Annotated in this window: 48 protein-coding genes, 7 tRNA genes and 1 pseudogene (2 of these 56 cut by a window edge); 30 read left to right on the plus strand and 26 right to left on the minus strand. The window is 70.2% G+C overall.

Translation table 11 applies throughout. The features are described from left to right. Positions 1-839, minus strand: the beginning of a protein-coding gene (locus tag AB0G04_RS26475; protein ID WP_360987779.1) for an alpha-glucuronidase. 1,135 nt of this gene lie to the left of the window's left edge; 839 of the gene's 1,974 nt are visible here — the first part of the coding sequence; it begins with the start codon at positions 837-839; the stop codon falls past the left edge of the window. Between the two features lie 235 nt (positions 840-1,074). Between AB0G04_RS26475 and AB0G04_RS26480 the strand changes: the two genes are divergently transcribed. From AB0G04_RS26480 to AB0G04_RS26495, 4 genes are all read left to right on the plus strand, one after another. Further along, positions 1,075-3,282 (plus strand): rhamnogalacturonan lyase, encoded by a 2,208-nt coding sequence (locus tag AB0G04_RS26480; RefSeq protein WP_360987781.1) that lies wholly within the window; start codon positions 1,075-1,077, stop codon positions 3,280-3,282. 226 nt (positions 3,283-3,508) lie between these two features. Next, positions 3,509-4,345 (plus strand): SGNH/GDSL hydrolase family protein, encoded by an 837-nt coding sequence (locus AB0G04_RS26485; protein WP_360987783.1) that lies wholly within the window; start codon positions 3,509-3,511, stop codon positions 4,343-4,345. Between the two features lie 131 nt (positions 4,346-4,476). Continuing rightward, entirely contained in the window at positions 4,477-5,436 is a 960-nt protein-coding gene (locus AB0G04_RS26490) for a PD-(D/E)XK nuclease family protein (RefSeq protein ID WP_360987785.1), read from the plus strand. Between the two features lie 29 nt (positions 5,437-5,465). Next, complete coding sequence (locus tag AB0G04_RS26495; RefSeq protein WP_360987787.1) at positions 5,466-6,164, plus strand: 4a-hydroxytetrahydrobiopterin dehydratase; 699 nt, start codon at positions 5,466-5,468, stop codon at positions 6,162-6,164. Positions 6,165-6,215: 51 nt separating this feature from the next. On the opposite strand, the gene AB0G04_RS26500 is transcribed toward AB0G04_RS26495, so the two are convergent. Further along, complete coding sequence (locus AB0G04_RS26500; RefSeq protein ID WP_360987789.1) at positions 6,216-7,055, minus strand: NAD(P)H-binding protein; 840 nt, start codon at positions 7,053-7,055, stop codon at positions 6,216-6,218. Positions 7,056-7,142: 87 nt separating this feature from the next. Here AB0G04_RS26500 and AB0G04_RS26505 point away from each other — a divergent pair, with 87 nt between their 5' ends. Continuing rightward, entirely contained in the window at positions 7,143-7,517 is a 375-nt protein-coding gene (locus AB0G04_RS26505; protein WP_360987791.1) for a helix-turn-helix domain-containing protein, read from the plus strand. On the opposite strand, the gene AB0G04_RS26510 is transcribed toward AB0G04_RS26505, so the two are convergent. Next, positions 7,495-8,049 carry a tyrosinase family oxidase copper chaperone gene (locus AB0G04_RS26510; protein WP_360987793.1) on the minus strand — a complete coding sequence of 185 codons (555 nt, stop codon included), beginning with the start codon at positions 8,047-8,049 and terminating at the stop codon, positions 7,495-7,497. The two genes, AB0G04_RS26505 and AB0G04_RS26510, sit on opposite strands and share 23 nt — an antisense overlap. Before the next feature lie 223 nt (positions 8,050-8,272). Here AB0G04_RS26510 and AB0G04_RS26515 point away from each other — a divergent pair, with 223 nt between their 5' ends. From AB0G04_RS26515 to AB0G04_RS26545, 7 genes are all read left to right on the plus strand, one after another. Beyond that, positions 8,273-8,749 (plus strand): tyrosinase family oxidase copper chaperone, encoded by a 477-nt coding sequence (locus AB0G04_RS26515; RefSeq protein WP_360987795.1) that lies wholly within the window; start codon positions 8,273-8,275, stop codon positions 8,747-8,749. Between the two features lie 40 nt (positions 8,750-8,789). Then, the gene (locus AB0G04_RS26520; RefSeq protein WP_360987797.1) at positions 8,790-9,599 is read left to right on the plus strand and encodes a tyrosinase family protein; all 810 of its coding nucleotides are present in this window, start codon (positions 8,790-8,792) and stop codon (positions 9,597-9,599) included. Between the two features lie 205 nt (positions 9,600-9,804). Beyond that, positions 9,805-10,116: a hypothetical protein gene (locus AB0G04_RS26525; protein ID WP_360987799.1), complete on the plus strand. Its 312-nt coding sequence runs from the start codon at positions 9,805-9,807 to the stop codon at positions 10,114-10,116. 110 nt (positions 10,117-10,226) lie between these two features. Then, positions 10,227-11,714 (plus strand): cellulase family glycosylhydrolase, encoded by a 1,488-nt coding sequence (locus AB0G04_RS26530; RefSeq protein ID WP_360987801.1) that lies wholly within the window; start codon positions 10,227-10,229, stop codon positions 11,712-11,714. Positions 11,715-11,859: 145 nt separating this feature from the next. Then, complete coding sequence (locus AB0G04_RS26535) at positions 11,860-12,774, plus strand: EamA family transporter (protein WP_360987803.1); 915 nt, start codon at positions 11,860-11,862, stop codon at positions 12,772-12,774. Positions 12,775-12,879: 105 nt separating this feature from the next. Next, entirely contained in the window at positions 12,880-14,406 is a 1,527-nt protein-coding gene (locus AB0G04_RS26540; RefSeq protein ID WP_360987805.1) for an FAD-dependent monooxygenase, read from the plus strand. A 217-nt stretch (positions 14,407-14,623) separates the two neighbouring features. After that, complete coding sequence (locus AB0G04_RS26545; RefSeq protein ID WP_360987807.1) at positions 14,624-15,013, plus strand: DUF2750 domain-containing protein; 390 nt, start codon at positions 14,624-14,626, stop codon at positions 15,011-15,013. Positions 15,014-15,073: 60 nt separating this feature from the next. Here the strand turns inward: AB0G04_RS26545 and AB0G04_RS26550 are convergent, their stop codons facing one another. The 3 genes from AB0G04_RS26550 to AB0G04_RS26560 form a co-directional block, all read right to left on the minus strand. Next, positions 15,074-16,708, minus strand: a complete 1,635-nt coding sequence (locus AB0G04_RS26550; protein WP_360987809.1) for a ricin-type beta-trefoil lectin domain protein — start codon at positions 16,706-16,708, stop codon at positions 15,074-15,076. Continuing rightward, complete coding sequence (locus AB0G04_RS26555) at positions 16,698-18,083, minus strand: glycoside hydrolase family 43 protein (protein WP_360987811.1); 1,386 nt, start codon at positions 18,081-18,083, stop codon at positions 16,698-16,700. The genes AB0G04_RS26550 and AB0G04_RS26555 overlap by 11 nt, the downstream gene beginning before the upstream one ends. A 64-nt stretch (positions 18,084-18,147) precedes the next feature. Continuing rightward, the gene (locus AB0G04_RS26560; RefSeq protein WP_360987813.1) at positions 18,148-19,530 is read right to left on the minus strand and encodes a family 43 glycosylhydrolase; all 1,383 of its coding nucleotides are present in this window, start codon (positions 19,528-19,530) and stop codon (positions 18,148-18,150) included. A gap of 216 nt (positions 19,531-19,746) precedes the next feature. Between AB0G04_RS26560 and AB0G04_RS26565 the strand changes: the two genes are divergently transcribed. The 4 genes from AB0G04_RS26565 to AB0G04_RS26580 all read left to right on the plus strand — a co-directional run bounded on the left by AB0G04_RS26565 (position 19,747) and on the right by AB0G04_RS26580 (position 23,787). Further along, on the plus strand, positions 19,747-20,433 hold the full coding sequence (locus AB0G04_RS26565; protein WP_360987815.1) for a hypothetical protein: 687 nt from the start codon (positions 19,747-19,749) through the stop codon (positions 20,431-20,433). Beyond that, positions 20,430-21,164, plus strand: coding sequence for a hypothetical protein (locus AB0G04_RS26570; RefSeq protein WP_360987817.1), 735 nt, complete (start codon positions 20,430-20,432; stop codon positions 21,162-21,164). Before AB0G04_RS26565 ends, AB0G04_RS26570 begins: the two co-directional genes overlap by 4 nt. A 109-nt stretch (positions 21,165-21,273) precedes the next feature. Then, a complete protein-coding gene (locus tag AB0G04_RS26575) occupies positions 21,274-21,645 on the plus strand; it encodes a hypothetical protein (RefSeq protein WP_360987818.1) in 372 nt (123 codons plus the stop codon). A 3-nt stretch (positions 21,646-21,648) separates the two neighbouring features. After that, positions 21,649-23,787 (plus strand): caspase family protein, encoded by a 2,139-nt coding sequence (locus AB0G04_RS26580; RefSeq protein ID WP_360987820.1) that lies wholly within the window; start codon positions 21,649-21,651, stop codon positions 23,785-23,787. Here the strand turns inward: AB0G04_RS26580 and AB0G04_RS26585 are convergent. The 3 genes from AB0G04_RS26585 to AB0G04_RS26595 form a co-directional block, all read right to left on the minus strand. Next, positions 23,775-25,127 (minus strand): HAMP domain-containing sensor histidine kinase, encoded by a 1,353-nt coding sequence (locus AB0G04_RS26585; protein ID WP_360987822.1) that lies wholly within the window; start codon positions 25,125-25,127, stop codon positions 23,775-23,777. The two genes, AB0G04_RS26580 and AB0G04_RS26585, sit on opposite strands and share 13 nt — an antisense overlap. Before the next feature lie 65 nt (positions 25,128-25,192). After that, positions 25,193-28,066 (minus strand): M28 family peptidase, encoded by a 2,874-nt coding sequence (locus tag AB0G04_RS26590; protein WP_360988057.1) that lies wholly within the window; start codon positions 28,064-28,066, stop codon positions 25,193-25,195. 196 nt (positions 28,067-28,262) lie between these two features. Further along, positions 28,263-28,835 (minus strand): hypothetical protein, encoded by a 573-nt coding sequence (locus AB0G04_RS26595; RefSeq protein ID WP_360987824.1) that lies wholly within the window; start codon positions 28,833-28,835, stop codon positions 28,263-28,265. Positions 28,836-28,862: 27 nt separating this feature from the next. On the opposite strand from AB0G04_RS26595, the gene AB0G04_RS26600 reads away from it, so the two are divergent. Beyond that, on the plus strand, positions 28,863-29,543 hold the full coding sequence (locus AB0G04_RS26600) for a response regulator transcription factor (RefSeq protein WP_360988059.1): 681 nt from the start codon (positions 28,863-28,865) through the stop codon (positions 29,541-29,543). 68 nt (positions 29,544-29,611) lie between these two features. Further along, the gene (locus tag AB0G04_RS26605; protein ID WP_360987826.1) at positions 29,612-31,975 is read left to right on the plus strand and encodes a hypothetical protein; all 2,364 of its coding nucleotides are present in this window, start codon (positions 29,612-29,614) and stop codon (positions 31,973-31,975) included. Between the two features lie 103 nt (positions 31,976-32,078). Here the strand turns inward: AB0G04_RS26605 and AB0G04_RS26610 are convergent, their stop codons facing one another. Beyond that, positions 32,079-32,837, minus strand: a complete 759-nt coding sequence (locus AB0G04_RS26610) for a GNAT family N-acetyltransferase (RefSeq protein ID WP_360987828.1) — start codon at positions 32,835-32,837, stop codon at positions 32,079-32,081. 133 nt (positions 32,838-32,970) lie between these two features. On the opposite strand from AB0G04_RS26610, the gene AB0G04_RS26615 reads away from it, so the two are divergent. Both AB0G04_RS26615 and AB0G04_RS26620 read left to right on the plus strand, forming a co-directional pair. Further along, a complete protein-coding gene (locus AB0G04_RS26615) occupies positions 32,971-34,167 on the plus strand; it encodes a glycosyltransferase family 2 protein (RefSeq protein ID WP_360987830.1) in 1,197 nt (398 codons plus the stop codon). 12 nt (positions 34,168-34,179) lie between these two features. Then, on the plus strand, positions 34,180-34,344 hold the full coding sequence (locus tag AB0G04_RS26620) for a hypothetical protein (RefSeq protein ID WP_360987832.1): 165 nt from the start codon (positions 34,180-34,182) through the stop codon (positions 34,342-34,344). Positions 34,345-34,378: 34 nt separating this feature from the next. Here AB0G04_RS26620 and AB0G04_RS26625 read toward each other — a convergent pair whose 3' ends face one another. Genes AB0G04_RS26625 through AB0G04_RS26635 form a run of 3 tightly spaced genes read right to left on the minus strand, consistent with a single transcriptional unit; the run spans position 34,379 to position 37,235 of the window. Then, entirely contained in the window at positions 34,379-35,440 is a 1,062-nt protein-coding gene (locus AB0G04_RS26625) for a hypothetical protein (RefSeq protein WP_360987834.1), read from the minus strand. 35 nt (positions 35,441-35,475) lie between these two features. Then, positions 35,476-36,147, minus strand: coding sequence for an exonuclease (locus tag AB0G04_RS26630; RefSeq protein WP_360987836.1), 672 nt, complete (start codon positions 36,145-36,147; stop codon positions 35,476-35,478). Further along, positions 36,144-37,235, minus strand: coding sequence for a hypothetical protein (locus tag AB0G04_RS26635; RefSeq protein WP_360987838.1), 1,092 nt, complete (start codon positions 37,233-37,235; stop codon positions 36,144-36,146). Before AB0G04_RS26635 ends, AB0G04_RS26630 begins: the two co-directional genes overlap by 4 nt. 349 nt (positions 37,236-37,584) lie before the next feature. On the opposite strand from AB0G04_RS26635, the gene AB0G04_RS26640 reads away from it, so the two are divergent. Further along, complete coding sequence (locus AB0G04_RS26640) at positions 37,585-38,634, plus strand: glucose 1-dehydrogenase (RefSeq protein WP_360987840.1); 1,050 nt, start codon at positions 37,585-37,587, stop codon at positions 38,632-38,634. A gap of 55 nt (positions 38,635-38,689) precedes the next feature. On the opposite strand, the gene AB0G04_RS26645 is transcribed toward AB0G04_RS26640, so the two are convergent. Then, on the minus strand, positions 38,690-39,076 hold the full coding sequence (locus AB0G04_RS26645; protein WP_360987842.1) for a hypothetical protein: 387 nt from the start codon (positions 39,074-39,076) through the stop codon (positions 38,690-38,692). Positions 39,077-39,448: 372 nt separating this feature from the next. On the opposite strand from AB0G04_RS26645, the gene AB0G04_RS26650 reads away from it, so the two are divergent. Both AB0G04_RS26650 and AB0G04_RS26655 read left to right on the plus strand, forming a co-directional pair. After that, on the plus strand, positions 39,449-39,862 hold the full coding sequence (locus tag AB0G04_RS26650; protein ID WP_360987843.1) for an SSI family serine proteinase inhibitor: 414 nt from the start codon (positions 39,449-39,451) through the stop codon (positions 39,860-39,862). Positions 39,863-39,929: 67 nt separating this feature from the next. After that, positions 39,930-40,301 carry a hypothetical protein gene (locus tag AB0G04_RS26655; RefSeq protein WP_360987845.1) on the plus strand — a complete coding sequence of 124 codons (372 nt, stop codon included), beginning with the start codon at positions 39,930-39,932 and terminating at the stop codon, positions 40,299-40,301. An 80-nt stretch (positions 40,302-40,381) separates the two neighbouring features. Here the strand turns inward: AB0G04_RS26655 and AB0G04_RS26660 are convergent, their stop codons facing one another. Then, positions 40,382-43,024, minus strand: a complete 2,643-nt coding sequence (locus AB0G04_RS26660) for an EAL domain-containing protein (RefSeq protein ID WP_360987847.1) — start codon at positions 43,022-43,024, stop codon at positions 40,382-40,384. Between the two features lie 150 nt (positions 43,025-43,174). After that, positions 43,175-44,056 carry an alpha/beta hydrolase gene (locus tag AB0G04_RS26665; protein ID WP_360987849.1) on the minus strand — a complete coding sequence of 294 codons (882 nt, stop codon included), beginning with the start codon at positions 44,054-44,056 and terminating at the stop codon, positions 43,175-43,177. Positions 44,057-44,184: 128 nt separating this feature from the next. Here AB0G04_RS26665 and AB0G04_RS26670 point away from each other — a divergent pair, with 128 nt between their 5' ends. Further along, complete coding sequence (locus tag AB0G04_RS26670; RefSeq protein ID WP_360988061.1) at positions 44,185-44,718, plus strand: TetR/AcrR family transcriptional regulator; 534 nt, start codon at positions 44,185-44,187, stop codon at positions 44,716-44,718. A 61-nt stretch (positions 44,719-44,779) separates the two neighbouring features. On the opposite strand, the gene AB0G04_RS26675 is transcribed toward AB0G04_RS26670, so the two are convergent. The 4 genes from AB0G04_RS26675 to AB0G04_RS26690 form a co-directional block, all read right to left on the minus strand. Further along, entirely contained in the window at positions 44,780-45,076 is a 297-nt protein-coding gene (locus tag AB0G04_RS26675; RefSeq protein WP_360987851.1) for a hypothetical protein, read from the minus strand. 196 nt (positions 45,077-45,272) lie between these two features. Beyond that, positions 45,273-45,821 carry a nucleotidyltransferase family protein gene (locus AB0G04_RS26680; protein ID WP_360987853.1) on the minus strand — a complete coding sequence of 183 codons (549 nt, stop codon included), beginning with the start codon at positions 45,819-45,821 and terminating at the stop codon, positions 45,273-45,275. A gap of 40 nt (positions 45,822-45,861) precedes the next feature. Continuing rightward, positions 45,862-45,939, minus strand: a tRNA-Gly gene (locus tag AB0G04_RS26685). Positions 45,940-46,183: 244 nt separating this feature from the next. Continuing rightward, complete coding sequence (locus AB0G04_RS26690; RefSeq protein WP_360987855.1) at positions 46,184-48,319, minus strand: ATP-binding protein; 2,136 nt, start codon at positions 48,317-48,319, stop codon at positions 46,184-46,186. A 741-nt stretch (positions 48,320-49,060) separates the two neighbouring features. On the opposite strand from AB0G04_RS26690, the gene AB0G04_RS26695 reads away from it, so the two are divergent. The 3 genes and pseudogenes from AB0G04_RS26695 to AB0G04_RS26705 all read left to right on the plus strand — a co-directional run bounded on the left by AB0G04_RS26695 (position 49,061) and on the right by AB0G04_RS26705 (position 52,892). Then, positions 49,061-49,636 carry a histidine kinase dimerization/phospho-acceptor domain-containing protein gene (locus AB0G04_RS26695; protein WP_360988063.1) on the plus strand — a complete coding sequence of 192 codons (576 nt, stop codon included), beginning with the start codon at positions 49,061-49,063 and terminating at the stop codon, positions 49,634-49,636. After that, positions 49,558-49,932 (plus strand): annotated as a pseudogene (locus AB0G04_RS26700) (MFS transporter); the annotation flags it as partial. The gene AB0G04_RS26695 and the pseudogene AB0G04_RS26700, both read left to right, overlap by 79 nt. A gap of 953 nt (positions 49,933-50,885) precedes the next feature. Next, entirely contained in the window at positions 50,886-52,892 is a 2,007-nt protein-coding gene (locus AB0G04_RS26705) for a PAS domain S-box protein (protein ID WP_360988065.1), read from the plus strand. Positions 52,893-53,017: 125 nt separating this feature from the next. Here AB0G04_RS26705 and AB0G04_RS26710 read toward each other — a convergent pair. The 6 genes from AB0G04_RS26710 to AB0G04_RS26735 all read right to left on the minus strand — a co-directional run bounded on the left by AB0G04_RS26710 (position 53,018) and on the right by AB0G04_RS26735 (position 53,751). Continuing rightward, a tRNA-Tyr gene (locus AB0G04_RS26710) sits at positions 53,018-53,098 on the minus strand. 84 nt (positions 53,099-53,182) lie between these two features. Continuing rightward, positions 53,183-53,253, minus strand: a tRNA-Gln gene (locus AB0G04_RS26715). A 9-nt stretch (positions 53,254-53,262) separates the two neighbouring features. Continuing rightward, positions 53,263-53,335: transfer RNA gene (locus tag AB0G04_RS26720), tRNA-Gly, on the minus strand. Positions 53,336-53,347: 12 nt separating this feature from the next. After that, a tRNA-Glu gene (locus AB0G04_RS26725) sits at positions 53,348-53,421 on the minus strand. A 24-nt stretch (positions 53,422-53,445) separates the two neighbouring features. Beyond that, positions 53,446-53,518, minus strand: a tRNA-Ala gene (locus AB0G04_RS26730). A 159-nt stretch (positions 53,519-53,677) separates the two neighbouring features. Continuing rightward, positions 53,678-53,751, minus strand: a tRNA-Trp gene (locus AB0G04_RS26735). 477 nt (positions 53,752-54,228) lie between these two features. Between AB0G04_RS26735 and AB0G04_RS26740 the strand changes: the two genes are divergently transcribed. The 3 genes from AB0G04_RS26740 to AB0G04_RS26750 all read left to right on the plus strand — a co-directional run. Next, positions 54,229-55,197: a hypothetical protein gene (locus tag AB0G04_RS26740; protein WP_360987857.1), complete on the plus strand. Its 969-nt coding sequence runs from the start codon at positions 54,229-54,231 to the stop codon at positions 55,195-55,197. A gap of 71 nt (positions 55,198-55,268) precedes the next feature. Continuing rightward, a complete protein-coding gene (locus tag AB0G04_RS26745; RefSeq protein ID WP_360987859.1) occupies positions 55,269-55,931 on the plus strand; it encodes an alpha/beta hydrolase family protein in 663 nt (220 codons plus the stop codon). 174 nt (positions 55,932-56,105) lie between these two features. Next, positions 56,106-57,671 carry the 5' portion of a S8 family serine peptidase gene (locus tag AB0G04_RS26750; RefSeq protein WP_360987861.1) on the plus strand. Its footprint extends 60 nt past the window's final position, so 1,566 of the gene's 1,626 nt are visible here — the first part of the coding sequence; the start codon lies at positions 56,106-56,108; its stop codon lies beyond the right edge, outside the window.

The following is a 57,671-nucleotide window of genomic DNA, read 5'->3' on the forward strand; positions in this document are numbered from 1 at the left end:
CGGCCGTAGGTGAACGGGCCGGGCTGCCCCTCGGAGTCGGCCTTCACGAGGTAGCCGCCGAAGTCGGGGGCGATTGCGAAGACCTTCTCGGTGGTGTGCGCCCACCAGCTGCGGACGGCGGGGTCCAGTGGATCGGCGGTGTCCAGGTCGCCCAGGATGACGGGGGCCGCGAAGTTCACCGACAGATGGACCCGGATGCCGTAGGGACGGAAGGCTCCGGCCAGGGCCGCCACCTCGGCGAGGCGGTCGGTCAGCAGGTGGGTCTCGGCGGTGTGGACGTTGACGTTGTTGACGGTGACGGCGTTGATCCCGGCGGCGGCCACCAGCCGGGCGTACTCGCGTATCCGGGCGGGGTCGTCGCGTAGCCGGCCGTCCTGCCAGAGGATCGAGCCGCCGGAGTAACCGCGTTCGACCTGGCCCATCACCGGGTGCACGTCGACGTTGTCCCAGTGATCGAGGACCCGCAGTGCGAAGGCGGGTTCGTGGCGCCGGCCGGTCAGGCCCGGGCCGAACGCTGCCTCGCCCCGCCGGACGACCTCGAACAGTCCGTGCAGCAGCCCGGCGGGACCGTCGGCGAGTACCACCGTCGACCCGTCCTGCCGGCTCAGGTGAAAGCCCTCCGATCCGGCTTCGGAAGAGGGGGCGACGGCGAGGACGAGGTCGGCCTCCTCCCCCGGCGCGCAGATCCGCCCGCCGAAGTGTGCGCACGCCCGGGTCACCTCGGACCGGACCGTGTCGGCCGGCGGTCCCTGCCCGTCGATCCGGATCCGCCGGGAGCCCAGGGCCCGGAACGCGGACGGGGGCAGCCAGGCGGGGTGCACCTCGGACGGTTGCGACATCACAGCGGCTCCGCAGTACTAGGAACAGGCATTGAAGTCGCACGATATCGCGCCCGAGCAGCAGCGACTTGAATCATTCAAAGATGATCTTGAAGACTTACACGGACAGGCCGCTGAAACGATCCATAATTTACCGGCCGGAAACCGTTGACTACGTCGACCGGCCACTCCAAACTCCGGTGGAAAGCGCTTTCCTCCTGCTTGCCCCGACGTCCCTTCGGAGGAGACGAGAAGCATGCATCCCCGTACCGCAAAACTGTGGAAAGCGTGCGTCGCGGCAGCCGTGCTGGTCGCCGCCGCGCCCGCGTCCCCCGCGGCAGCCGAGCCGCGCGGCCCGCGCCTGGAACGTCTCGATCGCGGCCTGGTCGCCGCCTCGACCAGCGAGGGGGTCTTCCTGAGCTGGCGGCTGCTGGCGAGCGAGGCCACCGGTTCGTCGGCGACCGGCCTGACCGGCGCCGACTTCGGTGTCTACCGCGACGGCAGACGCATCGCGACCGTCACCGACAGCACCAACTTCCTCGACCGCGACGGCACCCCCACCTCGAGGTACCGGGTCGGGAACTCCCGGACGGTGACACCCTGGGCCGGTGGCTACACCGAGTTGCCGCTGCGGAAGCCGGCGGACGGGGTGACCCCGGCCGGTGAGGTCTACACCTATGCGGCCAACGACATGAGCGTCGGCGACGTGGACGGCGACGGCCGGTACGAGTACGTCGTCAAGTGGGACCCGTCGAACTCCAGGGACGTCTCGCAGGTCGGCTGGACCGGCCCGGTCTACATCGACACCTACCGGGCTGACGGCACCCTGCTGCACCGCATCGATCTGGGCGTGAACGTCCGGGCCGGCGCGCACTACACGCAGTTCCTGGTCTACGACTTCGACGGCGACGGCCGCTCGGAGATGATGCTGAAGACGGCACCGGGCACGAAGACGCTCCGCAACGGCCACGAGCGGTTCATCACGACGCCGGGACACGCCCCGACCGAGGACCACCGGCTCAGCGCCGCCGGCTACTACCAGCACGTCGTCGACATGTTCCTGGGCTGGCACCGGCATCCCGAGGTGGTGGCCGGGCGCTGGCCGGCCACCCTGGAGCAGGCGTTCGGCATCGCGCCGCAATACGAGTACCCGCTGAGCCAGGCGGACGCCGAAAAGCTGACCGACTACTTCATGGACGTGTACGCCCCGGCGCGCAGCGCCCGCAACAACCTGCGCGCGTTCGAGGGTTTCATCCTCGACGGCCCCGAGTATCTGACCGTCTTCGAGGGTGCGACCGGCCGCGAACTGCAGACCATCCGGTACAAGCCGGGCCGGCACGACGACGGCCTGATGTGGGGCGACTACGCGATGGCCCGGATCGAACCGGGCAACCGGGTGGACCGGTTCCTGTCCGGCGTGGCCTACCTCGACGGCAAGCGCCCGTCGGCGGTGTTCGCCCGCGGTTACTACACCCGCACGACACTGGTGGCGTACCACTGGAACGGCCGCCGGCTCGTGGAGAACTGGTTCGTGGACTCGGGCTGGACGCCGATGACGAACCCGTTCAACGACTCGCCGCACGGGCGGGACGGCACCGACCCGGAATACGGCAAGCTCACCACCCAGGGCTTCCACTCGCTCAGCGCCGCGGACGTCGATCTCGACGGCAGGCAGGAGATCGTCTACGGGGCGGCGACGATCGACGACGACGGTGACGTGCTCTACTCCTCGTTCGGTGCGCTGCCGGCCGGTGAACAGGCACGCCTCGGGCACGGGGACGCCATGCACGTGACCGACATCGATCCGGACCGTCCCGGGCTGGAGATCTTCACGGTGCACGAGGGCGCCACCTCCGCGCCGTACGGGATGGCGATGCGCGACGCGAGGACCGGCGAGGTCCTGTTCGGCATCTACTCCGGACGCGACACCGGCCGCGGGATGATCGGTGACGTGCTGCCGGAGTCCAGGGGCATCGAGTCGTGGGCGAGCATGCCCGGTGGCTCGGAGGCGCTCGGCCTGCACAGCGCCACCGGCGAGGTGCTCACCAGTACCATCCCCGGCACGAACCAGAGCATCCGCTGGTCGGGCGACCTGACCACGCAGATCGTGAACGGTACGCTGGACGTGACGCCGACGGTCGACGACTGGAACCGGGGCCGCCTGCTGACCGCCGACGGCGCTCGCACCAACAACGGTACGAAGGGCAATCCGAGCCTGGTCGCCGACATCCTCGGTGACTGGCGTGAGGAGCTGCTGGTGCGGACCGTGGACAGTTCGGCGATCAGGATCTACCTCAGCACCGAGGTGACGAATCACAAGCTCTACACGCTGATGCACGACCCGCAGTACCGCGTCGAGGTGGCACGCCAGCAGACCACCTACAACCAGCCGTCGTACCCGAGTTTCTACCTGGCCTCGGACACCGACTGGTCGAAGGTGCCGCTGAGCCGCAAGGCCAGGTGATCGACGACGTAGCGGGCCTCGTCCCCGATCCCGTGGAGGAAGGGCCGGCCGGGCGCATGCACTGGCCGGACTTCCATACCAGCGATCACGTCGGTGCGCTCGGGAATGCGGCAGAAACGGCGCGGCCTGCCCAGGATGGGTGACATTTCGCCGTATGGTGCGTTTGTCCGTTATGAACCCTCCCCGGTTCATCGAGTATCCGCCGCACCCACGGGAGAGAACTGCCATGTCCTACCCTGCTGCGATTTTCCGCCGCGTGGTGGCCGTCTGCGCGGCCGCCGCGCTGACCGCCACCGCCTGGGCCGCCCCCGCCACCGCCGTCGCGGTCTCCATCGCGCCCGCCCCGCTGCAGTACGTCGCGCTCGGCGACTCGTACGCCGCCGGCTACGGCGCCGAGGCCACCCGGGACGCCTGCGGCCGCACCGCCGCCGCCTACCCGGCCCTGCTGGCCCGTGAGTCACGCGGCGCCCTCGCGCTGCGCAACGCGTCGTGCATCGGTGCCACCACGGCCGACGTCATCCGGCAGAGCTCGGTGCTCGGCCCGCGTACGGGCCTGGTCACCATCACCGCCGGCGCCAACGACCTGTCCATCAAGCAGATCCTGCAGACGTGCATGACCCCGGTCTTCGCCGCCGCCTGCCAGCGCGAGAACGTCACGGTCAACCGCAAGCTGGCCACCGTCCTGCCGCGCGACCTGAACCGGATGATCCGTACCGTCGTCACGGCCGCCCCCGCCGCCCGCGTCGTGATCACCGGCTACCCGCTGCCGTTCGCCAAGAACCGTCAGTGCACGACCGTGCCGGTCAACGCCCGGCTGCGGACCCGCGCCAATCAGGTGATCAGTCGCCTGAACAGGGTGATCGCGACGGCCGCCGCCCGTAACAAGGTCCGCTACGTCGACGTCGAGCAGTCGTTCGCGGGCCACGGTCTGTGCAGCCCGCGTCCGTGGCTGGTCGGCGCCGAGGGCATGCGCGACAACCGGGTGCTGCACCCGACCGCCACCGGCCACGCCCGCGGTTACCTTCCGGCGGTCGCGGCCTCCGGCCTCGCCGACCGCGCCTGACATCTGTTCCGTCGGGCGCCACGCCAGGGTGACCACCACCTTGTCGGCGGCGCCCGGCGCGGGCGCAAGATCAAAGGCACGACCCCCCGGGACGCTCCACGACCGGGCCTCGGTGATGGGATGATGCCGGGATGCCGGATCCCAGCTCAGCGCTCGGGCGCCTGGTCGCGAACGAGAACAGCACCAGTGACCTGCTCGCCTTCCTGTTCGACAAGGATCCCGCCCCGCTGATCCGGACGCTCGGCCTGCCCGAGGGCGCCTACCGGTGCCGCCGGGAAGGACGCGCCGCGAAGAGCCGGCTGGACCTGGTCGTCTACCGGGCGGATCTGCCCGTGGCGGTGCTGGAGATGAAGGGTGCCTCGAGCGAGCACGGCGACCAGCTGCAGCGGTACGAGGACTGGGCGGCGAAGAGGAATCCCGCGGCCACGCTGTTCTACTGCTCCGTGGACCGCGACGACACGCCCCGGGACCCCTGGCGGGCGCTCGGGCTCGTCGAGCTGTTCGGGGCATGGCGGAGCAGCAGCGACCCGCATGCGGCCTGGCTCGCCGGTGAGATCGCCGGCCTGCTGCGGAGCTGGGACGAAGAGGCCGACAAGACCATCGGGGACGCCAAGGGCTGGTATGTGCCGGACCTGGTGACCCGCCGCATCGCCCGTCATCTCGACGGCGTGCTCCGTGAAGCTCATCCCGGTGATGACGGGCAGGCCCAGGCGACCCGCACCAGTCCCGGCAATCCGATGTTCCTGGCCTGGCGGCGGTACCCGGGCCGGTCCGAGCACGCCTGGATCGGCGTCGACGTTCGCTGCAAGGGCCGCGGCACCCCCCCAGGTCGCATGGGAGTTCCGGCCCTGCGTCGAGGCGGAGACCGGCACACAGTCCGGCAGCCATCCGGTGTTCCGCAACGACTGGAACCGGCGGCTCGCGACCCAGTTCACTCTCGACGTCACCCGGGTCGACCGGGCCGGTCTCGCCGAACTGACCCTCGCCGTCCTCGACCACCTGGCGACCTGTGCGGCGGACACCGGCCGGCTGACCTTACGCGTATCGGCGAGCGGCTGATCGGCCGGAGACTCGATCAGGGCACGACGTGACCGGCACCGCGGGGCTAGGGTGACGGCCCATGGACATGCTGAAAGGCGAGCAGATCGCCGAGGCCGGCCTGACCGACTGGCGCAAGCTGGCGCAGGGCCTGCATGCCCGCTACGTGACCGAGGACTTCGGTGCCGGCGTCCGGTTCGTCGCCGCGGTGGGCGTTGCCGGCGACGCGCTCGGTCACCACCCGCGCGTGTCGATCGGCAACGGGTACGTCGACCTGAAGCTGAGCACCGACGACGCTGTCTACCGTGACGACGACGGCACCGAATACGTCATCGAATGGGTCACTCAGCAGGACGTCAACCTCGCACGACGGATCACCGCCGGGCACCAGGTCGACGCCGACCCGGCCGCGGTCAGCGTGGTCGAGTTCGGCCTCGACACGGCGCGCTCCGCGACCATCGCCCCGGTGTGGGCCGTTCTACTGACCGGGAATCCCGAGGCCCAGGGCCGCGGAACCCCCGGCGACGAGATCCGGGATGCCACGGGCCGGGTGCCGAACCTGTGGTTCGGGGACGCCGGCGGGCGCGAAGCGTCGGGTCAGCGATTCCATGTCGAGGTCTATGTGGCGCCCGAAGCGGCCGGGCAGCGGATCGCCGCTGCCGTCGCCGCAGGTGGAACCGTCGTCGATGACAGCGACGCGCCCTCGCTCACCGTGATCGCCGACCAGGACGGCAACCGGGGAGTCGTCTGCGTCGACACCTCCGCCACGAAGCAGAGCTGAACCGGCGACCCGGTTGGCCCGTGGCGGTGAGTGGCCGGGCGGCCCGCCTGTCTACCGGAAGGCGTCGATGTTGTGCCGCGCCCAGTCCTCGAAGGATCGCGGGGACCGGCCGAGGACCTCTTGGACGTGCGGGCTGATCCGCTGCTCGGCCGCGAGCGGTGCGCCGAGGATCGCCAGGGTTCCCTCAGCGACGGGTTCCGGCATGAACGCCAGCATCTGCTCGCGGGCCTGCTCGGGCGTCTGCTCGACGAAGCGGATCGGATCGCCCAGGGCCTCGGCCAGGACGCGGGCCCGCTCACGCGGCGTGGTCAGGGCCGGACCGGTCAACTCGTAGATCCGACCGGCGTGCCGGTCGTCGCGCAGGACGGCTGCTGCCACGTCGGCGATGTCGGCCGGATCGACCAGTGGCAGGCCGACGTCACCGAACGGGGCGGCCGCGATCCGCGCCGACCGGATCGGGTTCGCCCAGGCGTACACATTGGAATGGAATCCGCCGGGGCGCAGAATCGTCCACGCCATGCCGGACCCTCGCACGACGTCCTCGATGCCGCGCAGCGGCGCATGCGACACCGACTGCGGCCTGGTGCCCGCGGCCTGCGAGGAGAGCAGGACGATCCGCCGCACCCCGCCGGCCTTCGCCACGTCGAGGATGCCGGCCGGCGCCAGATGCGCCCCCGCACCCGGGACCAGCAGGAACATCGCATCGGCGCCGTCGGCCGCCGGTCGTAGCGTCTCCGGCTCGGCCAGATCGGCCACGACATGCCGCACGCCGCCCGGCACGACCACCGGCATCGTTCCGCGGGACACCGCTGTCACCCGCTCGCCGGCCTTGGCCAGCGACTCCACCAGCACCCGACCGACGTTCCCGGTCGCTCCCGTCACCACGATCATGATCAGCTCCCCGTTCGCCCGTTTGAAGACGCGGGAAAGCTAGCATCGTGAAGATAGTAGGTACCTAGAGGAAAGTGACTATCCCGAGTGGAAGTGACAGACGATCCGGGACTGGCCTGCCCGGTCGCGCCGGTGGTCGACATCGTGTTCAGCCGGTGGACGACCCCGATCCTGTGGTCGCTCAACTATCAGGGCCGGCAGCGGTTCGTGGAGCTGCAACGCCGGATCACCACGATCACCCCGAAGGTGCTGACCCAGCGGCTGCGCCAGCTGGAACGCGACGGACTGGTGGCCCGCACCTATCACCCCGAGGTGCCGCCCCGCGTGGAGTACGAGATCACCGAACTCGGCCGCAGCCTGGCCCCGATCTTCGCCCATCTGACCGGCTGGGCCGCCGAACACCTGGGCGAGGTGCAGGCGGCCCGCATCGCGTACGACGCTACTTCGCGGCCGGCGCCTTGATCTCGAACTGGGGGCAGTGCGCGGCCGGCTCGCTGTCCGCGGCCAGGTCCATGTCGCCGAGCGCCTTCACCGAGGCCTTGGTGATGCTCCGCAGCCCGCGCTCCGGCTTGAAGCCCTGCACGGCACTGGTGTACTGGCCACCATCGGCCGGGTAGACGACCAGCCGCTTGCCGTCGATGTAGGCGCAGGCCTTGTCGCCGCTTCCCCAGCCCATGATCTGGTGGCCGCGATAGGTCTCGTAGAAACCGAGCTTCTTCGCCTTGCCCACGGCCGGGGCAGCCTGAGCCGGCGCCGAGGCGGCGGCCTGAGCCGAGGCAGCCTGAGCCGGGGCGGCCTGGGCCGGAGCCGAGGCAACCGCCTGGACCGAGGGCGACGCCGCGGCCTGGACCGGGGGCTGCGGCTCCGCGGTGGTCGCCGACCAGGCCGTGCCCGCGGTGGCGAGCGCCCCCACGGCGACGGCCACCACGGCGACCGCCCGCCGGGTGGTTCCGTTGATGCGCTTGCCCTGATTATTCCGCTGCATTGAAATCATCGCCAATCCTGAGAATCATCGACGTCCGGAAGAATGTTTCCGGAAATCGTCACCACTCACCGACTCCAACGAGCGTCAGGCGCCGGCGGTAATCCCTCCGATGATCCGACACGCCCATTTTACTACGGGCGATGGACGCTGACGGGGCCTTGACCGAATATCTGCTTTCATGGTGCGGCGCGCCGCCTGAGACGGTTTACAGAGAAGGATTCCCATGAGTGACATGAAACGTCGCGATGTGCTGCGATACAGCGCGGCGGGTGCGGTCACCGCCGCGACCGCCACGCTGGCCGGTACCCAGGCCCTTGCCGGTCCGGACCGCTCGGACCTGCCCGAGGACCGGCGTACGGACCGGAACAAGAAGGGCGAGCCCTGGGACCCGCGTGACTTCGACGAGATCTACCGGGGACGCCGGATCCGGGGCCGGCATGTGCTCGGCAGCCTGCTCCGCGGCCAGGACGAACTGTTCGTCGGCAACAAGAAGCTGGCGCTGACCACGATCAGCACGCTGTTCTTCCCGGCCGACGGTTCCGCGCCGTACGTGGCCACCGGCTACATCAGCGCTGTCAATCATTACGACCCCGTAGAAATCGACAACGACCGCCGACGGGACGGCCTCAAGCGGCTGGGCAAGAAGATCGTCGACATTCTCGGGGATCTGGAACTCAGCGACGAGTCCGCGAAATCGCACCAGCACTGACGCGGTTCCCTATTTCTCCAATGTGAAAGGCGACCGACAAATGGCCGTCGTACGCAAGAGCATCGCCGCCATGACGAGCGCGGAGAAGACCGCCTTCGTCAACGCGCTCCGCCAGTTCAAGAACACACCCGCCAACGGGCGCACCTATAACTGGTACATCGACCAGCACATCACGTACTTCGCCCGTACCAGCGACAACATCAGTCATGCCCACCAGTCGCCGTCGTTCCTGCCGTGGCACCGCGAGTACATGCGATTGCTGGAACTCGACCTGCAGACGGTCAGCGGCAACCCGGCCATCTTCATCCCGTACTGGGACTGGACCGGTGCCGCGTCGCCGTTCACCGCCGACCTGCTGGGTGCCATCACCAACGGCAGCGTGTCGAGCGGCAACTTCAGCCCGTCGTGGGGCTGGTCGGTCTACCGCAGCAGCATCAGCACCAGCTTCCTGCAGCGCCGGCTGGGCCAGAACGCGACCCGCCCGACCGCCACGACCGTCAACAACGTGCAGAGCTTCACGGTCTACGACCAGTCGCCGTGGAACTCGTCGGTGTCGAACAGCTACCGCAACCGTCTCGAGATCGAGCTGCACAACCGGGTGCACAACTACGTCGGCGGGCACATGGGCACCCGTGAGGCCCCGAACGACCCGGCCTTCTGGCTGCACCACTGCAACATCGACCGCCTGTGGTGGCTGTGGCAGAACAACCGCGGGATCGACACGTACGTGCCCCGTACCGGTACCACCTCCGGGGTGATCGACAACCTGGAGTCGATGCGCCCGTTCGGTGCCGGCCGCACCCCGTCGGCGGTCCGCGACATCAACCCGCTCGGATACAGCTACGCCTGAGCCGGTGCTGCCAGTTCCTCCCAGGCCCTGAGCGGGCCGTCGCAGGGCCGGACGGTGAGCTCCGCGACTTCCTGCTGTCCCGGCGAGCCCGCGCCTCCCTCGAGGAGGCCGGGCTGCCGCGGCAAGGCGAGCACCGGTACGGCCTCCACCTCCCCGGCGATGCCCCGGCGATGCCGCGCGTCCCGGGCCGCCTACGATCGCGGGCGTGACCAACCCCAACCCGGTAGGCCCCCTGCGCTGGTACGCCGTCCTCGCCGTGCTGTTCTTCGGCATCCTGCCGACCGTGATGGTGGCCCTCCTGGTGGCCCGCGGCAACACCCCCGGATCGGTCGGCTGGCTGCTGATCGGCGGCATCCCGCTGGTCATCTCGGCGATCATCCTGTTGGTACGCGGCTTCACCGCCCGCGACCCGGAGACGGCGGCGATCCTCCTGCGCCGCAGCATGGCTTTCGTGGCCGGCGCGGACGTTCTGCTCCTCGGCGGCAACGCTCTGATCCGGATGGCAACCGGGGCATAGCCCGGCACCGCAACCGCAACCGCTCTACCTCACCGATGCTCTGCTCGGGGACCGGATTCACGCCGATCAAAAGGCCATTCCGCAGTTCCGCGAGAGAGGCCTCCACCCTGATGCGCAGCGTCCGGCTCCGCGCCACCGTCGTGGCTTCCGTGCTCACTTTCGGCGCGGTACTCCCGTCGATGCCCGCCCCGGCGGCGCCGGCTTCCGCGGCCTCGGCCTCGGCGGCGGCCGCGCCGACCCTGGCCGGGCGGCTGGCCGCGGTGCGGACCGCAAAGAGCATCAACTACTACCCGTCGAATGCTGCCTGGTCCGCGATGTGGACCAAGTTCGACACGAAGCGGATCGAGGCGGACCTGGCCAAGGCCGCCGCGCTGGGCGCGGACAACGTGCGGGTCATCGTCTTCCCGCAGACCTTCGGCTACCCCAAACCCACGAGTGCGTACGCCGGGCGCCTGCGCACCTTCGTGGACATCGCCGACCGTAACGGGATGACGGTCAAGCTCACCCTCTTCGACTGGTGGGACGGCTACACCGACGTGACCCGCAGCATCAGCTGGGCCAAGTCGGTGCTCGCACCGTACGCCAAGGACCCGCGGGTGCTCGCGGTGGAACTGAAGAACGAGTTCCAGCCGGCCGACACCGCCGCCGTCGCGTGGGTCCGCAAGGTGATCCCGGCCGTCCGGGCGGCCGCGCCGACCATGCCGCTGACCCTGTCGGTGGACGGCGGGACCGGCGCACCCGGCATGGCGAAGATCAAGAAGGCGCTGGCCGGTACCCCGCTGGACTACTACGACTTTCACTTCTACGGCAGCTCGGAGCGGGCGCTCACCGAGATCCGCAAGGCACAGGCCGCGGTCGCGCCGTCCCCCGTGGTGATCGGCGAGACCGGCATGAGCACCGCCGCGGACAGCGACGGCGAGCAGGCCGCGTTCCTGTCCCGCGTCTTCCGGGCAGCCCGCGAGGCCGGGATCGGCTCGGTGTCGCCGTGGACGTTCACGGACTTCCGGGCCGGCTCCATCCCCGGCAACTCGCAGGTCTCCGAGAAGCCGGCCCAGTACAAGTTCGGCCTGCACCGGGCCGACGGCACCCCGAAGGCCGCCGCCGGGGTGGTCCGTACCGCGTGGACCACCGGCCGCACCCCGAACGACGTGCTCAACCTCGGCTTCGAGGCGAAGGCCGGTGACTCGCCGTGGCGCAAGAACCTGCCGAAGGCCGGCGGTGCCGTGATCACCACGTCGAATCCGCGCACCGGGAAGTACGCGGCCCGGTTCGCCGGCACCACCCGCACCTCCGCCGGTCTGCCGTCGCTGGCCACCTCGCCGATCACGCCGGTCCAGCCCGGACACCGGTGGCGGGCCGAGGCGTGGGCCCGTGGCGCCTCGGCCACCGGCACCACCGAGATCACGCTGAGCTGGTTCGACGCGAACGGCCGCTGGGTCGGTCAGCACTCCTCGAACCGGCTGCCGGCCGGCACCACCGGCTGGAAGAAACTCACCGTGCAGGCGGTCGCCCCGTCCCGGGCCGCCGGTGTGCAGCTGCACCTGAAGTCCGGCGACAACCGCGGCACCGTCTGGTTCGACGACGTGGCGATCTCCTGACCGATCGGCTCGTGTCACGCGGCGAAGGCAGGGCGAAGGCGTAGTCGTCCTGCCCGGCCGCCGCGGGATCCGGTGAGCGGTGAGCACGGCCACAACCGGCATCTGCGTCGCCGGAGCTGCCCCGGGAGACGGCTAGCGTTCCCCCGTGACTTCGTTGGGAACGGTGTTCGTCCTCGGTGCGGCCCTGTCGGTGCAGTTCGGCTCGGCTGTCGCGGCGCTGCTGTTCCCGCGGGCCGGAGCCGCCGGCGTCGTGGCACTGCGACTGGTCATCGCCGCCCTCGTGCTCCTGCTCGTGTGCCGGCCCCGCCTCCGCGGGTATCGCCGCGACGACTGGCTGGCCGTCGCCGGGTTCGGGGTGGCCATGGCGGGCATGAACGGGCTGTTCTACCAGGCCATCGACCGGATTCCCCTGGGCCCGGCGGTGACCCTCGAGGTGCTCGGCCCGCTCGCCCTGTCGGTACTGACGGCCCGCCGCGCCGCCGCCTGGCTGTGGGCGGCACTCGCGTTGGCCGGGGTGCTCCTGCTCGGATATCAGGGTTTCGACCGGCTCAACGCGGCCGGTGCGGCGTTCGCCCTCGGTGCCGGCGCGATGTGGGCCGGCTACATCGTGTTCAGCGCCCGCACCGGACAGCGCTTCCCGAAGGCCGACGGGCTGGCCCTGGCCCTCGCGGTGGCCGCCGTCCTCACCCTGCCGCCCGGCATCGCCGACGCCGGCGCCGCGCTGCTCGACCCGGTCACCATCGGTCTGGGGGCGATCGTCGCGGTGATGTCGTCGGTCCTGCCGTACACCCTGGAGCTCCTCGCCCTCCGGCGGATCCCCACCTCGACGTTCGCCGTCCTGATGAGCCTCGGACCCGCCGTCGCCGTGCTGGCCGGTTTCGCCGTCCTGGACCAGCACCTGCGTCCGCTCGAACTGCTCGCCGTGGCTCTGGTGATCACCGCGAGCGCCGGCGCCGTACGAACCCCGCCGCCCCGGTCCCCACGAGAAGCTGGACGGGATCGTCCCGGGCCTTGTAACGTGCGCCTGGCCGTGACAACGCCCGAGGAGGTGACCCGATGAACGCTGTATCGCATGGGGTGCTCCCCCGCCGGGTCATGGTCGGGCGATCGATGTAGGTGTCGCCGGGAGCGCCTCGCCAGCAGGCACTCCCGAAGGGCAACACCCATGCACCCCTCGCAGTTGATCGCCGAGCCGCCGACGACCCCGGCCGTCGGCGACGTCTCCGGATTTCCCTCTCCGCATCCCGGCTCCGGGCGCGGGCCCCTCGAGTTCGACGTCATCATCGCCGGTTGCGGGCCGACCGGTGCGATGCTGGCCGCCGAGCTTCGGCTGCACGACGTGCGGGTGCTCGTCGTGGAGAAGGAGACCGGGCCCGTGTCGTACGCCCGGATCGTCGGTCTTCACATCCGCAGTCTCGAAGTGATGGCGATGCGCGGACTACTGGAACGCATTCGCGAACGCGGACGGCAGCGTCCGGCCGCCGGCTTCTTCGCCGCCATCGACAAACCCGCACCCGAGGGCCTCGATTCGGCGTACGCCTATCTGCTCGGCATTCCGCAACCGGTCCTCGTCGACCTGCTCGAGGCACATGCGGTCGCGCTGGGCGCCGAGGTCAGGCATGGTTCTACGGTCGCCGGCCTGGAGCAGGACGACGACAGCGTGACGGTCGAACTGGGCGGCGGGGAACGGCTTCGCGCACGCTGTCTCGTCGGCTGCGACGGCGCACACAGTACGGTTCGCAAGCTGCTCGGCGTCGGCTTTCCCGGTGAGCCGGCGCGGAACGAGACGCTGATGGGTGAGCTGGAGACCGGAATGCCGCCGGAGGAGATCGCCGCCAGATTGAGCGAGCTCCGCGGAACCGGCCGGCGGGCCGACATCCGGCCCGCGGGCGCCGGTGTCCTTCGCGTCATCGTTCCGGCGGCCGGTGTCAGTGACCGCGCGGAACCGCCCACACTCGAAGAATTCCGGCAACAGTTGCGTACCGTCGCCGGAACCGACTTCGGCGTGCACTCCCCGCGCTGGCTGTCCCGGTTCGGTGACGCCACCCGGCTGGCGGAACGCTATCGGGTCGGGCGGGTCCTGCTGGCCGGCGATGCCGCACACATCCATCCACCGATCGGCGGCCAGGGCCTCAACCTGGGTGTTCAGGACGCGTTCAACCTGGGCTGGAAGCTGGCCGCACAGATCCGGGGCTGGGCGCCCGACACGCTGCTGGACACCTACCAGGCCGAACGTCACCCGGTCGCGGCGGACGTGCTCGACAACACCCGCGCGCAGCGGGAGCTCTCGTCCCCCGGGCCGGGCCCGGAGGCGGTGCGCCGGCTGTTCACCGAGCTGATGGACATCAACGAGGTGAACCGCCTCCTGATGGAGAAGATCACCGCGATCGGCGTCCGGTACGACTTCGGCCCGGGTCCCGCCCTGCTGGGCCGGCGCCTGCCCGACATCGAGGTGCGGCAGGGCAATCTCTACAGCCTGCTGCACCGTGGCCGCGGCCTGCTGCTGGACCGCACCGGTCGCCTGACCGCCGGCGGCTGGTCCGACCGGGTCGACCACCTCGCGGATCCCACCGCGGCACTGGACGCCCCGTGCGTCCTGGTGCGCCCGGACGGTCATGTCGCCTGGTCCGGCGACGACCAGCAGGACCTGGATCACCACCTGTCACGCTGGTTCGGCAGGCCCACCGGCTGAACCGCTCCCGCCTGGCGCACGGTGAGCCGGGCGCCGGCGGGCAGGAGCGGAAGCCGCGGGCGGCGACCTGGGCGCGAGCGGGCAGGGGCGGAGGTCGCCGGCGGCGAGCCGGGCCGGGGCGTTTCCGGGCCCGGACGGGTGGGCAGGTGCACGGGCCCCGGGCGGTGACCGATAGCATCGCCCGCGGAACGTCAGTGAGCGGATTCTCGGAGGTCAGGTGGCACGCGACGACATCTCGCGCGGGGAAGCGGACCGGCTGCGGGCGCTCGGTGACGCCGCCCGGCTGGACCGCACCTTCGAGATCATCGGCGACAAGGGTGCGGTGTGGGTCTGGGGTGACGAGGACGAGGTCCTGTTCACCGAGGACGGCGAGCGCCGCACCCTGCTGCCGGTCTGGCCGTACGCCACGGTGGCCCGCCTGGAGAACGAGGGCGAGGTGGCCGGGGAGCACGCGATCCGGATCCCGGCGAAGGTGTTCCTTTCCGAGTGGCTGCCGCAGCTCGAGGAGGACAAGGCGGTCATTGCGGTCTTCCCGGTCGAGGACCGGAACGCGGCGGTCCTCGACCTCGCCGACTTCCGGTCGAGGCTGACCGCCGCCCTCCGCTGATTCGGCCCGCCGCCCGGCTTCGGCGGGTACTGCGTCGCAGCCGACGCAGTACCCGCCGGGTCAGGCGCGGCTCCACCTCTGGTTGGCCGCGGCGGAGCAGGTCCACAGGATGACGGTGGTGTTGTTGGCGGTGGCCGCCCCGCTGGCGTCCAGGCACTTGCCGGACTGCACTCCGCGGACGGTGCCGTCGGACTGGAGTGCCCACTGCTGGTTGGCGCCGGTGCCGCAGGTCCAGAGGATCACCCGGGTGCCGTCGGCGGTGCCGTTGTTCTCGGCGTCGAGGCACTTGCCGCCGATGCGCAACTGCCCGGACGTGCTGGTGACGATCTGGGTGCTGCCGCCGTTGCAGTCCCAGATCACTGCCTGGACGCCGTCGACCGGGGCGCCGCCGAGCACGTCGAGGCAGCGGCCGGATCCGGCGCCGCGCAGGCTGAAGGTGTCGGTGGGGGTGGTGCTGCCGGGGCGGACCCGGTACATCACCACGCCGTGCGGCGGGACCGTCGCGCTGATCGCACCCGTGGTGTTGCGCGCCGCCTTGGTCCACACGTCGAACAGCTGGTACCCGCCGGCGGCGGGCATGCCGATCGCGGCCGCGGTGGTGGTGACGGTGGCGGTGCTGCTGGACCGGTTGAGCAGGGCGACCGCACCGGAGCCGTCACTGAGGGTCTTGGCCCACACCTCGGTCTCCCCGTTGTCACGGACCCGCTGCGCCTGCCGGCCGAGGCTGTCCTGATTGACGGCGAGCACGTCCGGGTCGGTCAGTACCGTGCGGACGTCGGCGGGCATGGTCGTGATGTCGTTGCCGGCGATCAGCGGGGCGGCCATGATCGCCCACATGCTCATGTGGGCGCGGTTCTCGGTCGGGGTGAAGGTGCCGCGCACGCCGACCTCGAGCATGTCGGGATCGTTCCAGTGCTGCGGCCCGGCCCACGGGTGCAGGGGTGCCTGGACGTCGAGGATCTCGGTGACGCCCATGAAGCAGTCGCCGGTGCAGCCGCTGGTCCACCTGTCGGTGATGTCCTCGGTGGTGCGCCACATGTCGGCGACCTGGCTCCAGTTGTAGGAGGGGCCGGTGTTGGAGTGTGCGCTGTTGGAATTGATCGAGTACACGATCGGCCGGCCGGTGGCGCGCAACGCGTCGCGCATCTTCGTGAAGCCGGCGATCTGGTCGTCGAGGGTGCCCCACGGCGAGCACCAGTCGTACTTGAGGAAGTCCACGCCCCAGGAAGCGAACGTGTTCGCGTCCTGCTGCTCGTGGTTCAGTGCTCCGGTGGCACCGCCGATGGCGTTGAAGTACTGGGCGCAGGTCTCCTCACGCGGCGCCTGGTAGATGCCGAACTTGAGTCCTCGGGCGTGGATGTGGTCGCCGAGAGCCTTCATGCCGGACGGGAACCGCACCGGGTCGGAGCGCAGGTTCCCGGCGGCGTCGCGGGTGGTCGCCTGCCAGCAGTCGTCGACCACGACGTACTCGTAGCCGGCCGCCTTCATCCCGGAGCTGACCATGGCGTCGGCAGCGGCCCGGATCTTGGCCTCGGAGATGTCGCAGCCGAACGTGTTCCAGCTGTTCCAGCCCACCGGCGGTCGGACGGCGGGGCTGCCGGGCGCGGCCGTGGCCGGGGCTGCGGCGGTGAGAGTCGCGGCCACGACGAGGGCCGCCGCCGTCGTGAGGGTGCGCATGCGGAGGTCAGCAGACACGGAAGGTACCGTCCTGCCGGTCGGTGGCACTGGAGCTCGCGCTGATCGGGTCGATGCGCAGCACGTAGTTCGAGTGCCGCAGGTAGCGGTCGGGGACGTTGTAGGACCGGAACGACGACCAGCTGGCGTCGGCAAGGCCGGCGACCTGGATGAACGTCGCGTCGGCCCGGAACGTGGCGGTGCCGTCGTTCGCGTCGAGGCGGATCGCGTAGGCGCTGTGCCGCAGGTAGCGGCCCGGGACGTTGACCGACTCGAACGACACGCCGGAGCCCGCCAGACCGGGGACCATCCGCCACAACTGGTCCTGGTGCGGGTCGAACGGGTAGGCGTCGATGCGGCCGATGTTGCTTGCGTGCCGTACGAACCGATCCGGGAAGTTGTACGACTTGAGCCGCACCCACCCCGGCAGTCCCCACCGGCTCACCAGGCCGTCGTACTCGGCGGCGGTGATGCCGGCGATCGAGCCGTGCTTGGCGTTCAGCGGTGGCGTGTAGTCGCGCTGGCCGAGCACCGTCCACGCGCCGCTGCCCACGCTGCCGGTGGACCAGGCGTAATAGTCGTTGTTGACCGGGCTGAACGAGTCGCCCCAGAGCCGCCAGCCGCCGGTGTTGTTGCGGACCAGCATCGGCGCCTCGATCGCACCGCCCTGCCGCAGCCCGCCGGTGTAGTTGCTGTAACTGTTGGGAGCTCCGGTCGAGGAGCGGGCGCCGTAGAGCAGCCCGTCGGCCATGTTCTTGTAGTACATGTAGAACGTCGAGCCGTCGGCGACGATGTCGGCGTCCAGCACCGGGTATCCGGGGCTGAAGTAGACCTGGTTCGCGGTGACCGTACGGAAGTCCGACGTGTAGTTGACCATGAACACGTCCTGGCCGTTGCTGGCCGAGTAGACGATCGCGTACTGGTTGCGTGCGGGTACCCAGAAGGCGGTCGGCGCCCAGGTGTGGGTGTTCAGGCCGTGCATCCGGATCCGGCGGTACCCGGTGAAGCTGCGCAGGTCGGTGGAGTCCCAGACATGCAGGTACTGGTTGTTCTCGGTGAAGATGCGCCCGCGCAGGTCGGTGGCGAGCACGACGAACGTGCCGTCCTGTTTGCGCAGGATGAAGGGGTCGCGCAGGCCGAGGGTCCCGGCGGTGGGGGTGGCGACCGGGTTGTTCTGGTTCAGTGGCCGCCAGTTGAGGCCGTCGGTGCTGACGGCCAGGTGCAGGGCGTAACTGTCACCGCTCTGGTTCGGCGTCTCCTTGAAGTAACCGAAGACGTAGGCGGTGTCGGCGGCCCGGGCGGCCGACTGGGTGCCGAGCAGGGTGGCGCCACCGGTGGCGGTGGTCAGCGCGCCCATGGCGGCCAGACGGGTGAAGTCGCGTCGGGAGAGAGACACGGGGATGTCCTTTCCGGCTGGGGACGGGTCGACGGAATTGAGGGGTGCGGAGGGGCGGCGCAGGTCAGAGGGTGGGGACGACCGGCTGGATGGTGCCGTCGGCGTTGAACCGCAGCGGGTCGACGGTGGTCTCGCGGTTGGTACCGTTGCCGGCCGGGATCGCGAACCGGTGGTAGGCGATGTACCAGGTGTCGCTGTCCGGTGCCTTCACCACCGACTGGTGCGCCGGGCCCTTGATGCCGAGGCTCAGGTTCTTGGCCAGGATCGTGCCGCGATGGGTCCACGGGCCGAGCGGTGAGGTGCCGGTGGAGTACTCGACGTGGTAGTTCTCCGAGCCGGTGTCGTCGACCGAGTACGTCATGTAATAGGTGCTGCCGCGCTTGAACACGAACGGCGCCTCACGGAAGTTCGGCAGGCTGAAGGTGCGGACCTTGGCCGCGTCGTAGGAGATCATGTCGGCGTTCAGGGGCACCGCGTACGCGTAGCCGTTGCCCCAGTACAGGTAGGCCTGCCCGTCGGTGTCGACGAAGGCGTGCGGGTCGATCATCTGGCCGCTGCGAAAGCCGGCCGGCACCAGCGGACGGCCGAGCGGATCGGTGAACGGCCCGGTCGGGCTGACCGAGGTGGCCACCCCGATGTTGGTGGCGCCGCTGAAGTAGAAGTAGTAGCGCCCGTTGCGGTAGGCGATGGTCGGCGCCCAGGCGCGGTCGGCGGCCCAGTCGATCTGGGTGGCCAGGTCCAGGATGGTGCCGTGGTCGGTCCAGTTCACCAGGTCGGTCGAGGAGAACGCCTTGAATCTGGTGCCGGACCAGCCGTTGTAGCCGTCGGTGGTGGGATAGAGGTAGTACCGGCCGTTGAGGTGGGCGATGTTCGGGTCGGCGTACAGGCCCTTGATGATCGGGCTGCGGCGGCCCGCCACCCACGGCGTGGTCACCCGCCATGAGCTGTCGGCGGCGAAGGTACCCGCGTTGGTGGTCGGCGGGTCGATCCAGAGCTGGTTGTCGCGGTGCCGCAGGAACCGTCCGGGATAGTTGAACGACTCCAGGCGTACCGATCCACCGGCCGAGCCGTCGCGCACGCAGAAGGTGGCGTCGGCCAGGAAGGTGGCGGTGCCGGCGTTGGTATCGAGGCGGACGCGGTAGTCGCGGTGCCGTAGCCACATGCCGTTGGCCGCCTGGAACGACACGCATCCGGTACCGCCGGCCAGGCCGGGGGTGACGGTGAGGGTCGCGTCGCTCCGGGCCTGGGCGGAGCTGGCCGCACTGACAGCCGCGATGCTGCCGAGGTAGTCGGCGTGCCGCAGGTAGGAACCGGGGACGTTCGCCGACTGCAGCGACCGGGCCCCAGCGGGGATGTCGGCCGCAAAGGCGGGCTGGGCGATGTGAGCGGTCGCCGCGAGGGCGCCGAGAAGGACCGTCGTCGCGCGGGCAACCAGTTTGACGGGCATGGAAGCACTTCCTCGGGGATGGGGGCGGGAAGCATTGCCGCGGCGTTTCCACCGTGTGAATGCACGGAGTGTTATCGCTAACATCGATGCGTGTCAAGAGTCGACCCCGCACTGGGTAGCTCGGACGGCCACATTGTTCTGCCGCTGCGGGCCATGCAGCGAGCCGGACCGGATTGTCCATTCTGGGACTTCGGTCCGACAGCCAGGAGTTGATCAATGCCCGCCGAGCTCGTCCGGTACGACGGCCATGCCCCTTCCTTCACCACCACGGTCAGCGAGTTCGCCGTCGTCATCCATCCCCTGCTCGGACTGTCCGGGCTGGTCGCCAAGGTGATGGCGTCGAGAGCCGAGGCCGACCGTCTCGAGGGGGCAGCCGGGCGCCCGCAGCGGGACCACGAGGTGCGGATGGCCGAGATCGCGGTGCGCGAGCGGGCCCGGATCCGGCAGGACCACCTGGAACTGACCCGGCTGGAACACAACTTCGAGGCCGCACTCTGCGCGATCAAAGTGGAGGGCGCGGCCCGCCGCCATGAGGCCGACCGCCGGTTCGCGGCCGAGATGCGCCGGATCGACGGCGCGATCAAGATCGAGCTGGCACGGCTCGCCGAGGACCGGCGGCGCAACCGGCAGTCGTTCGCCGAGGCGCGGCAACGGCTGCGGCTGGCGGAGGCGGCCCGCCGCGACATCGGCAAGGCGATGAGCGAGGCCACCCGGATGATGCGCGGACGGTCCCGGTTCGCCGAGATCGCGGCCCTGACCGTGCCGATGTTGTCGCAGGCCATGACCGCGGTGGTCACCCAGCAGCAGGACGGTACGACCGCGGTGCTCGACGCGCTCAGCGGGCCCGGCCCACGAGCGCTGCCCGGTGGGCGCGGGTCCGCGGGAAGGTCCCGCCGCGCATGATCGAATGCACACTGCTGACCCTGCTGCTGGCGGGAATCATCCTGGTGTCGGTTCTCAACCGGGGATCCCGGTCGTCGTCGCGGTCACGGACCCGGCCGGGCCGCCAGATCGTCCAGCACCGGCCCGCACGCTCACGGCCGGCCCGCAGCAGACCGGCTCGCAAGAACACGTCCGGCCGGCCGGACCGGCAGTCGTCGCCGAACCGGGCGGCCGGCCTCTCCGAGGCCCAGGTCCGGGCGATCCTGGAACGGGCGCTCGGCGCGGTCTGGGAGGCCGATCAGCAGCGCATCCGCGCCCAGGTCCGCGAGCAGGAACGCCGGGTCGCCGCGCGGCTGCGCCAGGGTCAGCGGGAACTCGACTTCGCCGAACTGCGCGCCCTGCACGAGAAGTCCCGGCAGACCGCGGACCTGGCCTACGCGTCGCTCGACGCGGCCCGGGCCACCGAGCAGGCGATCAGCGAGAACATCCGCAAGACGCGCCAGGCGATCGAGGCCGCGCAGTCTCGCGGCGGCCGCAACGTGACCGCCATGCGCGGCGCCCTGGAAGCGCTGTACCTGGACCGCGACGTGATCCGGGCCCACCGGGACCGCTACATCCAGGACGTACAGCGCCTCAACCAGGAGACCGGCAACCTGCGCGACTCGATCGGCGCGAACTGCGGCGCGCCAGGTCGCCGCTGGCACGACGCGCTGATGAAGCGGACGAAGGCGCGCAAGGAGGGCCGGCTCTGAGGAACCGGCCCCGCAATCGGCCTTTCCACCGAACGCGTCCGGCGGACAAGACCGCCCAGCCGGGTGACGAGCCGGTTTTCGATCACCACCGATGGCTAGCATCCGCCGCGTGGAATTGCGACTCGACGTGGATGGTGACCACGGCCAGGCAATGGCCCTGACCCGGTGGCTGACGAACGAACGGGAACTGCGGGGCCGGTTCAAGCGCGCCACCGGCCCGGACGACCCGGAGGCCATGGGCACGGTGGCCGACATCGTGGTCCCACTGGCTGAGGCGTTCGCGGCCGGAGCACTGACCGCGCTGGCGGAGTCGCTGGTCACCTTCGTGATGCAGCGCCGCAGCGCGGTCACGGTGGAGATCGGGGACGGTCGCCGGACCCACCGGATCCGCGTGCGCGGCGGCGACGACCCTTCCGCGCTGGCCCGGGAACTCGCCCGGATCGCGGCCGAGGGCCTTCCCGGGCGCTCCGGCGGGCAGTGACCGGTGCGCCTCCCCCATGCGCGGTCGTCCAACGTCGTCATCGTCGGCGCCAGCAACTACGACGATCCCGGCCTGCATGATCTGCCCGCCGTACGCAACAACGTCCGGGATCTGCGTTCGCTGCTGACCGACCGGCGGCACGGCATCGTCGCCGACGACCGCTGCGACGTGGTGCTCAACATCGGCATCCGCGACACGATCCGGATCGTGCGCGAGCACGCCGAGGCCGCCACCGACACGCTGGTGATCTACTTCGCCGGGCACGGCCTGATGGGTGACGACGACAGCCTGTTCCTGTCCATGCGCGACACCGCGAGCGCCGACCTGGCACTCAGCGCGCTCGCCTTCGATCAGGTTCGCCGGGCGGTGCACGCCAGCCCGGCGCAGTACCGGGCCGTGATCCTGGACTGCTGCTTCAGCGGCCGGGCGGTCGAGCGCATGGGCGCCGGCGGCGCGGCCGACGCGCTGTTCGCCGAGGGCAGTTATGTGCTGACCGCTACCACCGCCAACCGGCTCGCCCGGGCGCCGGAGGGCCGCACCCACACCGCCTTCACCGGGGAGCTCGTCAAACTGCTGCGCGACGGCGTGGACGACGGGCCGGAGATGCTGTCGATCCACTATCTCTACGGGCAGGTGCGCACCGCCATGCGCGCCAGCGAATTCCCCGAACCGGCCAACCTGATGAGCGGGACGGCCGAACAGATCGTGCTGTCCCGCAACCGCTGGACGGGGAGAAGACCGGCTGCCACCAAACCGGCCCCGGCCAAACCGGCTGCCGTCAGGCCGCCGGCGACGAAGCCGGCGACGATCAAGGCACCCGTCAAACCGGCGACGGCCAAGCCGCCAACGATCAGGACGCCCGTCAAGCCCTCGGCGGCCAAAGCGGCGGCCGGACCGACCACCGTCAAAGCGGCCGTCAAACCGGCGCCACCCGGACCGGCCGCGGTCAGACCCGTGGCCGCCCTGGTCACCGCACCGCGGCCGGCCGCGGCGAAGCCCCCGGCGAAGAAGTACGTCGCACTCCCCCGGCTGATGTTCTGTCACGACGGGGCCACCCTGATCACTACCGGACGCGACAACCTGATCCGCGTATGGGACGTCACCTCCCGGCGGCTGCGGCACACGTTCTCCGGGCACACCGGCACCGTCGCGCAGTTCGCGGTCGGCGTGAACGGCTCGATGCTCGCCACCGCCGCATCGGACCGCGCCATCCGGCTGTGGAACCTCCACGACGGCCGGCAGACCGGCCGGATCGACACCACGGCGCGCTGGCTGGCGCTGCATCCGGCCGAACCCCTGCTGGCCGTCATCGGCAAAGAGGCCACGGCCGAGATCTTCGACCTGCGGAACCTCCGCCGGGTACGCACGTTGCGTGGCCACACCGGGGAGGTCCTGCGGGTCGGCCTGAGCCATGACGGCTCGCGGGTACTGACCACCGGAAGCGACCGCACCCTGCGCGTGTGGGACACCCGGAGCGGGCAGCAGCTGACCGTTCTCGACGGTGTCGCGTCACCCCGGCTGGCCGCCTTCCACACCGCCGCCGGATGGGTCGCCACCAGCCTCGCCTCCGGCGGGATCCGGCTGCGCCGGCTGGCCGGCGGCGAGAAGGGCGGGAAGATCGCCGACCTTCCCGGTGACGGCACCCCCACCGAACTGATGGCGAGCCGCGACGGCAGGGTCCTGGCGGTCCTCGATGCCGACGGCCGGGTGCGCACCTACGACATCCCCGCCCGGCGGCCCCTGTTGGATCTGGCTGCCGACGGCGCCCAGCCGGTGAGCCGGATCCTGTTCGGGGCCGGACGGACGCTTGTCACCCTCACCGACGGTGGGGTGGCCCGGCTCCTCGACTGTCGCAGCGGCAAGGTCCGGCGCACGTTGCGTGACGCTTCCCGCTCCTCGCTCTGGCTGACCTTCGATCCGACCGGCAACCATGCCGCCGTGGGCCGCCGTGACCACACGACGCACCTCTACGACCTGCGCACCGACGGCGAACCGCAGCCGTTACGGCCGGTGATGCCACGTTCGCCGGCACCGAAGCCCCGGCCCGCGGACACCGTACGCCGGACCAGCACCTGGGCCGATGATCTGCTGCGGTCCGCGTACGAGCGGCTCCGGATCGGCACCGACGGTCACGCGCTGTGAGTGCCGGCCAGACGTCGCCACCAGCGGCGCCGGGGCCGGGTTGCCGGCGCCGTCTCGTCGGAGACGACGCCGAGGGTGAGGCTGACCCGTGCGCCGCCCCACTCGTTGCGGCTCACGGTGAAGGTGCCGCCGGTGTCGGCGGCCAGCCGCTGGGCGATGTCCAGGCCGAGTCCGGTGGAGTCGGCGTTGCTGACACCTCGGGCCAGGGCGGCCTCCGGGTCGGCGAAGCCGGGGCCGGCGTCGTCGACGGTCACGGTCGCCGACTCGGCGTCGCGGGTGACGACGACCCGGCAGGCCGCGTCCTCACCGGTGTGGTGGAAGACGTTGCCGAGGACCACGTCCAGTGCCTCGGTGACCCGCGACCAGGCGGCCGGCACGGTGATCCCGGCCGGCGGCGGGTCGGCCTGCCACGGGCGGCCCTGGTCCTCGGCGAGCGCGCCCCAGAACGCGGTACGGTCCGCGACGACCGCTCCGAGGTCGCAGTGCAGGCGGGGGCGGGCGGCGAGTGGGCGGCTCGCCTCGCTGATCACGGCGCTGATCTCGTGCTCGAGGCGGGCCACCACGCGCAGCTGGCGTTCCCGGTCGTCGCCGGGAGGCAGTGCGTCGGTGTTGAGCCGTAGCGCGGTGAGCGGCACCCGTAGCCGGTGGGACAGGTTGGCGGCGAGCGCCCGTTCCTTGGCGAGCAGCTCCAGGAACCGGTCGGCCAGCAGGTTGAGGGCGGTGCCGACCTCCTCGATCTCGCGGGGGCCGCTGGGCCGGACGCGAGCGTGCAGCTGGCCGCCGCCGAGGCTGGTCGCCGTCCGGGCCAGGTCGCGGATCGAGCGTACGATCCGGGCGGCCAGCCGGTCGGCCAGGAACATGCAGAGACCGACCAGCACGATCGCCTCGGCCACCAGGACCAGCACCGCCGTACCGACGCCGGCGCTGAGCGAGGTGGCCGGCACGAACACCTCGATGACCGCGATCAGCCCCTGCGGCAGCGCGACCGGCCGCAGGTAGACGCGGCCGCCCTCGATCCCGACGGTACCGGCGGTCTCCCGCTGGCGGACCCGGTCGACGGCTCCGGCGGGCGCCCGGGTGACGCCGACGGTGCCGAGGGCCGGCAGGTGGGCGGCGAGTTCGCCGTGCTGGCCGGCGCGGGTGCTCATGATCGAGTTGAGGACCAGTTCGCGGTCGGTGGCGACCACCACGACGGCGGAGAGCCCGAGGGCCTGGCGCTCGGCCTCCCGCATCGCGCGGTCCTGTACCGCACTGTGCACGAGCAGTGCGAGCGGGATGACGAACGCCAGCGCCACCAGCGTGGTGACGGCGAGGGCGACCATTACGTAACTGCGTCTCATGGGACCGCCGACCATAGCCGTGCCGGGCGGGCTCCACCACAGGAGCCCGCCCGGCCGATCCCCCCTCAGAAAGTAAGTGCCCAGGTGTCGAGGGTGCCGGTGTCCCCGGTGTAGAGGTCACGGACCCGCAGTTTCCAGGTGCCGGAGGCCTGTTCGGCGGACGCGTCGACGCTTCGGCTGAGCTTGACGTCGTCGGCGCTGTCGAACCGGCTGGACTTCTTGAGCTGGTAGGCGGTGCCGTCCGGTGCGATCAGGTGAATCTCCAGGTCACCGCGGAACCCGTGCCGGATGGTCGCCTCGACCTTGAGCGCGGCCGGTGCCCGGCCGGAGCGTTGCACGGTGATCGGCGACTCGATCGCGGACCGGTCCTTGATCGCGAAGTCGGCGCCGTTCTCCACCCGGGTGGACACCGGTTCGGCGGGGGCCTTCACCCCGGTCAGGGCCCAGACGGCGTGGGCGGCGACGTCGGCGTGCGTGTCGAGGGCGTCGTGGTCGACGTTGCCCGCGCCGTCGCAGGCCTTGTGGTAGCACGGGTCGAACGGCTTGCCGGCCTCCCCGTCCCACTTCGCGGCCTGTGCCTGGCTCATGGCCGGGGCGAGGCTCAGGGTGGCGGTGCCGCCGGTCGGGATGCCGGCCGCGATGAAGGAGGCGTGGTCGGAGCGGCCGTTCAGGTCGGTGCTCTCCGGCTCGATGCCCTCGGCCGCGAATCCGGCCTTGAGCGCGGCGGCGATGGCCGTACCGCGGGTGTCGTCGCCGTAGAGGAAGTAGCCCGGATTGGGTGAACCGATCATGTCGAAGTTGAGATACGCGGTGATCTTGGCGCGCTCGGCGGTGCTGAGCGAGGCCACGTACGCCTTGGAGCCGACCAGGCCGGCCTCCTCGGCACCCCACCAGCCGAACCGGATGCCCTTGTCACCGTTGGCGCCGGACGCGGCGTAGGCGAGAGCGACCTCGAGGATCCCGGCCGAGCCGGTGGCGTTGTCGTTGATGCCCGGCCCCTGGTTCACGCTGTCCAGGTGCGCGCCGAGCATGACCACCCGGTTCGGGTCACCGCGCCCGGGCAGGTCGGCGATCAGGTTGTAGCCGGTCTTGCCGGCGTGGGTGAACTGCTGCACGCGGGTGGTGTATCCGGCCGCGTCCAGGCGCTGCTTCAGGTAGTCGACGGAAGCCTTGTAGCCGGTGCTGCCGTGGGCCCGGTTGCCGGAGTTGGCCTGCGCGATGCGGGCGAACTCGCCGAGGTCGGCCCGCAGCGCGGCGGCGTCGATGTCGGCGGCGGCCGCCGGGGTGCCGGTCGGCGCCGTGGTACCCGGAGTGGTCGGGCTCGGCGTGTTCGCCGGGGCGGACGGCGTCGGCGAGGCCGGCGGCGCGGGGGTGGTGGTCGTGGGTGCCGGCTGCGGCGCGGTCACCGTACAGGTGGGGTCACCCTGCGACGGCACGCTGACGGCGTCCCAGGCGGCCTTGACCACGTTGAACTCGGTGCAGCTGTCCGGGTGCAGCTCGCGGGCGGCGTCGAGGGTCGCCTTGCGGGCCTTGGTGTACGTCCAGCCGGAGGTCTTACGCAGCAGCGCGTGGTAGAAGATCTCGCCGGCCGGCCACAACCCGATGCCGGTGATCCTGCTGCCGTTGCAGGTGGCGCTGGCGGGCTTGCCGGCCGGGGCGGAGCCCTCGGCGGCCAGGTAGAACCAGTGGTTGAGCGGTCCGGCGGCCGAGTGCACCTCGGTGCTCGGGATCGACGAGGACCAGCAGTTGGGGTCGCCGACCGCCGACGGCGTGTGCATGTTGCGGATCGGGCCGCGGCCGGAGAGGTTGACCTCCTCGCCGACCAGGTAGTCGGCCGGGTCGTTCGGGTTCGCGGCGAAGTGCTCGGCGAGGGTGCCGAAGATGTCGCCGGTCGCCTCGTTCAGGCCGCCGGTCTCGTTGGTGGTGCCGCGGCTGCCGCCCGGGGTGTGGCAGAAGACGCCGTGGCCGAGCTCGTGGGCGACCACGTCGACCGAGTTGACCTGGCGGGCACCGTCGCTGGTCCGGCCGTACTTGGTCTGGTCGCGGTTGGCGTCGCCGGTACCGGCGCAGCTGTAGAAGGCGTTGACATCGGTCAGGCCGACGAACATGGAGGCGGTGCCGCCCTTGCCGTCGATGCCGTTGCGGTTGAACTTCGCCTTCAGCATGTCCCACATGACGCCGCCGGCGTACTGGGTGTCGACGCCGCCCGTGGTCAGATCACTGCCGGTGCCGTTGCCCCACTTGTCGTCGGCGTCGGTGAGGAGCTGGCCGGTACGGTCGTTGAGCACCCGCATGCCGCCGCGCGACGGGTCGCGCATCTCGAACCCGCCGGAGCCGGCGGTGGTGCCGATGGTGACCTGACCGCCGTAGTGACCCTGCCCGGTGCCACCGGTGATCTCGTCCCATGATCCGGCGTACCTGCCGGTCCGCGCGTCGACATAGGCGTGCGCGCGGCTCGCCTCGGCGCCCGGCTTGCTCTCGATGACGGTCTCCCAGACCAGGCGGTCCTTGCCGTCGCCGGCGATGACGCCCAGTTTCGGCTCACCGGCGACGTCACCCGGGTGTTTGAGCAGCGAGACCTTCTTCGCCTTGGCGGCGGTCACCTTCGGTGTGGTGGCGACCTCGACCTCGGCGGCCGGGGTGCCGCCCTTCACGGTGCCCTTGGCGTCGGTCACCACGACCACGTCACCGCCGACGAAGACCGGAAGATTCTTGTACGTACGGGCGTAGCTGACGTAGTTCAGGCCGCGCGGCGTGGTGGTCACCGACTGGCGGGTGTACTTGGCGTCCGGGTCCGAGTCGAACCCCGTGGACTTGCCGGTCACGTACTGGTCGGCCGCGGCCGCGGAGCTGACCGCGCCGCCGTCGGAGAAGTCCGGCTCCGGAATCTGGCCGACACCCGAGTAGCCGGCGGTGTACGCCGCTCCCAGGCCGAGCATGACCAGTGTGGCGCTGCTCAGCGCGGTGACGCGCAACGCTTTTCTGCTGCGGGAACGCCTCACTGACGATCCTCCCAAGGCTGTTGTCGATCTCTGTATGCCGCGAGAGTCTCGCCGTGCCAGCCTTAAGAGCACCGGAAGGAACGCTATCGGACCGGTAACGACATGCCGATGCCGGTCGATGCGCCGGGCGGCGTCAGGATCCGTACTCCTCGATGACCTGCGCCGCCGGGCCGCCGCTCCAGTAGGCGGTGATCACCGAGGTGTGTCCCGGTCTCGTCAGCCGCGCCACCACGACGGTGTCGCTGCGCCGGGCCGCGCTCGCCACGTACCCGGTGCGCGGTTCGGCGTCGATGACGTCCACCCGGGTCGCCGAGTAGGCCACGATGACGGCGCCGCCGTCGGCGCTCACCCGGTACCGGGGCCGCCGGTCGGCGACCGACGGTGACGCGCTGGCCGGTGCGGCGGTCGTGGGGGTGGCGGAGGGGCGATTGACCGTACGGCTGGGGGCGGGTTTGCGGGAAGGCCGCGCCTTGGACGGACTGGCCGACGGGCTCGGTGGCGTCGTGGCGGGCGGAACGGTCTCGTCGAGCCCGAACCGGATCTCGGTGTAGCGGCGGTTGACGTCGATCGCGACAGGTGGTTCGTCGGTGAGTGCGGGCGCCACTCCGAGCCGCACCCCGAACCAGGACACGGTGACCGCGGTGACCGTCACAGCGAGCCATCCAGCGAGGTATCTCCAGCTCCGGCGCATCGGCACATTCTGCATGACCGATACGCTGGCGCAATGCCTGACGTGCTGGTGATCGAGGACGACGTCGACGTCCGGGAAGCAATCGGCCGGTTACTCACCGCTACCGGTCATGAGGTACGGCTCTGCGCGACCGCCCTCGACGGGCTGCGTGAGGTGGCCGCGCGGCCACCCGACATCGTGGTTCTCGACCTGGGACTTCCCGATCTCGACGGTGCCGCTGTGCTCAGCCGGATCCGGGCCACCTCGCAGGTACCGATCGTGGTGGCGACCGCCCGCGATGCGGAGAGCGAGATGATCCGTCTGCTGCGGGCCGGTGCCGACGACTACGTGGTCAAGCCGTACTCCGCCGAGCAGATCGAGGCGCGGATCGCGGCCATGCTGCGCCGGGGTCGCGGCGGTGCGGCGGACGGGCTGACGGTCGGCGGGCTCACCCTCGATCCGCTGGCGCGGACGGCCGCCCTCGACGGAACGCCGCTGCAGCTGTCGCGGCTGGAGTTCGACCTGCTCGCGTACCTGATGGAGCGGGCCGGGAAGGTGGTCACCCGGCGGCAGCTGCTGACCGGCGTGTGGCCGGACGAGAGCCGGTCGATGGAGACCGTGGACGTGCACGTGACGTGGCTGCGGCGCAAGCTCGGCGAACGGGCCGCACAGCCCCGCTACCTGCACACCGTCCGTGGTGTGGGTATCCGTCTGTCCGCGCCGGAGCAGCCGCTGAACGGATGAGGACATGCCGGGGATGTGCGATTTACATTGTTTTCTCGTGAATCATCCCCTCACCCTACGGATCGTGAATGCGCCTGAACTCCCGCAGCATCGCCCGTGACGTCACCACGACGGCCGCCTGCCTGACCGCGGTCCTCGCCGGCACCGCCCTCCCCGCCACGGCGACCGCAGCGGCTCCGTCCGAGCCGGCCGCGTACGCGCTCGCCTCCACCCGCGGCTTCACCCCGCTCGCGGCCGGCGACTGCACAGCCGACGCGGCCTGTGTGCTCGCGCCCGCCCCGCGCGGCGGTGTCCTGGACGACCACGCGGCACTCACCCAGGCGATCACCACAGCCGCGGGCCGGACCGTCCCCGCGGTCGTGGCAGCCGACGGGACCACCGTGATCACGCCCGCCACCACGGCCACGGTGCTGCTGACCGGCGGCACGTACCGGGTCACCCGCGGGCTCAAGCTGCCGCCCAACGTCAACCTGCGCGGTGCCGGCATCGGTGCGACCACGATCCTGATGGACCCGACCCTGAACTGGCGCAACTTCGCCTACAGCTATCTGATCCTGCCGAACGGTGTCACCGAGGCCGGCAGCACCAACCTGGTCTCCGACCTGACCGTCAACGGCAACTGCCGGACCGGCGCGGGCGCCTTCGACGACGCCGTCCTCCCCGGCCGCCCGGGCCAGCCCTGCGACTTCCGCGAGACGGTGGGCGCACACGCCAACACCGGCGGCGGCATCTCCGCGGGCGACCGGTGGACCGTACGCCAGGTGCGGTTCACGAACTTCGAGTACTTCAAGCTGTGGGTCAACGGGACCACCGGCGTCCAGGTCGTCGACAACCGTTTCGACAACCGGGGCGGCGCCGAGTCCGACGGTGAGGACAACATCGGCGGCGGCGGCCGCAACACCGGCACCCTGATCGAGGACAACCGGTACGACGCCACGATCAACGGCAACGCCTTCGACTTCACCAACGCCAAGGACACCACGATCCGCGGCAACGTCGTCGTCACGAGCCCGGCCGTCGCGGCGGCCCGCGGCGTACCCGAGTACGGCAACATGTATCTCGAAGCCGTCTACGGCGGCACCGTGACCGGCAACCACCTGCAGGGCGCGCACATCGTGCTCAAGTCGAACTCCGACTACTCGCACACCGGCCCGAACCGGGACGTCACCCAGCCGCGCGGCATCCTCGTGGCCGGCAACACCGTCCGCGACTCGTACACCGTCGGGATCGCCGTCGCCTACGACGACTACCTCGACGCCGACGGCACCGCGGGTACCCCCGGCGGCTGGGACGACAGCAGCACCAGCACCACCGATCACCTCGTCCGGCCCGGCGGCGCCAACGTCATCCGCGACAACGTGATCGAACGGCCACGGCAGTCGGGCATCCTCGTGTACGGCAGCACCGCCGCCAAGACCAGCGCCGACACCATCACCGGCAACCTCGTCGTCAACGCCGGAGCCGGCGGTTCGGCCTCGTACAACACCGGCGCCGGCTACTTCGACACCAGCGGCATCGGCCTGTCGGTCGGCAGCAACGACGTCATCGCCGGCAACACCGTCGTCGACGACCAGGCCGAACCCACCACCTGGTACGGCGTGCAGATCGGCGCCCGCAAGGCGACGTCCCGGCCGGTCTACCTGTCGCTCAGCGGCAACACCGCGACGGGCGTCATCGCCGGGCCGGTACGCACGGTCACTCTGGCACCGGAGGCACCCACCGGCCTGGTGGCTTCCGGGTCCACGCTGACCTGGCAGGAGTCCTACGCCACCGGGAACCCGATCGCCGGATACCGGGTGTACCGCAACGGCCTGCCGGTCGCGAACCTGCCCGTCGGCAGCGCCGCGATCCCCGACAATCTGCTCGGTGCGGACGCCGCCGGGCTGGAGAACGCCACCGCGGGCACCGCCGGCTGGACCGTCAGCGGATCCTCCAGCAAGGTCACCCGCTCCACCGCGGGCGGAGCGAACGGCAGCGCGTCGCTGCAGCTCACCGCGCTGAGGGACGGTCAGATCAGCACCTCGAGCAGCCCGGTGGCGGCCACGGCCGGGACCACGTACACCTCGGTCGCGAGTTTCCAGGCCCTCGGCGCCGGCCGCCAGGTGCGTGCCGGGCTGGCCTTCACCGACGCCGCCGGCAAGGTGAGCCGTCTCGGCAGCGCCAACGTCGCCACCGTCGACAGCACCACCGGCTGGATGACCAGCTCGTACTCGGCGGTGGCGCCGGCCGGCACGGTCAGTGTCCAGACCTTCCTCATGGTCGAGAGGGCCGTCATCGGCGAATCGCACCTGATCGACCGGATCGGCCTGGTCACCGGCGCGAGCACCGAACAGTGGACGGCATCGGCCGCTCTCTCCGGCACCTACCAGGTCGTCGCCTACCGCACCGGTGACGGCGAGCTCTCCGCCGTCACCGAGATCCGCATCCCCTGATCCGCACGCGTCCCCGGCAGGAGTAGTCCTGCCGGGGACGCCCCGATCCGCGCCGGTCGGCCCGCCCACCCGCACCTCCCGGCCGGACTCCCCCGGCCGGATGTCAGGACGGCGAACCCGGTGCGGCGAAGTTCCAGTAGCGGTACTCGGCCACGGTCGTGAACCCCATCCGCCGGTAGACGGGCAGACCCGCGCCGGTGGCCTGCAGCACCGCGACCGACGCCTCCGGCACCGCGCCGATCGCCCGCGCCGTGATGATCCGGCCGAACCCGCGGCGGCGGTACTCCCCGCGTACACCGACGAAATAGACGCCGACGCTGTTGTCGTGCCGGACGCTGATGCTGACGGCCGCGACCCGGTCCCCCACCCGTCCGAGATGGAACCGGAACGCCAGGTCCGCGAAGGCGCGATCGTTCACCAACGGGGCCAGCAGGTCCGGTTCGAACCCGTAGACGGCCGCGGCACAGCCGAGGAACGCCCGCAGGCCGGCCACGTCCACGGCGTCCGACATCATCAGATCGCCGTCGCCGGCATCGTCGATCCGCCCGCCCGGCCTGGTGAGCACCGGATACAGCGGCTGGAGCGTGGCACCGTGCCGGGCGGCGAACCGGTTCGTGGCGGCCGACTCCGTCTCGGCGTACAGACGCCACGGCAGTCCGTGCCCCTCGAAATAGTTCAGCGCGCGTTCCAGTGCCGGCTCCTGCCGCTCCCCCGGATCCAGGTGCAACTGGTTCCACGACCGGCCCGGAATCCCGCTGCGGACCAGCAGCCCACCGGGTGTCTCGAGGCTCTCCCCGCCGCAGATGCGGGCGAACTGCCGCCAGAACGCTCGATGGTTGGCGTGCGCAGCTGTCACTGACATCGCCCGATTCTCGCCGTACCGGTCACGCCGAACGCGTCAGGGGCCGATCCGGCATTTCGTACTGACCGTCCGGAACATCGGCGAAGTCCGATCATCCGACTTCCGGGCCGGCTGACCTCTCGTTGAACCAACCGTGACCGTCGACGTCGAAACCAGCCGCATCGTCCCGCGCCAGCGGTCCGGTGAGCCGGGGCAGGTGACCACCCGGATCCCGCTGCCGAACCGCACCCCGCGGCTCGTCGCGATCGTCCCCGCCTACAACGAGGCCGCGACCATCGCCGGAACCGTGCGTGCTCTGCGACGCCAATGGGCGCCGCGACTGGACGACATCATCGTGGTGCCCAACAACTGCACCGACGCCACCGCGGATCTGGCACGTGCGGCCGGTGCGACGGTCCTGGAGTTTCCGGGCGTCAACGAGCACAAGAAGGCCGGGGCCCTGAACTGGGCTGTCAACCGGCTGCTGCCCGGCCTGCAGGACGAGGACCAGATCCTGGTGACCGATGCGGACAGTGTGCTCGACCCCGACTTCACCCAGCACGCCCGCCGCGCGCTCCTGGCTCCGCACATCCGCGGACATCGCCGGTCGCACCGGCAGCGCCCGGCGGTCGGTGCGGTGTGCGCATGCTTCCGCACCGAACGGGAGCCGTCCGGGCTGCTGGCACGGCTGCAACGCAACGAGTACGAGCGGTTCGCCCGGCAGATCGGCCGGTCCGGCGACAATGCGCTCGTGCTGTCCGGGGTGGCGACGCTGTTCGACGTCAGCGCGATCCGCCGGGTGATCGCCGCCCGCGGGACGACACTGCCCGGCTATCCGGGCGAGTTCTACCACCGCGACACCGCCACCGAGGACATCGAACTCACGTTCGCGTTCCGGGCGCTCGGCTACCGGCCCAAGGCCCCGGCGCAGGCCCGCGCGCTGACCGACGTGATGCCGTCCTGGAAGGCGCTGCGGGATCAGCGTCTGCGCTGGCAGCGGGGCATGCTCGACAGCCTGCGGCTGTACGGCTGGACCCGCGCGACGGCCGCGGACGTGGCCCGGCAGCTGGGCATCTACCTCGGCTCACTGGCCGCGCCCGCCTATCTGACGTTCCTCGCGGTGATGGTCGCGCTGAGCGGCCGGGTGCCGTTCTCCTGGTCGTGGGCGCCGATCACCCTGCTGTTCGTGGTGGAACGGGTGTGGACCGTCCGCCGTAACCGATGGTCGGACGTTCTGCTGGCCGCGGTGCTGATTCCGGAGTGGGCGTACGAGCAGTGGCGGTCGGGGGTGTACTGGCTGGCCGTCTGGAAGACGCTGCGTGGCAGCGAACGCGAGTGGATCAATGTGTAGAAAGGAGTCGACATGTACGGCAATGTGGCCGGCGGCGGCACGGTCGCCGCGGGTACCGGACTGGCGGTGACGGGCTACCAGACGATGTGGCTGCTGGTGGCGGGTGTGACCCTGGTGGTGGCCGGGCTTGCGGTGATGAGGCTGGTGCCTCGCCGCAGGCGACGCGTCCGCGTCTGACCCGGCCGGACGGTGCGGCCCCGCGTCCGGCGATTCACGCGGGGCCGCACCCACCGCCGGTCAGTGTCCACAGGTGGACCGCCGCGTCGCCGGGCGAGATCGTGCACCAGAGACCCGGGCCCGCTGATCGGGCGGGGCCCGCAACCGGAACCGGGTAGGTGACGGGCCCACGAACCGTCATCGTGACGAGGTCGACCAGCCAGTGCCTCGGCGCTCCGGCGTCGTCCTCGGTGCCGGCCACGGCGACGTCGTCCCACGGGAACGCCGCCTCGAGGTCCCAGCGGACCCGTCCGCCGCCCGTTGCCGGAGGCACCGCCGTCTCGGCGTCCAGTAGCCGTAACCGCGTGCCGTCCGTCGCCCGGTGCAGGTGAAGCGACCATTGGCCGGGGTCCGCGGTCAGGAAGTGGCCACCGGACGGGGCCACGGCGAGGAAGACCTTCTCGACGTATCGTCCGGCGGTCAGCGTCCGGCCGTCCCAGTGTCCCCACAGCACCGGCGAGTCCTCGTCACCCTCGCCGACCGTCAGTCCCATGTACGCCGGATCCGGGTGCGGGAAATGGGCGGAGAACGATCCCGCGGTCATCGTCGCGGTACGCCCCAGCACCGTACCGTCGGCAGCGTCGACAACCATCCACTGCTCGTCGATCTCGTCGTCGGCGTAGTCGCGGACATGGGCCCACACACGTTCGCCGTCCGGGGAGAACGCCGCCGAGCCATGGTCGGCGAAGCTGTGGTCGTCATCCTCGGCGTACTCGGCGAAGGTGGCATGGTTCACGGTGCACCAGGCGGCGGACCAGCAACCATGCCGAAGTTCCCACCGGAGTACGCCGTTGGCGTCGAGGGCCCGCAGCGCATGCACGCCGGCGAAGACCGCGAGGTCACCGGCCGGCGAGACGGTGACCGAGCCGTATCGGCGCGGCCACGGCGCGGGAAACCGGCGCTCCGGCTGCTGCCCGGCCAGGTCCCGGACGGCCACCTCCGTGTCGCCGCGTTGCATGACGAGGGTGCGCCTTCCCCAGGAGAGGACCGCGGGCGGGTCGGCGGGCCCGAGGTCCGGCCAGGCGGGCACCGTGGCGACAAGAGTGGCAACAGGCACGGCTCACCATAGACCCGAACGCCTGGTGCCGAACCTCAGGATCGTTCAGTTCGTGGCTCTGCGCTCGGGTGATGAGCGACGAGCGGCGCACTGCCCGCGGCACGAGCCTGCGCTCGCTGGAACAAGACGCCGAGCAGGTGTGCGTAGCCGCGGGCATCGTCGATCGCACGGTGGGTGTGCGGGATGTCGCCGAACCATTCAGCCGGCAGACTGCCGGGCGATATCTCGGCGACCGGGCGTCCTACGACAGCCGCGGCATAGCTGCGAAGGCACAGGCCGGACCCGTCGAAAAGAGTCTTCTCCTCGTAGGGTCCCTGGACCACGCCGTAGGACGTGAAACGTCGTAGGTAGTAGTCGATCCATCCGCCGTCGAAGGCGATCGGGGAGGCTGCGAACATGCGCGGCCTCGCCAGGCTGTGAACCCATGCGACGTACTCCGTCATCACCCGGTGGATCGGCTGCGGGTCGGTTGTCGCCGCCGCCCATGCCTCCGGCTGCGTCTGGAACCACGCGTAGGTGCGGGGATCGGGAGCCGCGCCGGGAAGCGGTTCGAGAACGGCTTCGAAGGCGCCCCGTTCCTCTCCGCCGGCGGTGACCGCGACGGAAGCGAACGACCTCATCGAGTTGGCACCAGGCCAAGGGCCGTCGACCTCGATGTCCGTAACGACATAGATCCACTCATCCCGATGGCCCACCAGTCCGGTCAACGTGAGGCTCCTCCCGGTAACTCGAAGTTCGCCGGGCAGTGTGTCATGTCCCTCAAGCGGGGCCTGTCCATGGTGGGGCTCCGGTCGATCTTGTCGGACACTGCGAGAAGGACCACGACGAACAGCAGCAGCCCGGCAACGGTGCCGGAGTGGTTCTGCAGAGTCAGCACCCACGGCTGTTCCGGTGGCGGAAACTCCGGCGTCACCGCGAAGGAGAAGACCGCCTTCCATGAGCCCCACGCGAACAGGAACCCGGAGGACAGCCATGACAGCAGCAGTGGCGCCCGGCCGGTGCGGCGGGCCAGCGTCCATGCGCTCCACGCAGCGATCAACGCCCACACTCCACTGTTGGCGGTGAGCAGGTGCCACTGCGCCTCGCGGGTGTCGAGCGTTGCTCCGTTCAGGCCGATCGTCCCGCCCAGCGCCCAGAACAGTTGCGGCAGGCCGAGGGCCGTGCAGAGCACCGCCGCCAGCCGGGCCACGGTGACCCGCACGCCTGAGCGCCCGGGGACATCTCCGGCGGAGAACGCCTCCGGCCACCGCCGGACCGCGTAGATCGGAGCGGCGATCGCCACACCGAGCGCGAACCCGGCGAACGACACGGACAGCAGACCGATCTCCCAGCCTGTCATCGGCGCTTCCGCCGTGGTGTCGCCGGCCTCCGTGCCGACGAGCGCGAGAAGCGGGATGAGCGGGATCATCGGCACCAGGAAGCCCATGCCGAGCCAGGCCGGAATCACCATCAGCCAGGCCGGCACCCGCAGTCCCCATCGCTGCGCGAGCGCGAGGCCGAGCAGCATGGCCAGCCCCGACATGGCTACCGTCAACCCGTTGACGACCGCCCAGTCGAGGTGGCTCCAGGCCCCTTCGTGCAGTCCTCCGCCGCGCAGTCCGTCGATCGTCCAGAAGATCTTCATGACGAAGTACGGCGCCATCGCGAACACTGCGCCGTAGGCGGCCACCCGGCCGACAATCGACCAGTGGCCCTTCATCGTCGTCTCCTGGGCCGCCCTCTTACGGGATCCTTCTGCACCGTCGGTCACCGCGAGTGGCGGCGCGGCACCGTCAGGCCGTTCGACTTCTCTCATGCCGTTCACGCTAGGAATCAGGGCGCCGGGAAGCCTCCCTCTGCGTAGGGAGGGTCCTCCCTCTGGAGGGTGAGCCCATGGTCGACCCGACGGGCCGTACCAGCGCGCCGTAGTCCGCCAAGACATGGGCGCTCTTGCCGCTGATCGAGATCGGCTCGGCGCTGTAAGAGATGCCTGTGGGCGGGTGGCGATCGTCCAGTACGCGTGGTCACTCACGTGCCGTCAGCAAGACAGCGCAGACCGACTCGCCGCTGGGTAATCGCCCCGCGTTTCACTGCGCTGATGGCGGGTAGCCGTCTGGGCAATTACTGCAATATGCCGGATTCATCCGCCTGCCCGAGGAGAGCCGATGCGCGCGTTGACCGTGGAGCCGCTCAAGGCCGACAGCGCTCGGATCAGCGACGTGCCGGACCCCGTCCCCGCCGCGGGCGAGCTGCTGGTGCAGGGCCTGGCCTTGGGCGTCTGCGGAACGGATCGGGAGATCGCCGCCGGCGAGTACGGGTGGGCGCCCGCCGGCCGGGACCGTCTGGTGCTGGGCCACGAGTCGCTCGGACGCGTGCTCACCGCCCCGCCGGAAAGCGGGTTCAGCGCTGGCGATCTTGTCGTGGGCGTGGTGCGCCGGCCCGACCCGGCGCCTTGTGGGGCCTGCGCGCACGGGGAGTTCGACATGTGCCGCAACGGGGAGTACGCCGAGCGCGGCATCAAGCAGCTCGACGGATTCGGCAGCGAGCTCTGGACCGTGGAGGCCGACTACGCGGTCGCGCTGGATGCCCGGCTGGCGCAGACGGGCATCCTGCTGGAGCCCGCCTCGGTGGTGGCGAAGGCATGGGATCAGATCGAGAAGGTGGGCCGGCGCTCGTGGTTCGAGCCGGAGCGGGTCCTGGTCTCCGGCGCGGGCCCGATCGGCCTGCTGGCCGCGTTGCTGGGCGTGCAGCGCGGGCTCGAGGTGCACGTTCTGGACGTCGCCACGGACGGTCCGAAACCCGCGGTCGTCGATGCCCTCGGCGCGCAATACCACACGAAGCAGATGGGCGAGGTCGCCGCCGAGGTGCGACCGGACATCGTCATCGAGGCGACCGGCGTTCCGCAGGTGGTCTTCGAGGCGATGACCGGCAACGCGGCGTACGGGGTCGTCTGCCTGACCGGCGTATCGCCGGTGGGCCGCAAGATCGCGGTGGACGTCGGCTCGGCGAACCGCGAGATGGTGCTGGAGAACGACGTGGTCGTCGGGTCGGTCAACGCCAACCTGGGCCACTACGCCGCCGCGGCCACCGCACTGGCGAAGGCGGACACCGACTGGCTGGCCAGCCTCATCACCCGCCGGCTGCCCCTGGATCGGTTCGCCGAAACGCTGGAGCCCGGCCCGGACGACATCAAGGTCGTGCTGGATCTGGCCTGATGGGCGCCCGCGGTCAGGCCCAGGCTGCCACCGGTGAGCGGACCGCCGGCCGGATTCACACTTGGGGGCCGTCGCCAGTTCGAGTCGGGCGCTCGCGACTCAGATACCGAACCGGCTTGCCGAGCGACTCCGCGTAGTCGATCTCCCGTCGGGTCGACTCCCCCACGTAGCCGCCCGGATCCACGATGTACACCTCGTCGGCCATGCGGATCTTCTGGCGGTGCACTGCGCCGATCCGTCCCTTGAGGTCCGAGCGGTCGACTGTCCAGTCGTAGCCGGGCAGCTCGGGGAGGCTGAACATCCCGAGGCTGATCACGACGCAACCTTCCATCGTGAGCCGCTGGCTGACCTCCGCGAACTCAGCCTCGAACCTGGTCGAGCCGCACAGCGTGATGACCTTCGCTGCACTCCCGGCCGACTGCGGCGCCTGCTGGTCCTCCATGAAGTTCATGATCGCTGAACGGCAGGACGGGTCCATCGCCGCCCCATGGACGTCCCGCCCAGGTAGCCGCCGATGACGCCCGCCCGGAGATGACCGCCGGCGGACGTCTTGTGGCCGGATGCCATCGATCCACCGGGTTCGCGTCGCCAGCAAAGATCGTGAAATGTGTCCGAGCGCCTCATTAAATCGTCGCGCCGTCATCAATTCATGAGATTGCGTCAAGAATATTACTATTCATGTGGATCAATTTAGAGGGGTTGACCGGAAGGGCGCCGCGATTTAGGTTCAATCTGACTCATGCGTTCGGTCCGCCGCCTTCTTCCATAAGGGGAAGCCGCGGATTATGCACACCCTTCCACAAGGAGGAACCCCGTGACCTTGCAGTATCGAATCGGCATCCTCGCTGCCTCGTTGTGCGCCGCGGTCGCCACCGTCCCCCTTGCCGCGCCCGCACAGGCGGCGCCGGCCACCGACCACCGGGCGACCACGTTGCTGCTCAGCGTACAGTTGACGGAGCATCCCCAGCAGGCGCCGCGGACGGCGGTCCTGCGATGCGGCAGTGATGGCGGCACCCATGTCCGCACCGCGCAGGCCTGTGAGGATCTGCGGGCCGTCAACGGCGATCTGCAGGAAATGGTGTACCAAGACGGCCCCTGCACACTGGAATATCTGCCGCTGACCGCGACGGCCGTCGGTTTGTGGGAAGGTCGGCCGGTACTTTATCGGAATACTTTCTCGAACCGGTGCGACATGCTGCGCGCCACCGGGAACGTCTTCCGGTTCTGAGGCCGAGCCGATGAGGAATGCATTCACCCGAACGGTACGCAAATGCGCCCGCATCACCGTGACCCTGGTGGTTCTCAGCATTGCCGTCGACGCCGGACCGGCCGTGGCCGGCGCGTGTGGGGCGCGAACCGAGTCGGTGCTGGTGCAGCGGGCTGGTGGGCTCGCCGGCACCGTCGAGCGCTTCGTGGTGAACCGGGCCGGTGCGGACGCCGCGGGCGCCAAGGTGCTGGCCCTGACGGCAGGGCAGCGTTTCCGGCAGTTGCAGGCGAGCTATCTCCCCGCGGACCTGTGCTGCGACCGCTTCGTCTACACCGTCGTCGCTCGCTACGCCGACGGCTCCAGCAAGACGGTGACCACCACCGACGCCACGCCGTTCACCCCGCCGCCACTGCTCGTGATCATCCGTCTGATGACCGAGAAGGAGCCGATCGCCACGTGATCATCCCCTAGGGGCCGACACGGCAGAAAGGTAGCTTGCGGGGCCGCTGCAACCGGCGGCCCCACAAGTCAAGTGGCACGCTAACCGAAGTACGGGCGATCGGCCTCGCGCGACCTCTCGAGCAGGGCCTCGACGTGTTCGGCCGGCATCGGGCGCGCTAGCAGGTCGCCCTGGCCGAGCCGGCAACCGGTGGAGTGGACGGTCTCCACGTCGTCGTCGGTGGTCAGGCCGTCGGCGATCACCTCCATGCCGAGCCGGCGGCCCAGGGTGACAGCGATGTCCATAATCGCGCCGACCGCCGCCGGTGCGGATTCCTGCGGGCTGAACACCGCACGATCGATCTTCAGCAGGTCGACGGGCAGCACCCGCAGCCGGCTCAGCGAGGTGGGTCCGGCACCGAAGTGGCCCACCGCCGTACGGACGTCGCTCATCCGCAGCCGGCGCAGGTGTTCGGCCAGCCGTTCGCTGGCCTCCGGGCTCTGGTGCAGGTCGTCCTCACTGACCTCCACCACGAGTGCCGAGCGGGGAATGCGGTGGGCGGTGAGCAGCTCGTCCAAGCCGGCCCGGAACGTCTCCTCGCCGAGTTCACTCGGGCGGACGCCGATCGAGAACCAGAGCGGCTGGTACTCCTGCCGCCAGGCGGCGACCTGCCGGCACGTGCGGTGAAACCCCCATCGGCGCAGCTCACCGAGCATGCCGAGGTCCTCGGCCAGGGCGAGCAGCTCGTCGGCGGCGAGTCTGCCCAGCGCCGGGTGCCGCCAGCTGAGCACCGCCTCGACCCCGACCGGGCGTCTGCCGGGCAGTTCGAACACCGGCTGGAAGAGCAGTTCCACCTCGTTGCGATCCAAGGCCGTCGGCAGGTCCTGTTCGAGCGCCGAGCGGCGTACCAGCTGTTCCTCGATGGCCTCGTCGTACCATTCGACGCCGCCGGGCGGCTGCGACCGGGCCACGCGGAGGCCGAGGGCCGCCCGGCGCAGCGCCTCGTCGATGTCGGTCTGCGGGCACGCGTCGGTCAGGCCGGCCCACACCAGCAGGTGTGCGCCGGCGCCGTCGAGTTCATAGGGCGCCGTCAGCGCGGTCACCAGCTGGTTGGCCAGCAGATGTGCGCTGACCGCGCCGCTGCGGGTCAGCACCGCGAGCCGGGTGTCGCCGACGCGGGCGCAGACCTCGAAGGTGTCGATGCGGGTACGCACGCGGCGCGCCGCCTCGACGAGCACCGCCTCGGAACGTTCGGTGCCGTGCACGTCGGCGATCGCGGTGAGCCCGCTGAGCTCCAGGACGATCAGCGCACTGCCGTCGGTGGTCCGCGGGCCGGCACGGCGCAGCCCTCGCAGGTTGGCCAGCCCGGTCAGCGGGTCCAGGTGGGACGCCTGCTGGAGGGCTTGTTCGAGTTCGCGCCGGTCGGTGACGTCACGGATGTGCAGGACGAGGCTGCGGCCGGGCATCGCGGGGTCGGCTCCGCCGACCGTCCACTCGGTCTCACGCCAGCGCCCGAACCCGTCACGGAGCCTGGCCGCGACTGGGCGCTCGTCGATGAGGTCGGTCCGGTCCTCGTTGAGCCGTGCGGTCAGGAACGCGCCGAGAGCGGCCGCCTGCTCACGATGGACCAGCGAGGTGATCGGGCGGCCCAGCACCTCCTGGTCGGACAGGCCGAAGTGGCGGGCCGCCGCCGGGGACTGCCAGCACACGGCCAGACCGGTGTCCAGGACCATCGCCACGTCGGACGCGCCGAACATCAGGCTGCGCAACCGTTCGCCGTGGTGGGTCAGCAGGTCGGCGTGCCGGCGCAGGGCGATGGCCGCGACGAACTCCCGGGTCGCCACCGCCAGCAGCGCGATCACCGCCAGGGCGATCGCGGTCGCGTCGAGGTCGCCGCCGTCCAGCAGCCGCGCCGCGACCGCGACCGACGATCCCAGCACCGGCAGGGCGAACAGCGGGAAACCGGCTGCCGGCTCGCTGCCGGCGGGTACGGGCGGCCCCGCCTGCGGGTCGACGCGGACGCTTGCCCACCACATCACCCATGCGGCGATGTTCACGGCCGCGCCGGCGGCCACCGCGGCGACTGCCGAGTTGGGGTTGGCCGGATTGTCCGCACCGATGGCGAGTGCGGCGAGACAGATCAGTGCCAGGGCGAGGCCGGGACCGGCCCATCGCAGCGACGCCCGGTGCCGGATCGCATGCACGCCGACGACCGCGGCGACAGCTGTCGCGGTCGTGCCGACGACGGTCGCGATCGCGGAGGCGCCCCGCTGATAGCCGTCGCTGAAGATGAGCACCCAGGGCGGCAGGACGAGGCAGGCCGAGACACCGACGATGTCGAGGCAGACCCGCAATCTGCCCATGGGGTCCCGATGCTGCTGCGGGCGCAGCAGGGCGGGCAGTGTCACCAGGGCGACCAGGACGAGGGCGACCAGGTACAGGCGGGCAGCCGGCGGCACCCCGTCGATGTCGGCAGGCGGGCCGGCCAGGGTGATCACGGCCCCGCCCGCCCCCGTCACACCGGTGAGCACCAGCCCGCCGCCGAGCAGCAGGGCACGAAAGCGCGGTCCGGCTGCCGTTCCCGTGCGGGCGGCCCACATCGTCAGCACGCCCGGGATCAGCACCGCCGCGGTCAGCATTCCACCGGCCACCGGCAGGGGCAGCAGGCTCGCGACCGTCAGTGCCCAGGCCGCACCGAACCCGGCGAACGTCGATGGACGCACCAGCCGCCGCAGCGCAGTCATGCGGTGGATCCTACGGATCCAGCCCGATTTCCTCACACCCCGTGAACGGTCGATGACCCCTTGCGGGTGGCACGCCACGGGTCACCGGTGGAGAAGCGGCCCACCCGGGACGCTCCCCGGGCCGGGGCACCATCCGGAAGTCCCGGCTGGTCACTGCGGCACGGTGTCGCGGATGACGGCCGCCACGCTGTCCGGGTGCGTCATGACGACGTTGTGCCCGGCGTCGGGCAGGTCGGCCAGCCGGCGGTGCGGTGCGGCGGCCACAATGGCGGCGATCTCGTCGCGGCGTCCGGCGTAGAAGCCCTGTCCGGGCAGCAGGATCGTCATCGGGCAGGTGAGATGTTCGTACACGCCGACGCTGGGATGGATGGGTGAGTCCTGCGGCGGGGCGGCCGTGGTCGCGATCTCCTCCGTCGTCGGGCGGCGTACCCAGGTGCCGTCGCCGTCGGCTGCGAGACTTCGCAGTGTCACCGCTCGTACCAGCTCCGGGTCTGCGCCGGCGTTGAGCAGGTCGCCGGGCGCGCCGGTGACCTGCCGGTCGATCCAGGCTTCCCGCTGGGCGGCGTCGAAACGCAGGCCGTATCCGAAGGTGCGCCGCAGGTCGTCGGCGGCTTCGGAGGTCCGGAACCCGGCGAGTGCGCGATCGGCCGTTGCCCGGTCGTCGAGGACCAGACCGTCGACGACGCAGATCGCACTGGGCCGCACGAGCCCGGCGGCGGCGACCGCCGTGACGGCGTAGCCGCCCGTGGAGTGTCCGACCAGCAGCGGGTTCTCCCAGCCCAGCGCGGTGACCACGGCGGCCAGATCGCGCCAGTACTGGTCGCCGGTCACCGAACCGGCGGTGCTGTGCCCGTGACCGCGCAGGTCGACGGCGACCACGAGATGGCCGGGCAGGAGCCGGGCGACGACGGCGTTCCAGGCGGCGGCGTTGTGCCCGCTGCCGTGCACCAGCAGGGTCGGCTGTCCGCTGCCGCCGTGGTCGACGGCCGCCAGGGTGCCACCGTCGACGGGAAAGAAGAGTTCCTCGGTCAAGCTTCACCACTCCCTCGCTTTAACGCTACGGGTGTAGCATTAATCAGGTGGACCCGGAAACGCAACCCGTATCGCCGCCCCGCGGCAGCGCCCGGCCCGGCGGCCGCACCGCCCGCACCCGCGAACGGGTGCTCGCCGCGGTCACGACCCTGCTGGTGGAGGAGGGGTATGAGGCCCTGACCGTCGACGCCGTCGCCGCCCGGTCCGGAGTGCATCGCACCACCGTCTACCGGCGCTGGCGGGATGCCGGCGGCCTGCTCGCTGACACCCTCGACGCCGCCCGTGACGAACCGTGGGAGCCGCCCGACACCGGATCACTGACCGGCGACCTGATCGAGATCAACCGACAGATCGTCGCCGCCCTCACCGCCGAACCGTCGCTCGTGCGCGCACTCATCGCCGCGTCGTTCCGCTCGCCGGCCGCAGCCCATGCCCTGCGCTCCTTCTGGGAGGACCGCTACGCACGCGCCGCCGAAGTCGTGCACCGTGCTGCCGCACGCGGCGAGACCGGCGCCGGCGTCGACGCGCGGAGCGTGATCGTCACCGCCTGTGCGCCGGTGTTCCACGAACTCGTCCTCATGCGCATCCCGGCGCCCGCCGACATCGCCGAACGCTACGCCCGCATCGCCGCGGCGGCAGCCGGACAGCTCCGGGTGCAGTGACCACGATCGTTGCCGGCGGGACCTGGCGGCTTCACCACAGCAGTCGCGGAGCGTGGACGGCTCAGTTCAGCAGCAGGGGACGCACCTCGACCCAGCCGTCAGTGACGGGGATCATCCGGCCGATCCAGACAGCGTGGTCGAGGTCCGACGCTTCCACGATGAGGTATCCGGCCAGCGCCTGCGGGCCACTGATGAGGGAACCCTCGACCGCGGTGTTGTCCCGTACCGACACCGCCTGCGACGCCGGCCGCATCGCATTGCCCGCCACGATCCGGCCGCCCGTCTCTGCGATCTGCCGTGGCAGCCGCATGTGCGCCTCGATGACGGTGGGCCAGGCAGCCCGCACGGTATCGGGCACCTCGCGTTCGTAGACGAGAATGATGAACTGCGGGAGAGCCGATTGTTGCTCCGGCGAGACCACGGCACCCCCACTCGCATGTCGGCGATGGAGCCGACCATAGCAACGACGCATCCCATGGCTGGTGATCGGAGTACCGGCCGGCGGCAACCGTTTGCGCGTCGGAGCCGCGACACGCGAGGATCCCGCGCGGACGCTAGATCTCCAGCCGGAGTCCGGGCCATCGGCTGAGCCAGCCCTTGTTCTCCATCCGGCGTCGTACCACCGCCCGGCCCGCCGCATGGTCGAAGGCCGGTGAGGGCCGGACGACCATTCCCACCAGGTCGGCGAGCCCGTGGCAGGTCACCAGCTCGACGGAGTCGCCGCGGAGAGTGACCGCCACACACGTCGCCGTTTCGGGCCAGCGGGAGATCGCGTCGAGAGCGGAGGTGTACGGCTCGGTGCGGTTGCGCAGGTGCATCCGTGCCTGGTTGCGGATCTCCCAGGGCACCCCGGGCATGACCGCCGCGGCGCGGGCCTCGGCGCGGGCGTCCTCGTCGGGGTCCGGGCGGCGCGCGTCGTAGTAGGCGACGTCCACATCGCGGTGCGGCAGGACCGGCAGATCGCTGATCGTGTCCCATACCCGGTTGCGTACGAACCCGGCACCGATCCACCAGTCCGGTAACCCGAGGACAGCAGCGGCCCGCAGGATTCTCATGGCTTCCGGATCCGACTCGATCAAGGTCGCGACGTCCCGCGCGCTCATGCCCACCCCGGCACCTTAGAACAGTGGACGGCGTGCCTTGAGGCCCCGCCCGGAGTCGAACCGGAGATGGGGTCACCCGCTTGGCAGGCGGGGCGCTCCACCGGAACGCCACGAGGCCGTTGCCGGGACCCCGCCGTCCCGGAGGCAATCGCCTCGCCGCCTGGACATCTACCCGGCACCCCGGCGGTCAGTCATCTGGCGCTCAACAGCAGTTCGCCATATCGCTGCCATCAGGGTTCGCCACTGCTGGCAGCGATATGGCGAAGGGGTAGATCAATCACGCTCTTTGGAGGGTGGCGCCGGTCCGGCGAGGCCTGGCGGTGACGGGGGTCAGGGCCTTGAACCGTCGTCGTACGGCCTCGTCACTGTGGCTCGTGAGCCATGCTTCCGTGGCTGTCGCCGGCTCGCGCTGGGAGGCGGACGGTGACCCTGGTGCCCGGGTGGCGGTCGGGGGCTTTGCTGATGGTGATGGTGCCGTGGTGCAGTTCGGTGATGACGCGGCACAGTGCGAGGCCGAGTCCGGTGCCGGGGATGCCGCTGTGGCGGACCTGTTCGCTGCGGTAGAGGCGGTGGAACACCTGCTCTTGCTCGTCGGGGTCGATGCCGATGCCGGTGTCGGTGATGACGAGTTCGGCGACGTCGTGGGTGTGGGTAAGGGTGATGTCGACGTGGCCGCCGTCGGGGCTGTATTTGATGGCGTTGTCGATGAGGTTGTCGAGCAGTTGCCGTAGCCGGCGGTGCGAGCCGTGCACGACGACTTGGTCGGGGGTGTCGCAGCTCAGGATGACGTGCCCTGCCTCGGCGGCCGGGGTGAGGGCGGTGACGCTGTCGTGGACGACGGCGGCCAGGTAGACCGGCTCGATTCGTAACGGTAGGTGCCCGGCGTCGAGGGCGGCCAGGTCCAGCAGGTCGTCGACGACGGCGGCCAACTGGCTGGTCTTGCGTCCGATCACCTCGATCATGTCGCGGACTTCGCCCAGCGGGGTGCTGTCATCGGTGCTGTCGAGCAACTCGGTGTTGGCGGTGATCGACGTCAGCGGCGTACGCAGTTCATGGCCGACCAGGGCGATGTAGTCGTCCTTGGAACGGATCAGCTGGCGGGTGAGGTCGTCGGCGCGCAGCCGTTGCAGATAGACGCCGATCTGGTTGGCGACGCCGGCCAGCTGGGGGACGCAGGTGGTGTCCTTGGCCTCGGGGTGGGCGGCGAAGACAACCAGAGCGCCGAGTGCGTGCTGGGGACCACGGACCGGGACGGCCAGCGCTGCCTGCACCTTTCCAGCCGTGACGGTGTCAGCCTGGAGAGGGCCTCGATCGGTAGTCAGGTCGGGCAACCAGACAGGGTCTTGGGTGTGCCAGGCGGTGCCGGCCAAACCGTAGCCGCGGCTGATGCTCGGCGGCACGTGCACCACAGCGCCGTGTTGCGGGCTGCTCCAGGTCGCGGCCGGGTACAGCAGGTCGCTGAGTTCGTCGGCGAGCCACAGCTCGGCATGCACCCAATCCAGGGCCTTGCCCACCGAGCGCACGATCTCTGGCGCGGCCTCGGGTATGCCGCCGGCGGCATCGCAGGCGCGGTGGACGGCCAGTTCGGCGTTGCGGAACTGGTCCGCGCGGTGCCGCTCGGTGATGTCGTGCGACGCGGCGACCGCGCCGAGGATGTCGCCGTCGGGGCCGGTGATGGGCCGGGCGTGGGTGCGAAACATCGTCCGCCGCCGGTCACGGCCGATCATGAGGTGCGCGACGTCGTGGACCGGTTTGCCGGTCAAGGCCCGGACGAGTGGCATCTCGTCGGCGGTGAAGGGACGGCCGTCGGGGTGCAGGACAGTGAAGCGGCGGGCCCATTGTTGCGGCGGCAGCGTCGGGTCTGCGTCGGCGTCCAGCGTCTGACGCAGCGCCTGGTTGAACAGCACCAGTCGCCCTTGGGCGTCGCAGGCGGCCACGCCGGTGTCCAGGCTGTCCAGCAGTCCGTCGAGGAAGGCCCGCTGCTGTTCGGCGTCACGGCGGCCCTGCGCGAGGTGGCCGGCGGTCAGCAACGCGGCGACCTCACTGGCCGCGACCGCGGCCAGGTCCTCAATGAGCCGCAGTTCCCGGGTGTCCCAGTGCCGGGGCTGGTGGTCGGCGAGGCAGAACGTGCCGAGCACCTCACCCTCAGGGGCTCGCAGCGGATACCCGGCGTACGCGATGACGCCGAGGTCACCGATGGCGAGGTTGTCGCGCAGCATCGCCTCGGTGCGGGCGTCGGTGACCACCAGCGGCGCCTGAGTGTCGACCACGTACTGGCAGAACGAATGGGTCAGCGGCGTCTGCCGTGCGTTGGCCCACTGCTCGGGCAGCCCGACCATGCTGGCGAACCATTGCCGGTCGGCGTCCACCAGGCTCACCAATGCGATCGGCGCCGACAGCATCCGCGTCGCCATCTCCGTCAGCCGGTCCAACCCGGGAAACAGCCGGTCCCCGATCAGGCCGGTCGCCTGGAGCGCCGCCAACCGTCGCGGATCCATCACCCCAGTGGGAACCGGCTGGCCCCCCGCTCCCTGCACCATCACTGACGCCTCTGTTGTCCGAGCCGGATCCCGCGCCGACCGCGGACAGGTACATGATCCCACCGACCGGGCATAAGAAGCGCGGAAGACGCTCCAGGCGTCGCCCCGCAGCGCTACCGTGAGGATCTTCGAATTCTCGGCAAGTTCGGCCTTCGGGGAGCCGCCATGAGCACCGGCACCAGCACACAAGGTGGTGCACCAGCGGACACGGCTACCGAGGCAGTACGGCTGAAAGAAGTCGACACGTACGACGTCCTCAGCGGTGACCGCATCCCGGACCTCGATGCCATCGTCGAACTCGCGGCGGCGCTGTGCGAGGTGCCTACCGCCGTGATCAACGTGATCACCGCCGACCAGCAGGTCCAGATCGCCGCCGTGGGCTTCGAGGCCGCCGCATGCCGGCGCGACGACTCGATGTGCGCGGTTACGATCGTGCACCCCGAGCCCGTCGTAATCTCTGACGCCCGCGCTGATCCGCGCTTCGCCAACAACCCGTTCGTGACCGGCGTGATCGGCACCGTCCGGTTTTACGCCTCCACCCAGCTACGCAATCCTGCCTGGCATGTCCTGGGCACCCTGTGCGTCTTCGACAGCGCACCTCGTACCCTCACTGCCGCTCAGCGCACCCGCCTAGACCAGCTCGCCGCGCTCGTGATGGACGTGCTTGAGCTACGCCGCCGCGGCCAGCAACTGCGGACGATGGTGATCGAGCGCAACAGGGCCCTCGGCGAACTCACCCGCACCCGTGATGAGCTGCAACGCTCCAACAAGGCACTGCACCAGTTCGCCGGCACCGTCGCCCACGACCTCCGCAGCCCTCTGGCTGGCATCGTCGGTGAGACCGCGCTGCTGGCCGAGGAGGTCGAAGACCTCCGCCAGGAGTCCATCACCTTCGGGATTCGTCTGGTGCAACGCTGCGCCGACCGGATGCGCCACGTCATCGACGACCTGCTGGCCTACGCCAGCGTGGGCGGCCAGCCCCGCCTCGCCGACGTGAACCTGAGCCGAATCGTCGCCGACGTCGTCGAAGACCTCACCGCCACGATCAGCCACGCTCACGCCGACATACGCACCGGCACCCTGCCGACCGTCGTCGCCGACCCCACCCACCTGCGGCTGCTGGTGCAGAACCTGCTCAGCAACGCGGTGAAATTCCGCCACCCCGACCGGCCCTGCCAGGTCAGCATCGACACCACCACCCCGTTCCGGTACTCGTCTGGTGCTTCAGCGGCACCGCCTTGTTCGCCGTCATCCAAGCCTTCCACCCGCCGCTGATGCCGGTCGCCACCATCGCCTTCCTCGGCATGTCCGCGCTGCTCGGCGCGGCCAGCGGCGCCGTGTTCGCACTCGTCGGCAAGGTCGCCCCGGCCGACAAGGTCGGCACCGTCACCGGTGTGGTCGGCGCCGCCGGCGGCCTCGGCGGGTTCATCCCACCGCTGATCATGGGATGGGTGTACGGCATCGAAAACTCGTACGCGATCGGCCTGATGCTGCTGTCCGACGTCGCACTGGCCGCCGCCGTCTACACCGCCGTCAAGATGGGCACTGTCGGACGAACCAAGACCGACTGAACAGGAATTGGACCGCGTCCACATCATCGCTGCCAGCGCTGGCCGCCGAACATCTCGAGGTGGCTCGGACCTCGTCGAGCAGCCGGAGCGCCCACACCGTCGTCGGCGGGCACACTCGAACCCCGCGCCAAACCCTCCTCGCCCTACGCGGCAGTCGAACCCTCGACGAACACGAGGACCCGGCGAAGCCACCGTCCACGTCCACGTCCTGTCCGGGCAAATCCGCCTGGCCACCCAGGAAAGCTCCTGAGATGGTAACTCCGGCGACCTGCTCATCGTGCCCGACGCACGGCACACCTGACCGCGCTCACGGACGCCGTTGTCCTGCTGACCGTCGCGAAGCTCCCATAGCCGCCCGGTCAAACGAGCCCAAGCCGAAGCGACCGGGAAATGCCCGGCTGCTGAAGGGCTGGTCACCCGTCACTTGCTCAGTCCCCGGCCTGATCGTCGACGAATCGAGGAGCCCGCTGTGGCTCCAGACAGCTCCGGCATCCTCGAAGGGCTCGGCGGCGACCGAAAACCGGCCGACCTCAACTCCAGCACTCATGGGCATGCCCGAGCCGCGTAGTCGGCCATCCCGGTGCCCGCCCCGCCCCGGGCAGCCGCACTAGACCTGAGCGTCACGCTGGCCGTGCGGGTTTCGGGAATGACGGGCCCTTTAGACTAAACGCGGCAAGAAGGCCCCGACTGGCGTTCCTGATGGTCAGGGCCTTCATTTATGCCGGGGCAGCGGCCCCGGCCCCACTCCGGAAACGGACATGAACTCTCAGCTCGCATGCCCTTGACGCATGCGCCGGATGCATGGTGTCCCGTGAACCGTCTGGTCAGACTCGTCCCGTCAGCTTTGACCCGGCGCCGAAGTAGGCCAGGCGCATCCACACCTCGTCTGCCAAGCCAGCGTGATTCGACGAGTTTGCCCTCAGATCCCTCGGGATGCTTCCGAAGTGAGAAACATGCCGGATCCGGCTCAGATTTTCCTGCTGGCAAACTTGGTGATCACCGCCGCCTACGGGTCGATCACCCTGGCCATCGTGAGCGGCCTCGTCCGCGCCGGTCAGGTACGCACCAACAAGCTCGGTACGGCAACCGCCTTGATCTTCTTCAGCTGTACGTTCGGGCACGCCTTGCATGCGGTAACGGCGTATCAGACCATTCTCCAAGCTTCCGCAGTTCACCATCATCCAGCAGGCGCAGCGCTCGGATGGTCATGGACCGCCGCGCTGTGGGATGTACTCACTGCCTTCGCAGGCGTCTACTACTGGAGCCTTCGCCGTGGATACGGAGTGCTTCTGAGCCAGGCCGCCATCTACGTCGACCCCTGGGAGCAGCACCGCCTGGACGAGGCCGCCGCCCGTGAACGCGCAGCCCGGGATCTAGCCGAAGCCCAACGCGCGACGCTGGCGACCGTGGTCGAGCACAGCGATGACGCGATCGTCGGCCTCACACCGGAGGGCCTCATCACGGCCTGGAACCACGGTGCCGAGAAGATGTTCGGCTACACCGGCGCGGAGACGCTCGGTCAGCCCGCCAGCCTACTGGCTGGCCAAGAAGGTGCGGAGCAACAAGAAGATGTGTTGTCCCGTGTTCGGCACGGCGAGAGCATGTCGTATGAAGCTCGACGGCTGCGCAAGGACGGCAGCCCTGTCGACCTGGCGTTGACACTCACGCCGATCATGGACGGCACAGGCACCGTCATCGGGATCTCCGCGATCGCCCGCGACATCACCACAGCCAAGGAAGCCGCCGAACGCCAGCGAGCGATCGAACAGCGCACCAATCAGGCGCAGCGCATGGAAAGTCTCGGCAAGCTGGCCGGCGGCGTCGCCCACGACTTCAACAACGTCCTGGCCATCATCGCCAACTACACCGACTTCGCCATTGAAGAAACCGCAGACAAGCCACAGGTACAAGCCGACCTGACACAGGCGCGCACCGCCGTGGAACGAGCCAGCAACCTCACCCGGCAGCTACTGACCTTCACCCGCGGGGACGCCATACAGCCGCAGGACATCGATCTGAACAGCTCCCTCACCGAGATTCACGCGATGCTGCAACGCACCATCGGCGAGCACATCACTCTGGTCGCTCGACCTGCGCCGGAGCCGCTGACCGTGCATGCCGACCCGGGACAACTCCATCAGGTGCTACTCAATCTGGCGATCAATGCCCGCGACGCCATGCCCGACGGGGGCACCCTGGTATTGGAGGCCAACACCGCCACGCTCGACGGGAACGAGGTCAACATGCAGCCACCGCTGCCCGCCGGCACCTACGCCCGGCTGCTGGTCAGCGACACCGGTCATGGCATGTCTGCTGAAACCGCCGCACACATCTTCGAGCCGTTCTACACCACCAAGCCTCAAGGCAAAGGAACCGGCCTGGGCCTGGCCACCGTGTACGGCATCGTGACCGAAGCCGGAGGCAGCATCAACGTCTACTCCGAGACCGGCATCGGCACCACCTTCCGGATCTACCTACCCTTGGTCACGGCCGCCACCGGCACGGCCGCCGTCATCGGCCGGAAGGCACCGGCACCCGGCGACAGCCAAACGGTGCTGGTCGTCGAGGATGAACCCGCCCTCGCCCGCGTCGTCACTCGCATCCTCACCAACGGCGGATACCATCCGGTCACCGCCGCCAACGGCCACGAAGCGCTCAGCCTTTATGACGAGCACGGCTGCGACATCCTCCTCACCGACGTCATCATGCCCGAGATGTCCGGCCCCCAACTTGCCGATCTTCTCCATCACCGTGACCCGCTGTTGCCCGTTCTCTACATGTCCGGCTACAGCAACGGACTTCTCGGCACAACGCACGTCATCGACGACGACATCGCATTCATCGAGAAGCCCTTCACCGCAGCAGAGCTGCTCCACAAACTGGCATCAGTACGGCGAACTAACGATGCCCCGGACGAGGTGAACGACGGCCATCGCCGCCAACGCACCACCACGCGATGATCAAGCCGGGTGGGCCGATGGGAGTGGCGATGGGAGACCTCCGAAAGCACTACATCAAGGAGCACGCTGCGCCCCGGCCGGCTCCCGCATCCTCGAACGGCTCGGCGGGGACCGCAAACCGACCGTGCGGGCGGAGGGATTCGAACCCCCTGAGCGATGCACCTGGTTTACAGCCAGGCCCGACTCTCCAACGTCGGCGCGCCCGCATGAAAGGGTGACCGGCCGGACTCGAACGCCCTCCTGCCGCTTACGAGACGGCTGCACCACCTGTCGTGCTGCGCTGGCATGTGCTGGGGGTGCAGGATTCGAACCCGCGTAACCGAGGCCAAAGCTCGGTGGCCTGCCGCTGGCCGAACCCCCATCAGCGCCGAGCGGCCCGCGGGCATCGAACCCGCTTCTCCGGTGTGGAAGACCGGCGTGTCCGCCGAGTTCACCAGGACCGCATGATGACGCCGTCGCCCGTCCGGGGGTTGAACCCGGTCTTCCGGATCGAGAGTCCGGTGGTCTGCCTACCTCAGCCTCACGGGCGTGTCGTCAGGCACTGCCTGACACGTGGACCTGGACGGACTCGAACCGTCGACCTCCGGTATGCCGCACCGGCGCGCTACCTGCTGCGCCACAAGCCCATCTGTCCGGACCCCGAGGCCTCCTCCTCGGCGGAGCAGGCGGGTCGCCGCCTCCCCGGTCCGGTTCAATACCGGCAGCCCCGGAAATGGGCTGCCGAATTCATGCCATCCACTGTTCAATTGAGAGATAACAATTCCACTGAACGCATTCAGGGCACGCACGGGCGGCAGGATTCGAACCTGCAACCTTCGGTTTTGGAGACCGGTGCTCTATACCGTTGAGCTACACCCGTAAGAATTGGCCGGGTACGAAAAAGCCGCCCGTTCCCCGGCTGACGGAGTGGGCGGCGAAGCGCATGTCTTGCTGCGCTAGCCGCTCCACCGCTCCAGGTCACGATACGTCTCATAAACCCGGGAATGCAGTGTCACCGTCACGACGTGCGTGGCACATCCACACCATGTCGCCCACGATTGGGCGATGACGCGGCCCGAGTTCCACGACATGACGGTTCAACTCCCTTCGAGGTTCCTGTTGCGGCTTACCTGAATCATCTTTGCCGAATCCTGCTGTTTCGTCAACGCATTCAGTGAGGCGATTTCCAGGCCGGTTTACCGGCGTTGAGATCACTCTGCCGCAGAGTCGCACAATGCGCGACCCATTTACCCGCGCCTTACGTACGGTTGCCTGCCGCGGCAGCTGAGCGCCCGCTGAGTGCCCCTCAGCCCGATCCAAGGCGGGGTACGAAGACTGCGACCATGGTGATCGAGTCATGAAGGTCGATGGACGGCTGCGGTTCGCCGCGGCGGCGTGGCAGCTGGCCTACCTCGCGGTCCACACGTGGTGGGCGCTCGGCGGCGCGCCCCGTTTCCTCAACGGCCGGGAGTCCTACTTCGCGGGCGGCTGGGTTCCCGTGATCCTCGGCGTCCTCGCGGCGGCCGGGTGTCTCCTCGGCGCGGCCGCCGCGGGCCGCGAGGTGGGCGACATCGGCCACTGGCTGCTCGCCGGGTTCAACGCCGGTGCGGGTGCCGCTCTGTGCGTGTACTCGTTCCTGTTCCCGGTGATCGTGGTGTCCCTGCTGTTCGAGGGTCCGCAGCCCGGCAGCGTGACAAGTCTGCTGGCGACCGGCGCCGGGGCCGTCGGCGGGGTCCTCTGCCTGGTCATCGCCGCGGATGAGCGACGGCTCGCCGTGCACACCTGCGCATCCTGCGGGCGGGTCCACGGCAGATCACCGGAGAGCCGGGCCGAGCCGGCGCCGGGGTGGGCCTTCGGCGGCGCCTATCTGGCCGTCACCGGGTACGCGGCCCGGATGAGTGTCTGGCTCAGCGACACGATCGCCGGGCGATGGCCGTCCGCCGAGGCTCTGGCGAGCGGCCTCTCATGGACCGCGATGGTGGTGTTCCTGGTGCTGATGAGCCTGGCCGGCACACTGCTGCCGCTGGCGCTGGTGCACCGCTGGGGCCGGATCTGGCCGTCCTGGTCGGGACCGCTGCGTGGCCGCGCGGTGCCGCGGTGGCTGGTGCTCGGCCCCGGGCTGTTCGTCGGGGCGAGCCTGACCGCGTACTTCGGCATCGCCGGGATGACCGCCTGGATCCGCGGCGAGTTCGGCGGCCCTTTCCTTCCGCTGCTGCTGGAGATGGGCGGATACACGCTGTGGGGCGTCGGGCTGCTGGTGGCGGCCGTGTCCTACCTCGCGTCCACCCGGCCGCCGTGCCGGCGGACGGTCACCAGCAGAGGCTGACACCGGGCACGAGGGACCGATCCGCCGCCCCGCTCGTTTCCGTCGTACGCGGTCCGGGAACCGGCCTGGCCATGACTGATTTCGTCCTGGTCCCGGGCGCCTGGCACGGCGGATGGTGGTACGACCCGGTCGTCGAGGCCCTGTCCGCCGAAGGGCATCTGGGCCGTGCCGTGACCCTCGCCGGTCTCGGGGAGACCCCGGAACACCGTCCCGTCACTCTCGGCACGCACATCGACCAGGTGGCCGCGCTGGTGACCGAGCCGGTGGTGCTGGTCGGCCACAGCTACGGCGGCATGGTCGTCACCGCGGTGGCGGATCGCCTGCCCCATCTCGTGCAGGCCCTGGTGATGCTCGACGCCGACGTTCCCGGCGACGGCGACTCGAGCTGGTCGCTTGCTCCCCCGTCGATCCGCGACCCGCTGATCGAGGGTGCCGGCGCCGACGGCCTGACGGTCGAGCCGCTGCCCTTCTTCGACAGCCGGGCCCGCTCGCATCCGCTGGCCACTCTGATTCAGCGGGTACGTCTGACCGGCGCCTGGCGGCAGGTGCCGGAGAAGGTCTTCGTGGCCGCGATGGACACCCCCGGCGGCCTGCAGGCGCCGGCGTCGATGGCGAAGGTGCGGGACGACCCGGCGTGGCGCTACGAGGAGTGGCCGGTCAGCCACAACGTCCTCCGTGACGGGCCGGACCGGGTGGCCGGCCTGCTGCTGTCGCTCTCGGCGGCCGGCGTCTGACGGTCCCCGATCAACCGCGGCCCGGGAGCCGGTACGCCGCTCCCGGCCGGGAAGAATCTCCGGAAGTTCTTAGGTCACCCGCTCGCCCGCCGACGACCAGGCCACGCCCGGACAGGCCGGCTTACCCGGGCCGCACGACACCACCGCCCGGTGGTGGCGACTGAAGGAGAGCGGATGAGCACGAGAGCCACACGACGCACGGTCCTCGCCAGGAGGTTGCCCGCGGCAGCGTTGTCGGCGGCGCTGGTCGCGTCGACGGGTGCGGTCGCCGGGACGGTGTTCGCCGCTCCCGCACAGGCCGCGACGACGGTGACGTCCCCGTCCGCCACGAGGGTGACCGGGCAGTGGCTCGTCGACCAGGCTCTGACCACGCTGCGGGACGTCAACACCACCATCGGGGCACCGGCGGTGTGGGCGCGCAAGGACGCGTCGGGACGGCCGCTGACCGGCCAGGGTGTCGGCGTGGCACTGATCGACTCCGGTGTCGCCCCGGTCAAGGGCCTGGGGCAGCCCGGCAAGGTGGTCAACGGACCGGATCTTTCCTTCGAGTCCCAGGCACTGAACCTGCGCAATCAGGACACCTTCGGGCACGGTACGCACATGGCCGGCATCATCGCCGGACGTGACCCGGAGGTCGCGACCGGCAACGAGAACGACCCCAGATACTTCGTCGGCGTGGCTCCCGGCGCCCACCTGGTCAACCTCCGGGTGGCCTCGGCGGACGGCGCGGTTGACGTGTCCCAGGTCATCGCCGCGATCGACTGGGCCGTCGCCCACCGCAACGACCCCGGCGTCAACATCCGGGTGATCAACCTGTCGTTCGGCACCGACTCGCTCCAGGACCCCCGGTACGACCCGCTGTCGTACGCGGTGGAGGCCGCCTGGCGGGCCGGCATCGTGGTGGTCGCGTCGGTCGGCAACGACGGCGCTGCCGCGACACGGGTCGGCAACCCCGCGCTCAACCCGTACGTCATCGCCGTCGGTGGTTCCGACACCGCGGGAACTGTCGCCCGCACCGACGACACCATCGGCGCGTTCAGCACCAAGGGCAACGCCACCCGCCACGCCGACCTGGTCGCGCCGGGCCGTTCGATCGTCTCGCTGCGCGACCGGGGTTCCTTCGTCGACGTCAACTTCCCCGGCGGGCTGGTCGCCGACGCCACCGGCCGCTACTTCAAGGGCAGCGGTACGTCCCAGGCGGCGGCCGTGGTGTCGGGCGCTGCCGCGCTGCTGCTGCAGCAACGCCCGACGCTGACGCCGGACCAGGTCAAGAAGCTGCTCACGGGCACGGCCGTACCGATGAAGGGTGTCGACGCCATCGCGCAGGGCGCCGGCCAGCTCAACGTCAGCGCGGCGATCACCGCGGCGACTCCGGCCACCGCCGCCCAGACCTTCCCCAAGGCGCTGGGCACCGGAACCCTCGAGGGCGCCCGTGGTACCGCGCACGTCGCCGACCCCGACTCGGGCGTCGAACTGACCGGTGAGCGCGACATCATGAATCAGCCGTGGAAACCCGCGACCTGGACGGTGGCCTCCGCGAGCGGCCGGGCCTGGACCGGCGGAACCTGGAACGGCGCCGTCTGGGCCGGAGCCGACTGGAGCGGTACCTCCTGGGCGGCCAAAACCTGGAGCAGCACCACCTGGACCGCGCGAAGCTGGTCCGGCAGCGCCTGGACCGCCCGTTCCTGGAGCTCCGCCGGATGGGTCGGCGACGGCTGGGACGCCCGTTCCTGGTCGGCG

It is taken from the genome of Actinoplanes sp. NPDC023801, from assembly GCF_040639655.1.
In the GTDB taxonomy this organism is placed as follows: domain Bacteria; phylum Actinomycetota; class Actinomycetes; order Mycobacteriales; family Micromonosporaceae; genus Actinoplanes.

Coding starts and splice junctions, on each gene's coding strand:
- AB0G04_RS26610 (WP_360987828.1), bottom strand. CDS start 32,837: ATGTCAGTGACAGCTGCGCACGCCAACCATCGAGCGTTCTGGCGGCAG.
- AB0G04_RS26695 (WP_360988063.1), top strand. CDS start 49,061: ATGGTGATCGAGCGCAACAGGGCCCTCGGCGAACTCACCCGCACCCGT.
- AB0G04_RS26570 (WP_360987817.1), top strand. CDS start 20,430: ATGATCGAATGCACACTGCTGACCCTGCTGCTGGCGGGAATCATCCTG.
- AB0G04_RS26660 (WP_360987847.1), bottom strand. CDS start 43,024: ATGACTGCGCTGCGGCGGCTGGTGCGTCCATCGACGTTCGCCGGGTTC.
- AB0G04_RS26585 (WP_360987822.1), bottom strand. CDS start 25,127: ATGAGACGCAGTTACGTAATGGTCGCCCTCGCCGTCACCACGCTGGTG.
- AB0G04_RS26560 (WP_360987813.1), bottom strand. CDS start 19,530: ATGCCCGTCAAACTGGTTGCCCGCGCGACGACGGTCCTTCTCGGCGCC.
- AB0G04_RS26635 (WP_360987838.1), bottom strand. CDS start 37,235: ATGAGAGAAGTCGAACGGCCTGACGGTGCCGCGCCGCCACTCGCGGTG.
- AB0G04_RS26515 (WP_360987795.1), top strand. CDS start 8,273: ATGAAACGTCGCGATGTGCTGCGATACAGCGCGGCGGGTGCGGTCACC.
- AB0G04_RS26740 (WP_360987857.1), top strand. CDS start 54,229: ATGAAGGTCGATGGACGGCTGCGGTTCGCCGCGGCGGCGTGGCAGCTG.
- AB0G04_RS26485 (WP_360987783.1), top strand. CDS start 3,509: ATGTCCTACCCTGCTGCGATTTTCCGCCGCGTGGTGGCCGTCTGCGCG.
- AB0G04_RS26520 (WP_360987797.1), top strand. CDS start 8,790: ATGGCCGTCGTACGCAAGAGCATCGCCGCCATGACGAGCGCGGAGAAG.
- AB0G04_RS26530 (WP_360987801.1), top strand. CDS start 10,227: ATGCGCAGCGTCCGGCTCCGCGCCACCGTCGTGGCTTCCGTGCTCACT.
- AB0G04_RS26640 (WP_360987840.1), top strand. CDS start 37,585: ATGCGCGCGTTGACCGTGGAGCCGCTCAAGGCCGACAGCGCTCGGATC.
- AB0G04_RS26495 (WP_360987787.1), top strand. CDS start 5,466: ATGGACATGCTGAAAGGCGAGCAGATCGCCGAGGCCGGCCTGACCGAC.
- AB0G04_RS26490 (WP_360987785.1), top strand. CDS start 4,477: ATGCCGGATCCCAGCTCAGCGCTCGGGCGCCTGGTCGCGAACGAGAAC.
- AB0G04_RS26605 (WP_360987826.1), top strand. CDS start 29,612: ATGCGCCTGAACTCCCGCAGCATCGCCCGTGACGTCACCACGACGGCC.
- AB0G04_RS26690 (WP_360987855.1), bottom strand. CDS start 48,319: ATGGATCCGCGACGGTTGGCGGCGCTCCAGGCGACCGGCCTGATCGGG.
- AB0G04_RS26705 (WP_360988065.1), top strand. CDS start 50,886: ATGCCGGATCCGGCTCAGATTTTCCTGCTGGCAAACTTGGTGATCACC.
- AB0G04_RS26480 (WP_360987781.1), top strand. CDS start 1,075: ATGCATCCCCGTACCGCAAAACTGTGGAAAGCGTGCGTCGCGGCAGCC.
- AB0G04_RS26745 (WP_360987859.1), top strand. CDS start 55,269: ATGACTGATTTCGTCCTGGTCCCGGGCGCCTGGCACGGCGGATGGTGG.
- AB0G04_RS26540 (WP_360987805.1), top strand. CDS start 12,880: ATGCACCCCTCGCAGTTGATCGCCGAGCCGCCGACGACCCCGGCCGTC.
- AB0G04_RS26565 (WP_360987815.1), top strand. CDS start 19,747: ATGCCCGCCGAGCTCGTCCGGTACGACGGCCATGCCCCTTCCTTCACC.
- AB0G04_RS26510 (WP_360987793.1), bottom strand. CDS start 8,049: ATGATTTCAATGCAGCGGAATAATCAGGGCAAGCGCATCAACGGAACC.
- AB0G04_RS26595 (WP_360987824.1), bottom strand. CDS start 28,835: ATGCAGAATGTGCCGATGCGCCGGAGCTGGAGATACCTCGCTGGATGG.
- AB0G04_RS26500 (WP_360987789.1), bottom strand. CDS start 7,055: ATGATCGTGGTGACGGGAGCGACCGGGAACGTCGGTCGGGTGCTGGTG.
- AB0G04_RS26645 (WP_360987842.1), bottom strand. CDS start 39,076: ATGGAGGACCAGCAGGCGCCGCAGTCGGCCGGGAGTGCAGCGAAGGTC.
- AB0G04_RS26680 (WP_360987853.1), bottom strand. CDS start 45,821: ATGAGCGCGCGGGACGTCGCGACCTTGATCGAGTCGGATCCGGAAGCC.
- AB0G04_RS26620 (WP_360987832.1), top strand. CDS start 34,180: ATGTACGGCAATGTGGCCGGCGGCGGCACGGTCGCCGCGGGTACCGGA.
- AB0G04_RS26590 (WP_360988057.1), bottom strand. CDS start 28,066: ATGCTCGGCCTGGGAGCGGCGTACACCGCCGGCTACTCGGGTGTCGGC.